General features: G+C 65.9%; 35 protein-coding genes. 23 read left to right on the top strand and 12 right to left on the bottom strand.

What is annotated here, in order from left to right:
- Nucleotides 1-72: 72 nt before the first annotated feature.
- Entirely contained in the window at nucleotides 73-1,308 is a 1,236-nt protein-coding gene (locus tag HWN72_RS05280; protein WP_211149953.1) for a polyhydroxyalkanoate depolymerase, read from the bottom strand.
- Nucleotides 1,309-1,418: 110 nt separating this feature from the next.
- Here HWN72_RS05280 and HWN72_RS05285 point away from each other — a divergent pair, with 110 nt between their 5' ends.
- The gene (locus tag HWN72_RS05285) at nucleotides 1,419-2,078 is read left to right on the top strand and encodes a glutathione S-transferase (RefSeq protein ID WP_069709116.1); all 660 of its coding nucleotides are present in this window, start codon (nucleotides 1,419-1,421) and stop codon (nucleotides 2,076-2,078) included.
- A 28-nt stretch (nucleotides 2,079-2,106) separates the two neighbouring features.
- On the opposite strand, the gene HWN72_RS05290 is transcribed toward HWN72_RS05285, so the two are convergent.
- Together HWN72_RS05290 and HWN72_RS05295 are read right to left on the bottom strand one after the other, a co-directional pair.
- Entirely contained in the window at nucleotides 2,107-2,436 is a 330-nt protein-coding gene (locus HWN72_RS05290) for a multidrug efflux SMR transporter (RefSeq protein ID WP_069707543.1), read from the bottom strand.
- 357 nt (nucleotides 2,437-2,793) lie between these two features.
- Nucleotides 2,794-3,618, bottom strand: a complete 825-nt coding sequence (locus HWN72_RS05295) for a flagellin (protein ID WP_069707544.1) — start codon at nucleotides 3,616-3,618, stop codon at nucleotides 2,794-2,796.
- 173 nt (nucleotides 3,619-3,791) lie between these two features.
- Here HWN72_RS05295 and HWN72_RS05300 point away from each other — a divergent pair, with 173 nt between their 5' ends.
- Entirely contained in the window at nucleotides 3,792-4,736 is a 945-nt protein-coding gene (locus HWN72_RS05300) for a DUF808 domain-containing protein (RefSeq protein WP_211149954.1), read from the top strand.
- A gap of 138 nt (nucleotides 4,737-4,874) precedes the next feature.
- Here the strand turns inward: HWN72_RS05300 and HWN72_RS05305 are convergent, their stop codons facing one another.
- A complete protein-coding gene (locus HWN72_RS05305; protein ID WP_211149955.1) occupies nucleotides 4,875-6,299 on the bottom strand; it encodes a glutamate ligase domain-containing protein in 1,425 nt (474 codons plus the stop codon).
- Nucleotides 6,300-6,357: 58 nt separating this feature from the next.
- Here HWN72_RS05305 and HWN72_RS05310 point away from each other — a divergent pair, with 58 nt between their 5' ends.
- The 5 genes from HWN72_RS05310 to dnaN all read left to right on the top strand — a co-directional run bounded on the left by HWN72_RS05310 (nucleotide 6,358) and on the right by dnaN (nucleotide 11,051).
- Nucleotides 6,358-7,167 (top strand): LD-carboxypeptidase, encoded by an 810-nt coding sequence (locus tag HWN72_RS05310; protein WP_036523314.1) that lies wholly within the window; start codon nucleotides 6,358-6,360, stop codon nucleotides 7,165-7,167.
- Nucleotides 7,168-7,209: 42 nt separating this feature from the next.
- Nucleotides 7,210-7,737, top strand: coding sequence for a VOC family protein (locus HWN72_RS05315; protein WP_069707547.1), 528 nt, complete (start codon nucleotides 7,210-7,212; stop codon nucleotides 7,735-7,737).
- Between the two features lie 117 nt (nucleotides 7,738-7,854).
- A complete protein-coding gene (fabD, locus tag HWN72_RS05320) occupies nucleotides 7,855-8,790 on the top strand; it encodes an ACP S-malonyltransferase (RefSeq protein WP_036523317.1) in 936 nt (311 codons plus the stop codon).
- 83 nt (nucleotides 8,791-8,873) lie between these two features.
- Nucleotides 8,874-9,638 (top strand): 3-oxoacyl-[acyl-carrier-protein] reductase, encoded by a 765-nt coding sequence (gene fabG / locus HWN72_RS05325; protein ID WP_008830968.1) that lies wholly within the window; start codon nucleotides 8,874-8,876, stop codon nucleotides 9,636-9,638.
- A gap of 294 nt (nucleotides 9,639-9,932) precedes the next feature.
- Nucleotides 9,933-11,051 carry a DNA polymerase III subunit beta gene (dnaN, locus tag HWN72_RS05330; protein WP_008830966.1) on the top strand — a complete coding sequence of 373 codons (1,119 nt, stop codon included), beginning with the start codon at nucleotides 9,933-9,935 and terminating at the stop codon, nucleotides 11,049-11,051.
- A gap of 70 nt (nucleotides 11,052-11,121) precedes the next feature.
- On the opposite strand, the gene HWN72_RS05335 is transcribed toward dnaN, so the two are convergent.
- Nucleotides 11,122-12,426, bottom strand: coding sequence for an FAD-dependent oxidoreductase (locus tag HWN72_RS05335; RefSeq protein WP_069707548.1), 1,305 nt, complete (start codon nucleotides 12,424-12,426; stop codon nucleotides 11,122-11,124).
- A gap of 170 nt (nucleotides 12,427-12,596) precedes the next feature.
- Here HWN72_RS05335 and HWN72_RS05340 point away from each other — a divergent pair, with 170 nt between their 5' ends.
- From HWN72_RS05340 to HWN72_RS05365, 6 genes are all read left to right on the top strand, one after another.
- Nucleotides 12,597-15,320 (top strand): EAL domain-containing protein, encoded by a 2,724-nt coding sequence (locus tag HWN72_RS05340; RefSeq protein WP_231958130.1) that lies wholly within the window; start codon nucleotides 12,597-12,599, stop codon nucleotides 15,318-15,320.
- A 77-nt stretch (nucleotides 15,321-15,397) separates the two neighbouring features.
- Nucleotides 15,398-17,200, top strand: a complete 1,803-nt coding sequence (lepA, locus tag HWN72_RS05345) for a translation elongation factor 4 (RefSeq protein WP_069707550.1) — start codon at nucleotides 15,398-15,400, stop codon at nucleotides 17,198-17,200.
- A gap of 187 nt (nucleotides 17,201-17,387) precedes the next feature.
- On the top strand, nucleotides 17,388-17,945 hold the full coding sequence (locus HWN72_RS05350) for a LuxR C-terminal-related transcriptional regulator (RefSeq protein WP_069707551.1): 558 nt from the start codon (nucleotides 17,388-17,390) through the stop codon (nucleotides 17,943-17,945).
- Between the two features lie 84 nt (nucleotides 17,946-18,029).
- A complete protein-coding gene (locus tag HWN72_RS05355; RefSeq protein ID WP_008830961.1) occupies nucleotides 18,030-18,368 on the top strand; it encodes a hypothetical protein in 339 nt (112 codons plus the stop codon).
- A 36-nt stretch (nucleotides 18,369-18,404) separates the two neighbouring features.
- A complete protein-coding gene (locus HWN72_RS05360; protein WP_069707552.1) occupies nucleotides 18,405-18,935 on the top strand; it encodes a hypothetical protein in 531 nt (176 codons plus the stop codon).
- Nucleotides 18,833-19,471: a JAB domain-containing protein gene (locus HWN72_RS05365; protein WP_155986143.1), complete on the top strand. Its 639-nt coding sequence runs from the start codon at nucleotides 18,833-18,835 to the stop codon at nucleotides 19,469-19,471. The genes HWN72_RS05360 and HWN72_RS05365 overlap by 103 nt, the downstream gene beginning before the upstream one ends.
- On the opposite strand, the gene HWN72_RS05370 is transcribed toward HWN72_RS05365, so the two are convergent.
- On the bottom strand, nucleotides 19,468-21,501 hold the full coding sequence (locus HWN72_RS05370; RefSeq protein ID WP_211149956.1) for a TonB-dependent siderophore receptor: 2,034 nt from the start codon (nucleotides 21,499-21,501) through the stop codon (nucleotides 19,468-19,470). The genes HWN72_RS05365 and HWN72_RS05370 overlap by 4 nt on opposite strands.
- A gap of 125 nt (nucleotides 21,502-21,626) precedes the next feature.
- Here HWN72_RS05370 and HWN72_RS05375 point away from each other — a divergent pair, with 125 nt between their 5' ends.
- A complete protein-coding gene (locus HWN72_RS05375) occupies nucleotides 21,627-22,172 on the top strand; it encodes a hypothetical protein (RefSeq protein WP_036523320.1) in 546 nt (181 codons plus the stop codon).
- Nucleotides 22,169-23,128, top strand: a complete 960-nt coding sequence (locus HWN72_RS05380; RefSeq protein ID WP_211149957.1) for a cytochrome-c peroxidase — start codon at nucleotides 22,169-22,171, stop codon at nucleotides 23,126-23,128. Before HWN72_RS05375 ends, HWN72_RS05380 begins: the two co-directional genes overlap by 4 nt.
- A gap of 4 nt (nucleotides 23,129-23,132) precedes the next feature.
- On the opposite strand, the gene HWN72_RS05385 is transcribed toward HWN72_RS05380, so the two are convergent.
- The gene (locus HWN72_RS05385; protein ID WP_069707555.1) at nucleotides 23,133-24,113 is read right to left on the bottom strand and encodes a sensor domain-containing diguanylate cyclase; all 981 of its coding nucleotides are present in this window, start codon (nucleotides 24,111-24,113) and stop codon (nucleotides 23,133-23,135) included.
- Nucleotides 24,114-24,331: 218 nt separating this feature from the next.
- Here HWN72_RS05385 and HWN72_RS05390 point away from each other — a divergent pair, with 218 nt between their 5' ends.
- The 3 genes from HWN72_RS05390 (at nucleotide 24,332) to HWN72_RS05400 (ending at nucleotide 28,703) form a co-directional block, all read left to right on the top strand.
- Complete coding sequence (locus HWN72_RS05390) at nucleotides 24,332-25,966, top strand: alpha-D-glucose phosphate-specific phosphoglucomutase (protein WP_211149958.1); 1,635 nt, start codon at nucleotides 24,332-24,334, stop codon at nucleotides 25,964-25,966.
- 266 nt (nucleotides 25,967-26,232) lie between these two features.
- Nucleotides 26,233-27,537 (top strand): NtaA/DmoA family FMN-dependent monooxygenase, encoded by a 1,305-nt coding sequence (locus HWN72_RS05395; protein WP_069707556.1) that lies wholly within the window; start codon nucleotides 26,233-26,235, stop codon nucleotides 27,535-27,537.
- Nucleotides 27,537-28,703 (top strand): alpha-hydroxy acid oxidase, encoded by a 1,167-nt coding sequence (locus tag HWN72_RS05400; protein ID WP_069707557.1) that lies wholly within the window; start codon nucleotides 27,537-27,539, stop codon nucleotides 28,701-28,703. The genes HWN72_RS05395 and HWN72_RS05400 overlap by 1 nt, the downstream gene beginning before the upstream one ends.
- Here the strand turns inward: HWN72_RS05400 and malQ are convergent.
- Entirely contained in the window at nucleotides 28,700-30,688 is a 1,989-nt protein-coding gene (malQ, locus tag HWN72_RS05405) for a 4-alpha-glucanotransferase (RefSeq protein WP_069707558.1), read from the bottom strand. The genes HWN72_RS05400 and malQ overlap by 4 nt on opposite strands.
- Nucleotides 30,689-30,721: 33 nt before the next feature.
- Nucleotides 30,722-31,948: a glycosyltransferase family 87 protein gene (locus HWN72_RS05410; RefSeq protein WP_069707559.1), complete on the bottom strand. Its 1,227-nt coding sequence runs from the start codon at nucleotides 31,946-31,948 to the stop codon at nucleotides 30,722-30,724.
- Nucleotides 31,949-32,100: 152 nt separating this feature from the next.
- On the opposite strand from HWN72_RS05410, the gene HWN72_RS05415 reads away from it, so the two are divergent.
- A complete protein-coding gene (locus HWN72_RS05415; RefSeq protein WP_008830949.1) occupies nucleotides 32,101-32,949 on the top strand; it encodes an arylamine N-acetyltransferase in 849 nt (282 codons plus the stop codon).
- 27 nt (nucleotides 32,950-32,976) lie between these two features.
- Here HWN72_RS05415 and moaB read toward each other — a convergent pair whose 3' ends face one another.
- Genes moaB through HWN72_RS05430 form a run of 3 tightly spaced genes read right to left on the bottom strand, consistent with a single transcriptional unit; the run spans nucleotide 32,977 to nucleotide 36,081 of the window.
- The gene (gene moaB, locus HWN72_RS05420; protein WP_069707560.1) at nucleotides 32,977-33,504 is read right to left on the bottom strand and encodes a molybdenum cofactor biosynthesis protein B; all 528 of its coding nucleotides are present in this window, start codon (nucleotides 33,502-33,504) and stop codon (nucleotides 32,977-32,979) included.
- Complete coding sequence (locus HWN72_RS05425) at nucleotides 33,488-35,275, bottom strand: lytic transglycosylase domain-containing protein (RefSeq protein WP_236727275.1); 1,788 nt, start codon at nucleotides 35,273-35,275, stop codon at nucleotides 33,488-33,490. Before HWN72_RS05425 ends, moaB begins: the two co-directional genes overlap by 17 nt.
- A gap of 59 nt (nucleotides 35,276-35,334) precedes the next feature.
- Entirely contained in the window at nucleotides 35,335-36,081 is a 747-nt protein-coding gene (locus HWN72_RS05430; protein WP_248005830.1) for a uracil-DNA glycosylase family protein, read from the bottom strand.
- A 91-nt stretch (nucleotides 36,082-36,172) separates the two neighbouring features.
- Between HWN72_RS05430 and HWN72_RS05435 the strand changes: the two genes are divergently transcribed.
- The 4 genes from HWN72_RS05435 to ilvD all read left to right on the top strand — a co-directional run bounded on the left by HWN72_RS05435 (nucleotide 36,173) and on the right by ilvD (nucleotide 41,471).
- The gene (locus HWN72_RS05435) at nucleotides 36,173-37,819 is read left to right on the top strand and encodes an electron transfer flavoprotein-ubiquinone oxidoreductase (protein ID WP_069707562.1); all 1,647 of its coding nucleotides are present in this window, start codon (nucleotides 36,173-36,175) and stop codon (nucleotides 37,817-37,819) included.
- Between the two features lie 93 nt (nucleotides 37,820-37,912).
- Entirely contained in the window at nucleotides 37,913-38,722 is an 810-nt protein-coding gene (locus HWN72_RS05440) for a 4-(cytidine 5'-diphospho)-2-C-methyl-D-erythritol kinase (protein WP_069709119.1), read from the top strand.
- Nucleotides 38,723-38,752: 30 nt separating this feature from the next.
- Nucleotides 38,753-39,496: an N-formylglutamate amidohydrolase gene (locus HWN72_RS05445; protein ID WP_008832347.1), complete on the top strand. Its 744-nt coding sequence runs from the start codon at nucleotides 38,753-38,755 to the stop codon at nucleotides 39,494-39,496.
- A 118-nt stretch (nucleotides 39,497-39,614) separates the two neighbouring features.
- Nucleotides 39,615-41,471 (top strand): dihydroxy-acid dehydratase, encoded by a 1,857-nt coding sequence (ilvD, locus tag HWN72_RS05450; protein ID WP_211149960.1) that lies wholly within the window; start codon nucleotides 39,615-39,617, stop codon nucleotides 41,469-41,471.
- Nucleotides 41,472-41,649 lie beyond the last annotated feature (178 nt).

The raw sequence follows: 41,649 nt of genomic DNA on the forward strand, positions 1-41,649 counted from the left end.
AGCTGACGCCCCCTCCGTCAGCCCTGCGGGCTGCCACCTCCCCATTGCTTCGCAACAGGGAGGATTTGGCTATCAGGCCATCGCCAGGATCATGGCTCGCACTTGCGGATAGACCTCGCGCTCCCACTTCGAGCCCGAGAACACGCCGTAATGCCCCACGCCCGGCTGCAGGTGGTGCCGCCTCAGGTGGGGCCTCAGGCTGGTACACAGCAGGTGCGCCGCCGCCGTCTGGCCCACCGCGCAGATGTCGTCGCGCTCGCCCTCGACGGTGAGCAGCGCGGTCTTGCGGATCGCCGCGCAGTCCACCCGGCGGCTGCGGTGCACCAGTTCGCCCTTCGCCAGCTGCGCCTGCTGGAACACCCGGTCGATGGTTTCGAGGTAGAACTCCGCCGTCATGTCCAGCACCGCGAGGTACTCGTCGTAGAAGTCCTCGATCTTCGCCGCTTCGTCCATCTCCAGGTCGGCGAGGTGCTGGTAGAGCTTGCGGAACTGCGCATTGTGCCGCCCCATGTTCATCGACATGAACGCGGTGAGCTGGATGAACCCCGGATAGACCTTGCGTCCACCGCCCTTGTAGCGCCACGGAACGGTGTGGATGAGGTTGTTCTCGAACCAGTCGTAGCTCTGCGCATTGGCAAGCTCGTTCACCACCGTGGGGGATTCGCGTACGTCCACCGGCCCGCCAAGCAGCGACATGGTGCGCGGCTGGCACGGGTCGTCGTCCTGTGCCATCAGCGCCACGGCCGCCAGTACCGGCACGCAAGGCTGGCACACCGCCAGCACGTTGGCGCCGCGCCTTGCCGCCGGATCGCCGATCTCCTGCAGGAAGCGAATGACGTAGTCGATGTATTCGTCCAGCCCGAACTTGCCTGCGGAAAGCGGCACGTCGCGCGCGTTCTTCCAGTCGGTGATGTAGACGTCGTGGTCGCGCAGCAGCGTCGCGACCGTATTGCGCAGAAGCGTGGCGAAGTGGCCCGAAAGCGGCGCCACCACCAGCACTTTGGGTTGCGGCGTGGTCACCTCCGGCTTGGCGAAGTGGAGCAGATCGCCGAAGGGCAGGGCCAGCGCCACGTCCTCGACCACCGGCGTCATGGTATTGCCGCAGAGCACTTCATCGATGTCGTAAGGCGGGCGCTTGTGGGTGATCGTCGATTTGTCGAACGTCTCGGCCAGAGCGAACAGGCGGCGCGCCATCGGCATCGTCTTCGCCCCGCCCAGGAACTTGTCGCGAAAACCGGTCGCCGCGCGTGCGGTCAGGCGCGCCGGGGTCAGGACGTCGCAATAAGCCTGGTAGGCGTCATAGAGCATCCGCAATATCCCTCAGGCACCTCGCGATTCGGCGAGTGTGCACGCAAACGGTTGTACAATCATGCTGCGCTGCATCATAACGTTAAGCAAGCTGAATGAAGGGGCAGGTCATGGTCGATTCCGGTGCAACGCTGACGATCTCCAGCAAGACCTATTCGGCGTGGTCGCTGCGCGGCTGGCTGCTGTGCCGCCTTGCCGGGCTGGAGGTGACCGAGAAGATGGTCGCCAACGATGCCGCCAACCGCGCGGAACTGCTGCTGCTCTCGCCCTCGGTGCTGGTGCCGCGCCTGACGTGGCAGGGAGCGAGCGTGTGGGACACTCTGGCGATCGCCGAGTTCCTCAACGAGCAGTTCCCCGGCGCGCAGATGCTTCCGGAAGACCCGATCGCACGGGCGCATTGCCGCTCGATCTCGGGGGAGATCCACTCGGGCTTCACCAATTTGCGCTCGGCGCTGCCGATGAACCTGAAGGTGCGCCATGCGAAGTTCCCTGTGTTCTCCGGCGCGCGTCCGGACATCGAGCGCATCGAGGCGATTTGGCTCGAGTGCCTCGATCGTTACGGCGGCCCGTTCCTGTTCGGGGCGCAGCCGACCGTGGCGGACGCGATGTATGCCCCGGTGACGACGCGCTTCGTCAGCTACGCGGTGGCGTTGCCGGAGCCGTGCGAGGCCTATTGCCGGACCATCGCCGAATGGGACCCGATGCGCGAATGGATCGCGGCTGCAAAGGCCGAGCCGGAAGAAATGGAAGAACTCGACGTCGAGTTCTGATGAGGACGGCCGCCGCCCGGCATGCCCGTCAGTGCGCGGAGGCCGAGGAAAAGGTGTTCATGACGACGACACCGCTGATGATAAGGGCCATGCCGATCACGGCGGCGGTATCCAGTTTCTGGCCCTGGAAGACCCACGCCGCAGCTGAAATGAGAACGATCCCCGCCCCGGACCAGATGGCATAGGCAACGCCGGTCGGGATCGTGCGCAGCGTCAGCGACAGGCAATAGAATGCGACGGCATAGCCGAGGATGGTCGCTGCCGCCCAAGGCAGGCGGGTGAAGCCTTCGGACTGTTTCATCGCAGTCGTGGCGAACACTTCGGTGAGAATGGCAATGGCCAGCATGATATAGTTCATGCCTGCCCACGTAGCACATGGAGTATGGCGGGATTTGGGCAAACCGAACGCCCGCTTTCCTACACCCCGCCCGGTCCGATACCTTGCGCCAATGCCCGGTCGAACCGCTCCGCCCCCCATAATGTTACACCACAAGTTGACACCTGCCGGTCGCAAGGTGACACATCTCGTGCAAAATGTGTCACCTTGCGCCCGCAAGGTGACACTTTCCGGCCTAAGGTGACACCTTTGCCCTCTGGACCGTGTCAACCGTGTAAACCTGTCACCTTGTGCAGACACGGAAACGCCCGACGGTCGGGGGAAACGACCGCCGGGCTTCCGGACCTTCCGGGGGAGGAAGGCAGTGCAAGCGTTGGATCAGCGCAGCAGCGAGAGGACGTTCTGCTGGCTCTGGTTGGCCTGCGCCAGCATCGCGGTGGATGCCTGGCTGAGGATTTGCGCCTTGGCCATCGCGGTGGTTTCGGCCGAGTAATCGGCGTCCTCGATGCGGCTGCGGGCGTCCGACAGATTGGTGGTGGTGTTGGTCAGGTTGTTGATCGCCGATTCGAGGCGGTTCTGGCCGGCACCGAGCGAAGCGCGGGTGGCGTTGACGTCCGATAGCGCCGCATCGACGTTGGTAAGCGTGGTCGCCGCCTTGGTCGCATCGGTCACGTCGAGGGCAGTCGCCGAGACCTTGGTGCCGTCGATCGCCTTGGAGGTCAGCACGACCTGCTGGCCGCCCTGCGAGCCGGTCTGGATGTTGAAGGTCAGGTCAGCGCCTGCGGTGGTCGAGATCAGCGTGTTGCCGTTGAACTTGGCCTGCGTGAAGCTGTCGTTGATCTGCGTGGTGAGCGCGGTGACTTCCTGCTGCATCGCCGCGCGGTCCGAGGTCTGGTAGGTGCCCGATGCCGACTGGATCGCCAGTTCGCGCACGCGCTGCAGCATGTTGCCGACTTCCGACAGCGTGCCTTCGGCGGTCTGGGCCAGCGAGATGCCGTCGTTGGCGTTGCGGATGCCCTGGCTCATGCCGCGGATCTGCGAGGTCATCGAGGTCGAGATCGCGAGGCCCGCCGCATCGTCCTTGGCCGAGTTGATGCGCTTGCCGGTCGACAGGCGCTCCATCGCGGTGCCGAGAGCCTTGTTGGCCGAATTCGATGCGTTCGAGGCGCGGATCGCGCTGATGTTGGTGTTGATGACTGACATGTGTTGAACCCCGGTAAGCCTTTCGAGCGGCCCCGGAAGTGGAGCGCTCTTCACATGTCCAGAAGAACGGCGGGTGCGCGCAGGATTTAAGTCCGTTTCGCTTTCGCTTGATCACAGGCTGATTACCCCGCATGCAGCGGCTTCGTTCGCACTTGCAAACAAAAGGAAATAGAATGCCTTCCGGCCTTGTCGCCCTGCTTGACGACGTTGCGGTCATCGCTCGTGCCGCTGCCGCCTCCATGGACGACGTGGCGGCGGGGGTGGCCAAGGCCGGCACCAAGGCGGCGGGCGTGGTGATCGACGATGCGGCGGTGACGCCGGGCTACGTCACCGGCTTTACGCCCGATCGCGAACTGCCGATCATCTGGAAGATCACCAAGGGCTCGCTGTTCAACAAGCTGGTGATACTGCTGCCGGTGGCGCTGCTGCTGAGCGCCTTCCTGCCGATGGCGATCACCCCGATCCTGATGGCGGGCGGCCTCTACCTCGCGTTCGAGGGCGCCGAGAAGGTGCTGGAGAAGCTCGGCGGCGAGAAGCACGGCGAGACGCTGGACGATCCGGTGAGCGATGTCGCCACTTTCGAGAAGACCCGCGTTGCCGGGGCGATCCGCACCGACCTGATCCTCTCGGCCGAGATCATGGCGATCGCGCTGTCGCAAGTGGAGGATTCCAGCTTCATCGCCCGCGCCGTGGCGCTGGCGGTGGTGGGCGTGCTCATCACCATCGGCGTCTACGGCGCGGTGGCGCTGATCGTGAAGATGGACGACGTCGGCCTGCACCTGACCAAGAAGCCGGGCGCGAGCGCGCAGGCGCTGGGGCGCGGGCTGCTGAAGGCCATGCCGATCGTGCTCAAGGTTCTGGGCAGCGTCGGCACGGTGGCGATGCTGTGGGTCGGCGGCGGGATTATCCTCCACGGGCTGGAGGAACTGGGCCTGCCCGCGCCCGCACACGTCGCGCATAGCGTCGAGCATGCGCTGGCCGAGGCGACCGGGCCGCTGGGGCCGGTGTTCGGCTGGCTGGGCTACGCTGTGGCTTCGGCAGTGGTCGGGCTGGTGCTGGGCGCGGTGGTAGCGGTGGTGGTGCACTTCGTCGCCAAGGCGCGCGGCAAGGGACACTGAGGCGGAGTTTGAAGGCGGCGTCGTCCCGGACTTGATCCGGCACCGCTGGCCGTGGACAGCCCGGATCGAAGCGGGGCGCCCTGCCGATAGCCCTCGCCTGAAGACCGCCACCGATCCCGGATCGAGTCCGGGACGACGTCAGGGCAGGGCGGCCAGAACATCCTTCGCGAACACCGTCAGCGTATCGTCCCGCGCGCCCATGATGACCACGCGGTCGCCTGCCTGCGCGATTTCGGCGATCCGCTTCCCGCAGTCGGCGCGGCTGGGCACGTATTCCGCCTTGCCGCCGTGGCTTTCGATCAGCCGGACAATGCGTTCGGAGCCTTCGCTGCGATCCACGGTGCCGCCGAAGTAGACCGGGTCGCAGAGGATCGTCAGGTCGTCCGGCCCCAGCAGCCTTGCGATGACTTCGGCCAGTTCGGCACCCATCTGGCGTAAAGGGCCATAACCGTGCGGCTGGAAGAACGCGATGACGCGGCCCGGATGCACCTTGAGCGTCGAGAGCGTCGCCGAGACCTTGTCCGGGTTGTGCCCGAAGTCGTCGATCACCGCGATCCTCGAGGGCGAGGTGCCGACCACGTCGAAGCGCCGCGCCAGCCCCGCGAAGCTGCCGAGCGCGGCCACCGCCTCGGCAACGGGCACGCCGGCGGCATTGGCGGCAGCGATCGCGGCGAGCGCATTGTAGAGGTTGTGGCGGCCGGGCACCTTCAGCGTCAGCGCATGCTCGGTGCCGTCGCGCCTGTCGAGGATCGTGGCGGACAGCGAAGTCGGCCCCTCGACCACGTCTATCGCGGCGATCTGGGCTTCGGGCGAAGTGATCCCGAAGGTCACCAGCGAGCGCGCCCGATGGGCCAGCGTGGCGGTTTCCGCATCGTCGAGGTTGATCGCCGATACTTCGGCGCGGGCGAGGAAGTCGCCGAACAACTCGCGCAGTTCCTCGAGGCTCTTGTGATCGAGGCTGACGTTGCCCAGCACCGCCACCTTGGGGCGATAGAGCGCGATCGAGCCGTCGCTTTCGTCCACCTCTGACACGAAGGCATCACCCTGTCCGACGCGGGCACTGGCAAAGGGCGCATCGGGGCTGACGAAGTTCTTCATCACCGCGCCGTTCATGATCGTCGGATCGCGACCTGCCGCGGTCATGATCCAGCCGGTCATGCCGGTGACGGTCGATTTGCCCGAGGTGCCGCCAATGGCCACGCCGAAGGGCGCGGCATTGAACAGTGTCGCCAGCAGTTGCGCGCGGCTCATCCGGGGGCACCCGAGCTGCGTCGCCCGTACCACTTCGGGCACAGTGTCCTCCACCGCAGCCGAGGCCACCAGCGTCTGCTCGGCCGAGATCACGCCGCTGCCGTCCTGCGGGAACAGTTCGAAGCCCAGCGATTCGAGCCAGGCGAACTTCTCGGGCGTCCGGCCCTGGTCGCGGCTGCGGTCCGAGCCGCCGATGCTCGCGCCGTGGCCCTTGAGGATCAGCGCCAGCGGCAGCATGCCGGAGCCGCCGATGCCGCAGAAGAACCAGGGGTGAGTAGTGAGGTCGCTGGAGGGTGTTGGCAGGTCGGTCATAGACCGCAAGCCGTATGCGGCCTTGCCCGCCGTGACAACCTCGATAGGAATGCATGGCATGACACGTATCGCCGTCTGCGCACCGTCCACCCCGATCACCCGCGAGGATGCCGAGGCCGTCCGCGCGCTCGCCGCTGCCGAGTTTCCCGGCGTGGAACTCGTCGTTCACGAGCAATGCTTCGCGCAGGAGGGGCACTTCGCCGGAACTGACGAACAACGCCTCGGTGCTCTGCTGGAGTGCGCCAACGATCCATCCGTCGATGCCGTGTGGTTCGCGCGGGGCGGCTACGGTGCGTGCCGGATTGCGGAGGCCGCGCTGGAGCAGATGGGTCATGCGGCGGTCGGCAAGACCTACCTCGGCTATTCGGACGCAGGCTATCTGCTTGGCGGGCTCTATCGCGAGCGGATCGGCAAGCCCGTCCACGGCCCCATGCTGGCGGACATTCGGCGCGCAGGTGGCGCCGATGCGGTGCGCCGTGCGCTCGCCTACCTCGCGGGTGACAAGCAGGGCCTCGAACCCTCGCTTGGCGGCGAGCGCCACGCCGTCGCCGCCTTCAACCTGATGACGCTGGCCATGCTTGGTGGCACGCGGCTGATGCCGGGGCTCGCCAACCACGTGGTCATGGTGGAGGAAGTCTCCGAATATCTCTACGCCGTCGACCGCCTGTTCTTCCACGCGACCGCGCATCTCGGCGGCATCGCGGGCCTTCGCCTCGGCCGCGTCAGCGACGTGCCGGAGAACGACCGCCCCTTCGGCACCGATGCCGAGCAGATCGCGCGCTACTGGTGCGAACGCCACGCGATCGCTTTCCTCGGCGTGGCGGACATCGGTCACGATGCCGCAAATAAGATAGTTCCCTTCGGCTGACGAAGACGCCACTCTCCAGCTCAAACAGAACGGGAGAGATTGATGGCGCCCTTGCCGATCCGCCAGATCGCCTACTTCGTGCCGGATGTGCGTGCCGCTGCGCAGGCACATTCCGCGGCCTTCGGCTCCGGGCCTTACTACGTGGCCGACCATATCGCGCTGACCCGCGCCGTCCATCGCGGGGTGGAGCGCGAACTCGATCACTCCAGCGCCTACGGCCAGTGGGGCGAAGTGATGATCGAGTTCTGCCAGCAGAACAATCCCGGCCCTTCGGCCTTTCATGACCTCTATCCGGAAGGCTCGGGGAGGGAGGGACTGCATCACGTAGCCTTGTTCGTCGATAATCTGGATGCAGCCGTCGCCGACTTCACCGGGCGAGGGGCTACGCTGGCGCTAGACGCGCAGATGACCAACGGGTTCCGTTACGTTTTCCTCGATACGATAGCGACTTACGGGCACATGCTCGAATTGTACGAGCCGACCGACAACCTCAAGGGCTTCTACGAATACGTGCGGCGCAAAGCGGGCGACTTCTCGAAGGGCGTTACCCAGGACATCGCTTTCGGGTGACGTGCGTGTCTCAGGGCTTGCCCTGAGCGGCCAAGGTCAATAACCCGCCGCGCCACAATCGATTCGCAATCGGCGAGAGGCTCCCCGCCCGCCGTGCAAGCCAAGGAGCGGTCGCAGATGCGTGCATTCGTTTTCCCCGGACAGGGTAGCCAGAAGGTCGGCATGGGCGCCGAACTCGCACAGGCCAGCGCCGTCGCGCGCGAGGTCTTCCAGGAGGTCGACGAAGCTCTCGGCCAAAACCTGTTCCGCATCATGAGCGAAGGCCCCGAGGACCAGCTCACCCTCACCGAGAACGCCCAGCCTGCGATCATGGCGAACGCCATCGCGGTGCTGCGCGTGCTGGAGAAGGAAGGCGGCATCAGCCTCGCCGACAAGGCGGACTTCGTCGCCGGTCACTCGCTGGGTGAGTACACCGCGCTCTGCGCCGCAGGGGCCTTCAGCCTTGCCGACACCGCGCGCCTGCTGAAGCTGCGCGGCCAGTCGATGCAGGCCGCCGTGCCGGTCGGCGTGGGCGCCATGGCCGCGCTGCTGGGCGCCGACATCGAGAAGGCCACTGCGCTCGCCGAAGCGGCGGCCGAGGGTCAGGTCTGCACCGTCGCCAACGACAATGACCCCACGCAGGTCGTGATCTCGGGCCACAAGGAAGCAATCGAGCGCGCCATCGCGCTGGTCAAGGATCACGGCATCAAGCGCGGCATCGCGCTGCCGGTCTCGGCACCGTTCCACTGCCCGCTGATGCAGCCCGCCGCCGACGCCATGGCCGAGGCGCTCGCCGCGACCCCTCCGGGCGCGCTGCGCGTCGCGCTGTTCGCCAACGTGACAGCGGCGGTGGTGACTGACCCGGCCGAAGTCCAGCGTCTGCTGGTGGAGCAGGTCACCGGCCGTGTCCGCTGGCGCGAGAGCGCCATCGCGATGCACGCGGCGGGCGTGGAGCGCTTCGTCGAGATCGGCGGCAAGGTCGTCGGCCCGATGATCAAGCGCTCGGCGGGCGAGGTGGACGTCGTGGCCGCGATCTCGATGGCTGAGATCGAGGAGCTGGCCAAGAGCCTCTGATTTTCCGCATGGCCCCGGGCTTGACCCGGGGCCATGCGCCGTCTGATTAAGCATCGCCGGGATGGCGATCTAGGAGTTTTGCCATGTTCAACCTCAACGGAATGACTGCCCTGGTGACCGGCGCAAGCGGCGGGATCGGTTCGGCCGTGGCCCGCGCTCTGGCGGCGCAAGGTGCGCGCCTCGCAATTTCGGGCTCTAATGCCGACAAGCTGCGCGCCTTCCGCGAAGAACTCGACGAGCACACCCCGCAGCATCTGCAGGAAGTCGACCACGTCTCCATCGCCTGCAACCTGGGCGATGCCGAGCAGGTCGAGAAGCTGGTCCCCGCCGCGCTCGAGTCGCTGGGCAAGATCGACATTCTCGTCAACAACGCCGGCATCACGCGCGACAACCTCGCGATGCGCATGAAGGACGAGGAGTGGGATCAGGTGATCCGCATCAACCTCGAATCGACCTTCCGCCTGATGCGCGCCGTGACCAAGCCGATGATGAAGGCGCGCTATGGCCGCATCATCAACGTGACCTCGGTGGTCGGCACTACCGGCAACCCCGGCCAGATGAACTACTGCGCGGCCAAGGGTGGCATCACCGCGATGTCCAAGAGCCTCGCGCAGGAAATCGCCAGCCGCGGCGTGACGGTGAACTGCATCGCACCGGGCTTCATCCGCACGCCGATGACCGACGTGCTGCCCGACGCGCAGAAGGACGCGCTCAACGCCCGCATCCCGATCGGCCGCATGGGCGAGGGCGACGAGATCGCTGCCGCCGCCGTGTACCTTGCCAGCAAGGAAGCGGGCTACGTCACCGGCCAGACCCTGCACGTCAACGGCGGCATGGTGATGGTGTGATATGAGGCCGGGGAGGGGCCTTGTCTCCTCGCCGCAACCTCATTCGTCATTGCGAGCGAAGCGAAGCAACCCAGGGCAGCCCAATGCTGCCCTGGGTTGCTTCGCTTCGCTCGCAATGACGTCTATATGGCAACTAGCGGGATCGATTGGGCCGCAAACCCCCGATTTATCCCCAGATTCGCCGTATTTCGGCCACTTCCAGCTTGCCGCTGCCCCGACTCCCGTTAGAGATAGTCGTCCGAATTTAAGGGATATCCTTATCCCGTGCCCGACCAAGGGGGACTTGAGGCTGTCATGAAGGCCACTATCGAACGTTCCACGCTGCTGCGCTGCCTTTCCCACGTGCAGTCGGTCGTCGAGCGCCGCAATACCATTCCGATCCTCTCGAACGTGCTGATCGAGGCCGCCGCCGGCGGTGCGCTCAAGATCATGGCGACCGACCTCGACCTGCAGGTCGTGGAAACGCTGAGCGCGGTTTCGGTGGAGCAGGCCGGTGCGATCACCGTCTCGGCGCATCTGCTGTTCGACATCGCGCGCAAGCTGCCCGAGGGCAGCCAAGTCAGCCTCGATTCGGCGGACAACCGCATGGTCGTGAAGGCCGGTCGCAGCCGCTTCCAGCTGCCGACGCTGCCGCGCGACGACTTCCCGATGATCGCGGAAGGCGAACTGCCGACCAGCTTCGAGGTGCCCGCCGCCACCCTGGCTCAGCTGATCGACCGCACCCGCTTCGCGATCTCGACCGAAGAGACGCGCTACTACCTCAACGGTATCTTCCTGCACGTCAGCGACGAGGAACTGAAGGCCGCCGCCACTGACGGTCACCGTCTGGCGCGCTTCACCATCGCCCGTCCGGACGGCTCGGAAGGCATGCCCGACGTGATCGTGCCGCGCAAATGCGTAGGCGAACTGCGCAAGCTGCTCGAAGAGGCGCTGGACACCAACGTCCTCGTCGACCTGTCGGCCAGCAAGATCCGCTTCACGCTGGGCGGCGAGCACGGTGTGGTGCTGACCAGCAAGCTGATCGACGGCACCTTCCCGGACTACACCCGCGTCATCCCGACGGGGAACGACAAGCTGCTCAAGGTCGATCCCAAGAGCTTCTTCCAGGGCGTGGACCGCGTGGCGACCATCGCCACCGAGAAGACCCGCGCGGTGAAGATGGCGCTGGACAGCGACCGGATCACCCTGTCGGTCACCTCGCCCGACAATGGCACGGCGGCCGAGGAAGTGCCCGCGCAGTACGCCGCTGAAGGCTTCGAGATTGGCTTCAACGCCAATTACCTCAAGGACATCCTCGGTCAGATCGACGGCGACACGGTGGAACTCCACCTTGCCGATGCGGCCGCGCCGACGCTGATCCGTCAGGACGACAAGAGCCCCGCGCTCTACGTGCTGATGCCGATGCGCGTCTGACCTTCACGGCAGGCAAAGAAAAGGGCCGGGGCGAAAGCTCCGGCCCTTTTTCTTTGTCATGGCTAAGGGTTCAGGCCCGTCCGGTGGCCTCGATCATCTTTTCCAGTTCGACGAACTTCTCGCGCGGGGCGCCATCGCGGGCAGCGGCGACTTCGGCTTCGTCGATCTTCTGCCAGTCGGTGAACTTGACGACCTGGATGCCGCGCTGTTCCGCGAGGGCATCGAAGCCAGGGCGGCCTGGTTTGCCGGAATCGCCCTTCATGTCCGCCGCGATCTTCTCGACGATGGCAAATCCGTCCGGGCGGTTGGTGCCGATCGTCCCGGTCGGCCCGCGCCTTGCCCAGCCCACACAGTAGAGACCGGGGGCGATGCGGCCTTCGATGTTGGCGAAACGGCCGCCCTGCTCGTCATAGGGCACGTCGGGGATCGGCGAAGTCTGATAGCCGATGCAGGCGACGACGATCCCGGCAGGGATGCGATAGGTTTCTCCCGTGCCGATGGCCTTGCCGTTCTCCAGGCGGGTGCGTTCCACTTCCACCGCTTCGACATGGGTGTCGCCGAGGATGGCCTTCGGGGCAGCGAAGAAGTCGAATTCGACCGTGACGTCATCGGCGCGCGGGTTCTGGTTGGTCGCGAAGGCGCGCAGCAGACCGAGGGATTTGCGAAGCCCCGTATCGAGGCCCGCGTCGGCTTCCAGCGGAGGCAGGTCGGCGGGATCCACTACGGGGTGCGCACGTTCCAGCTTGGCGAGTTCGCCCAGTTCCTTGGGTGTCATCGCGATCTGGTGCGGTCCGCGTCGCCCGAGGATCACGATGCGCCGCACCGCCGAATTGTGCAGGGCGGCGAGGGCATGGGCGACGATGTCAGACCCCGCGAACTCCGCCTCCGACTTGGCGAGGATACGCGCCACGTCGAGCGCGACATTGCCGTTGCCGACGATGACGGCGGTGTCGTGGTCCAGTTGCGGGTCGAGTCCGGTAAACTGCGGATGGCCGTTGTACCAGCCGACGAACGCGGCGGAGCCGAAGACGCCCGGCAATTGCTCACCGGGGAGGCCGAGCTTGCGATCGTGCGGCGCGCCGGTGGCCAGGACCACGGCGTCGTAAAGGTCCTGCAATTCGGCGACCGTCACGTCGCGGCCGAGCATCACGTTGCCGACGAATCGGACGTTGCGGGTGAGCGCCGTGTTTTCATAGCGACGGGCGACCGCCTTGATCGATTGATGGTCGGGCGCGACGCCGGTGCGGATCAGACCGAAGGGCACGGGCAAAGTGTCGAATATATCGACGTGCACCTCGTCGCCCCACTGCTTGAGTGCGGCTTCGGCGGTGTAGTAGCCCGCCGGGCCGGATCCGACGATGGCGATGTGCCGCATGGCTATGTCTCCCGTATCTGGCCGACTTCGTTGCCGGCCGGTTGAATGGAAGCAAGCACGGCGACGAAGCGGTATCAAGTGAAATGCTTCGGATTCCGGATCGTTGCCCGATCGATTGCGGTCGTCTCGCTTAACGGTTTCGCAACGGCGGCAAAGGCATGGTTGCGGGCATGAAGAAACCGGGTCTGCGTGGCGAACGACAGGCGGCGCATTCGGGCGCCGAGCGAGGGCTTCTGCCCGCAGCGCAGGAGGCGAAGAACGATTCGCACGGCAATGCCGCACCCGCTGCGTCCTCCCCCTTCGCGGGGTTCGCCCGATGGAGCGGGCGGCCCGATGCCGGAGACTGCCTCCATTATTTCACGTGTCGCCGCTGGGTCCTGATGGGGCCGGCGCTGCTTGTCAGTGCGCTACTGATGGGCCTTATATCCGGGACATTGCCGGACATGGTGGCAGGCCTGTGCATGGCCCTCGGCATGGCGCTGTGCCTGCCTGCTTCGATCTATGCGCGCATGGAGCGCAGGGTGGTTCACAATGGATGGCAGCGCTATCCGCTGCTGTTCGTCGCGATCCTGCTGCCGATGATGCTGTTCGGCTTCGGAGCGGCGCGCTGGACGAACCTGCACCCGCACCTTGGCTGGGAGGTGACGGTCAATATCTTCGTCATCGTCGTGTTGATGGCGACGGCGTTGCTGGAGAATCGACTGACCTCGATCATTGCCGCGACGATAGGGCTATGGGGGGGCGGCTCGCTCCACGCTGGCTCGATGGCCTCGTTCACACTGCTGACGGTAGGCACGGTGATCGGCCTGCTCATGGCGATCCGGCAGGCGCGTACCGCGTCGTCGCAATCGAATCGCCATGCAGAGCGCGAGCGCGAGCAGCGCCGCGCCGAACAATTGCTTCATGAGTACGAGCAGACCGGGCAAGGCTGGTTCTGGGAGACCGACCGTCAGGGCAAGATCACGTATGTGACCCGGAGCATCGCCGCCTTGTTGGGCAGCACCGTGTCCGAGATGGAGGGTAAGCCCTTCACCGGCATGTTCATGCTGGAAGCTGCGGGGCAGGAGGGGGAGCGCACACTGGTGTTCCATCTCAACACGCGCTCCTCGTTCCAGGACCTGGGCGTGCGTGCTGCGACGGGCGAGAAGGACGAGCGCTGGTGGTCGATCTCCGGTCGCCCCGTGCTCGACCAGTTCAACAATTTCATGGGCTTCCGTGGGTCGGGCACGGATCTGACCGAAAAGCGTCGCTCGCAGGCACACGTCACGCAGCTAGCCCGGTTCGATTCGCTCACCAAGCTGGCCAACCGCTTCCAGATGTCGGAGTGGCTGGAGAAGATCCTGACCAGCCCGCGCATAGAGACCCGCGCCTGTGCGGTATTCCTGCTCGACCTCGACCGCTTCAAGGCGGTCAACGACACCATGGGGCACCCGGCGGGCGACGCCTTGCTCAAGCAGGTCGCCGAACGACTGAGCAATACCGTGGGCGATCGCGGCCGCGTCGGGCGCCTCGGTGGCGACGAGTTCCAGGTGATCCTCCACGGCGCGCAGAACCGCGAGGGTCTGGCTCATCTGGCGCGCCGCATTATCGAGAACCTGTCGCAGCCCTACACCATCGAAGGTGCGCGGGTGACCATCGGCGCCTCGGTCGGCATCGCACTGTGCCCCGATGACGGCATGACCTCGGATGCACTCATCCGCAACGCGGACCTCGCGCTTTACGCGGCCAAGGGCGGCGGACGCGGGCGGCATCACTTCTACGATGAGGACCTGCACTCCGACGCCAAGGAGCGCCAACAGCTTGAGCAGGACTTGCGCGACGCCATCGCCAGCGGGTCTCTCGAACTGCATTATCAGCCGCAAGTGCGCACCACGAGCGAGAAGATCACCGGTTTCGAGGCGCTGCTGCGCTGGAACCATCCGGTGCACGGCTATATCTCGCCGGCCAAGTTCGTGCCGGTGGCCGAGGAGACCGGCCTCGTCGCGCAGATCGGCGAGTGGGCCTTGCGCACCGCCTGCGCCGATCTTGCAAAGTGGCCGGAAGAGGTGCGCGTCGCGGTCAACGTCTCGCCGCTGCAGTTCGCCAACCCCGCACTGCCGGCCATCGTCACCAGCGCGATCGCCGCTGCAGGCGTCTCGCCCGGGCGCCTGGAATTGGAGATCACCGAGAGCGTGTTCCTCGGCGACGACAGGACCACCGAGGCAATGTTCTCCGCGCTCAAGAACCTCGGCGTGCGGCTGGCGCTCGACGACTTCGGGACGGGCTATTCCTCGCTCGGCTATCTGAAGAAGGCGCCGTTCGACAAGATCAAGATCGACCAGAGCTTCGTGCGGGGCGCCACCATCCAGGGCAGCCGCAACGGGGCGATCATCTCCTCGATCGTCAACCTTGCCGAGGCGCTCGGCATGGAGACGACTGCGGAAGGCGTCGAAACGCTGGACGAACTGGACCTCGTGCGCATGCTGGGCTGCAGTCACGTGCAGGGCTACATCTACGAGCGACCACTCAATGCACAGAGCGTTCTGGCGCAACTGGCCGACGGCCTCATAGCCGTGGCGAAAGGCCCGCGTTCGGCCCGCGCGACGCGGCAGACGATGCTGCGCAAGGTCGCGCTGGAACATGGACCGCACAGTTACGAAGGCACCATTCGCAACATCTCGCAGCACGGCGCGATGATCGAGGGCCTGTGGAACGTGCCGGTGGGAACGACATTCGGTGTGCATCTGGCGGATGACTATGTCGTCATGGCGACCTCGCGCTGGTGCAAGGAGGACCGCATGGGGCTCGAGTTCGGGCAGCCGCTGGAACTCGACGGCAATGGCGCGGTCCTGTTCACGCCGGTCCGGCCGAGGCGCGAGAAGTCGGAGACGGCACCGCTACGCCGTACAGCGTGACGCCTTGCGCACTTTTTCGCATTTTCCCGCCCCGGAGGTGATTTCACACCGGCGTAAAATGCTCTAACGGCGCTTCCATGACCGAACTCGCGCAGATCCGTAACTTCAGCATCATTGCCCATATCGACCACGGCAAGTCGACGCTCGCCGACCGTCTGATCCAGACCACCGGCGGCCTGTCCGAGCGCGAGATGAGCGCGCAGGTGCTCGACAACATGGACATCGAGAAAGAACGCGGCATCACGATCAAGGCGCAGACCGTGCGCCTGAACTACACCGCCTCCGATGGCCTGACCTATGAGCTGAACCTCATGGACACGCCGGGCCACGTCGATTTCGCTTACGAAGTCAGCCGCAGCCTTGCCGCCTGCGAAGGCGCACTTCTGGTGGTGGACGCCGCGCAGGGCGTGGAAGCGCAGACGCTGGCCAACGTCTACCAGTCGATCGAGCACAACCACGAGATCGTGCCGGTCATCAACAAGATCGACCTGCCCGCAGCCGAGCCGGAGAAGGTGCGCAACGAGATCGAGGAAGTGATCGGCATCGACGCTTCCGAGGCGGTCATGGCCAGCGCCAAGTCGGGCATCGGCATCGCCGAAGTGCTCGAAGCCGTCGTCAAGAAGATCCCGCCGCCCAAGGGCGAGCGCGACAAGCCGCTGAAGGCGATGCTGGTCGATTCGTGGTACGACCCGTACCTCGGCGTCGTCATTCTGGTCCGCGTCATCGACGGTGTCATCAAGAAGGGCCTGCCGGTCAAGTTCATGCAGGGCGGCACCGACCACCTCGTCGATCGCGTCGGCTGCTTCACGCCCAAGCGCATTGACCTTCCCGAATTGGGTCCGGGCGAGATCGGCTTCATCACCGCGCAGATCAAGGAAGTCGAACAGGCCAAGGTCGGCGACACCATCACCACGGTGAAGGGGGGCGCCACGCAGGCGCTGCCGGGCTACAAGGAAGTGCAGCCCGTGGTGTTCTGCGGCCTGTTCCCGGTCGATGCCAACGACTTCGAGAAGCTGCGCGAATCGATCGGCAAGCTGCGCCTCAACGATGCTTCGTTCAGCTTCGAGATGGAATCGAGCGCGGCGCTGGGCTTCGGCTTCCGCTGCGGCTTCCTTGGCCTGCTGCACCTGGAGATCATCCAGGAGCGTCTGAGCCGCGAATACGACCTCGATCTCATCACCACGGCGCCTTCGGTGGTCTATCGCCTGACGATGACCGACGGTTCGATCAAGGAACTGCACAACCCCTCCGACATGCCCGATCCCGTGAAGATCGACTTCATGGAGGAGCCGTGGATCAAGGCGGTGATCTACACGCCTGACGAATACCTCGGCTCGATCCTCAAGCTGTGCCAGGATCGCCGCGGCATCCAGAAGGACCTCACCTACGTCGGCGGCCGTGCGCAGGTGACCTACGACCTGCCGCTGAACGAAGTTGTGTTTGACTTCTACGACCGCCTCAAGTCGATCAGCCGCGGCTACGCCAGCTTCGACTACGAGCAGACCGGGCTTCAGGAGGGTGACCTCGTGATGATGAACATCCTCGTCAACAACGAGCCGGTCGATGCGCTGTCGATGATCGTTCACCGCAGTCAGGCCGAGCCGCGCGGGCGCGCGCTGGTCGAGCGGCTGAAGGAACTGATCCCCCGTCATATGTTCAAGGTGCCGATCCAGGCCGCGATAGGCGCCAAGGTCATCGCGCGCGAGACGATAAGCGCCATGCGCAAGGACGTTACGGCCAAGTGCTATGGCGGCGACATCAGCCGCAAGAAGAAGCTCCTCGACAAGCAGAAGGAAGGCAAGAAGCGCATGCGCGAATATGGCAACGTCCAGATTCCGCAGGAAGCCTTCATTGCCGCGCTGCGCATGGGAGAGGAATAAGCTCCACTTGACGGAGAGGCCGCGAAAAGGCCCGGCAACCGCACCGGCGGTTGCCGGGCCTTTTCGCGTTGTTACCTCGGAACCCGATGTTTTTATGGTAAAATATTGACTAACTATGTTTATGATTGCGGCTGCGTAGTATCGTTGGTTAGTTTTAAGGCGGAGCCGGGTGGGTCGCTGGCAAAGTATGGCGGACAGAAATCTCAACGAGCATGGAGCGAATCGCGTGCAGGGCGCAGGGCTTCAGCATGTCTTCCCCGGACTGACCCCCAAGCAGCATGAAGTGCTGCGATTCGTATCCGAAAATCGGACCAGCAAGGAAATCGCCTGGGAACTGGGCATCTCCGAAAGCGCCGTGAACCAGCGGATCGAGGGCGTGCGTATCCGAGCCGGCTCTCCGCCGCGCGCCGAACTGGCGCGGACCTACAGGCAATATCTGCTGGATCAGGACGCACCCTGTAATCCAATACCAGATAAGATTCCTCAGGTTCCGGAAGTGCTGCCCGATGCATCAGTCAGGGCTCAGGACGAACCGGCGGCAAGCCTCGCTCTCTCGGATGCCATGACCTACACGGTCACGGCGCCCTGGCAGCGCGAGAATTACGGCCAGATCGTCCCGGAGGTGCTCGATGGGGCAAATGCCGGGCTAAGCCGGACAGCCGCCATGGTCGCCATCGCCGGGGGTATGCTTCTGGTGGCGATGGTGGGTCTTGGCGTCGTTCGTGCGCTGGCCGATCTGATCTGATCGGAACGGCCTTGTTCCAGCCTCCCCAAACCTGTGTTTGTGGCGCGTCCGCCGAGCCGGTCCCGCGTCAGGGGGAATATTGCCATGTCGATGACCATTGCTGCCGCTACCGCCCGGATCGCCCGCCAGCTTCCCGAGGCCGAACTTTCGCTCGACTCCGCGCTTCTCGCTTCTGCGCGGCTGATGGAATCGATGCTGCTGGCACGTCAGGCGGACGGGGTGGAGACCTTCACTGGCCAGACCGCACTGATGCGCCTTGCCAAGGCTCAGCGTACGCTGATCGAAAGCCAGAACGACATGATCCGTGTCCATCAGGAACTGCGCGGTGTCGGCCTCGAAGTGAAGGCGATCACGGACGACGCAGGCACCTGCCCGAAGGAAAGCGGCCTCGCCGTGGCAGAGCCGATGCTCCGCAGCGCCTGATATCCCATGCCGTCTGGCCGGGAATGCGGAGGCGACATGCCTGAGCATTCCTGGCTGGAAATCCTGTGGTTTCACAAGGACAAGATTCAGCTTGCCGTCTATGCGCTGCTCTTCCTCTACTGCCTGGCGCGCAGGATGCCTGCGCCGGAGTGCGTCCTTTCGGGGGCGCTCTTCGGCATGGGGGCAATCGACAAGCTGCATCACCTTGCGATTGGCGGCTCGATCATCTGGCGTCATGCCAACGTCGGGCACTTGTGCATCGATGCGCTGGCGATGGCGGGCATGTACATCGTCGCGCTTCATGCCAACCGGATATATCCGTTATGGATAGCTGGTGCGCAGATCATAGCGATGTTCGGGCATTTCTACCGTTTGGCGCTGGAGGAGATCAACACCTTCGCTTACGACGCCATGGCGGTGACGCCCTCCTACATCCAGTTCGTGGCGATGCTGCTGGGCGTGGTATGTCACATGTCGCGGCGCACGAGGCTGGGCAAGTATCCATCCTGGCGGCGCTCCTCGCTCCCTACGCTGGAGACGCCGGCGAGGATATTGCCGGGCGCCTGATCGGGCATTTCGGGTCGCTGCGTACGATCTATTCCGCATCGCTCGAATCCCTGCGGCAGGCCATGGGCGACGATGGCCCGTCCAGTGCCTGGCTCGCCGATGCGATCGTGGCGGCCCGCCGTCTTGCCGAAGCGGCTTCCCGCGAGGCGATGCGCGGCTTGCCACTGGATACCGGTTCAGCCGAGTTCAGGCGCTACCTCGTCAATCGACTGGGTTGCCGGCGCGAGGAGTGCGTGCAGGTCTTCTATTTCAATGGCGAGGGCATCTACATCGCCGAAGACCTCTACACTGGCGGCAGACGGACAGAGTGCCTGATCCCGCTGCGCCGGACTGTTCGCCGCGCCTTCGATCTCGACGCCAGGCGCATCGTACTGGCGCATAATCACCCGTCCGGAGCAGCCCGTCCCAGCGCTGACGACATCGCCGCCACCGCCAGGTTCAGGCAAATCGTCGAGCCACTGGAGATACGGCTCGACGACCATTGCATCGTTGCCGGCAATGCGGTTGCCAGCATGAGGACCATGGGGATTTTCTAGTTCTTCAGGCGCAGGCTAACGAAGAGGGTGCGTCCCTGCTCGGGGTAGCCATCGACGGTGGTGTAGTTCTCGTCGAACAGGTTGCGTCCGCCGAGGCCCAGGGTGGCCCATTCGGTCACGTCGAAGTCCACGCGCAGGTTGGCCAGTGCGTAATTGCCGGTCTGGTAGTAGCGCGTTCCCGCGGTGTTTACGGTCCAGCGCTTCGACGCGACGTCGAGGCTCGGCAGGATGCGCAGCGCCGGGATAGGCGACCACTCGGCCCAGACGAAGCCCGAATGTTCGGGCACGCCGGTGATGTGGAACGAGGTGATCCGCGACAGCGTGGGGTCGTTCAGCTTGCGATGCACCCAGCCGTAGTTGGCGCCGACACGCAGCGTCTCGGCGATCTGCGCGGTCGCGGAGATGTCGGCGCCGTAGTAATCGCCCGAGCCGACGTTGCGGCTCTGCGCGGTGGACTGGCCCTGGTAGATGAACGGGAACGAGACGATCGCGTCATCGACCTTGGCGTACCAGCCCGAAGCTTCGATGCGCAACGCTCCGAACTGGCGTGTGCCGCCCAGTTCGACTTGCGTGGCGCGTTCGGCCTTGAGGTCGGGGTTGGAGGTGGCGCCGCCGAAGCGGGTGCTGAAGCGCTCGAAGATGGTCGGGAAGCGCGCACGCGAGGAGACCGACAGGTGCACGGTGGTCGCCTCATCGGGCGTCCAGAGCAGTTGCCCTTGTGCATTCCACGCATCGCCGTTGCGCAGGTCGTAGTAGACGAAAGCGCCCGAGGTGTAGTCTTCGGCGCGGCGCAGGTCGCGCCAGTCGTAGCTGGCACCCACGACCAGTTCCAACTGCGGCGTCAGTTTGTAGCCGTTCTCGATCGCGGCGCTGTAGGTTTCCTCGATCGTGGTCTGCCAGGGTTCCCATGTGCCGGAAGGGAAGCCCTGCTGGATCTCGCGGTGGCGGTCGTTGCGGTAGTGGAACGAGACGCTCAGTCGCTCGGCCTCGCTGGGGTTGAGGTCCAGCTGGGCGGAGCCGCCGTAGGCACGGTCGCTATAGGCGCTGTTGAACGAACTGCCGCGCGTCTGGGTGTTCAGATTGGCATTGTCGAAGCTGTCGAGGCTGTTCTTGAAGGTGTTGTAATAGGCGCGCGTGCGCAGCGTCGCGATCTCGCCCAGTTGCGTGGTCGAGAGGAAGTAGACGTTCTGCAGGTTCCAGTAAGGCCAGGTCCAGTAACGCAGGCCGGTGCTGTCCGAGACATGGAGCGGGGCCAGCTTCTCGCCTTCCTGCCGGGTGAAGCTGATCGCGTATTCGTCGGTCGCGTTGGGGGTGAAGCCCAGCTTTGCGTTTACGCGCCAGTCTTCGGAGCGCGACAGATCACGTTCGCCGCCGTCTTCGTTGCGGGTGGCATCGAACTTGTTCGAGAGGTCCCAGTGATCGGTGAAGTTGCGCGCGTAGCTGGCCTGCGCGTACCATTTTTCCTGCCGCGTGCCGAGCGAGACGAAGCCGGTGTAGCCCGCATAGTCCACGTCGTTGTCGAGGTTCAGGCTGAAGCGCGCCTCGGCGTCGAATTTCTTCTGCGGCTTGCGGGTGACGAGGTTGACCGCGCCGCCCATCGCGCCCGGACCGTTGAGCACCGAGACATAACCCTTGGCGACCTGGATTTCGGCGACGTCGGGCGTCAGGAAGCGGCCGTAGTCGAGGCGTCCGTCGGCGGGCAGGTAGACGCGGATGCCGTCGATCGACAACGGCACCTGGTAACGGTCGAAGCCGCGCACGTAGATCAGCCGCTCATTGCGCGAATTGCCCGAGAGGCCCGAGGTGACGCCGGGGATCAGCTTGACCGCTTCATCCAGAGTATCGCGCGAGAAATCGTAGATCGCCTCGGCATTGACGGTGGAGGCGGTAATGTCGCCGTTCCCCGTGCGCGGCGCGGTGACGACGATCTGGCCGAGGCCGAAAGTATTGTCGGTGTCATCAGCGGCGAATGCGGGCGCTGCCACGCAGACCAGCGACGCGGCGAGCGCCGCGGTGATCGCATACTTCATATTATCCCCCTTGAACCTTCTGAAGATTCGCGCTTGGAACGAATCTGTATCCCGCCGTACATAATTACATCGGGCAGTACACAAATATATTCCATGAAACATAGAATGGGCACGGAGCCATGATCATGACACGCACCTTCGGCGCACTTCTTCTTGCGATCGCGGCGACGGGTTCCGCGCAGGCGGCCGAGCCGATGCCCGGGGCGATGACGGACCACGATCATGCCGCCTGCGCCGCGCCTGCTGCCGTTCCGGCCGATCTTGCGGGATGGAGTGCAGCGCATCGGCCGTTGAAGGCGGCGATCAAGGCAAGCGGCGCGGCCAAGGCGCTGCTGGAGCAGGGCGTAGCTGCCGATGCCGCGCTCGCGCCGACGCCGAAGGTCACGTACGTGATCGAGCCCGGAAAGCCGGGCGGTTCTGTCAGTTTCGGCGGGCTCTTTGCGTTCGACGTCGCTGCTGCCGGTCGCTACCGCGTGGCGCAGAGCGGGCGTTCATGGGTCGATGTGATCGTCGAGGGCAAGGCGGTACCATCGGTAGCGCATGGTCATGGGCCGGATTGCTCGGGCATCGCCAAGATGGTCGAGTACGATCTTCCGGCTGGTCGCCATCTGCTGCAGATCGCGGCCAATGGCGAACAGGTGCTTACGGTGATGGTCGCTCCCGTCCGATGAGGCATACAGGGGGCTGGGCGCTGCTGCTGTCGAGCCTCGTCCTTGCGGCCGGGGCAGGGATGGCGCGCGACGGCCGGGGCAATCTCGATGCGCAAGTCGCGCTCGGACGGCGGCTGTTCCATGATGGCGATCTCTCGATCAACGGCACGCTGTCTTGCGCGACGTGCCACGATCCGCGCCACAGCTTTGCCGACGGCGTGCGCGCGCACCCGGGCGCGCATGGCGAGCCGGGCCTGCGCAACGTGCCGTCGCTGGTGAACGTCGGCAGCTTTTCGCCGCTGACCTGGGGCAATCCCTCGCTGGCCACGCTCGAGCAGCAGGCGCTGGTGCCGATTGCCGGCGAAGACCCGGTCGAAATGGGCATGAAGGGGCAGGAAGTCGAACTGACGCGCCGCCTCTCGGCCAATCCCTGCTATCGCAAGCTGTTCAAGGCGGCGTTCCCGGCGACGCGCGGGCGGATTGACTTTACCTCGGTATCGGCCGCGCTGGCAGCGTTTCAGCGCACGATCGTCAGCCACGAGACCGACTGGGACCATGCTGCTGCGGGCGGCCCGGTGCTGGACGAAGCAGCCGCGCGCGGAGAGGCGCTGTTTCGCGGGAAAGGCGAGTGCGCCGGGTGCCACTCGGGCCGCGAGTTCACCGACCTTGCCTTCCACCGCCTGTCGGGAGCGCCGGCGGATCCTTCGAACGGCGACTTCGGCCTTGCGCGTGCCACTGGCCGGGTGGAGGATCGCGGGAAGTTCCGCACGCCCTCGCTGCGCAATGTCGCTCCGACCGCACCTTATCTCCATGACGGCAGCGCGGACACCATGACTGAAGCCATCGCGCGCCATGGCACGACGCTGTCACCCGCAGAGACGACGGACATCGAAGCGTTCCTCAATGCCCTGACCGATAGGGCGGTGGGCGCCGACCCGCGCTACACCCGGCCGGGCAAGGCTTGTGAGGCGTCCTGATCGGTCAGGCGACGACGCAGCGATTACGCCCCCCGCGCTTGGCCTCGTAAAGCGGACCATCGGCGCGGGCGATCCATTCCTCGGCGACCGTCACGCTGTGATCCAGTGTAGCGATGCCGAAGCTGGCGGTGACTGCGATCGTCCGCGTCGGGGCGACCACGATCGGGCGCGCCTCGATCGCGGCGCGGAACCGCTCGGCGGCGGCCAGCGCTTCGCCCACGCCGGTTTCCGGCAGCATCATCGCGAATTCCTCTCCGCCGAGACGGCCTAACACATCGGCGGAGCGGCCCGCCGCGCCCAGCGTCGCGGCAAGATCGCGCAGGACGGCGTCTCCGGCGGGATGGCCCCAAGTGTCGTTGACGGACTTGAAGTGATCGACGTCGATCAGCACCAGCGACGCGGTGCGGCCATAGCGGTGGCACCGCGCGATCTCCTGGTTCGCCTTCTCGATGAAGCCGCGCCGGGTGAGGGCGCCGGTAAGCTGGTCGCGCTCGGCGATGCGGCGCAGTTCCATCTCGTTGACGACGATCCGGGCGAAGTTGCGCAGGATGTCGAGTTCGCCGTCGGTGAATTCGCGGGTCTTGGTATCGACCGCGCACAGTGCGCCGACATTGTAGCCGTCGGACGTCACAAGCGGCACGCCCGCATAGGCGCGCACGTGCGGGTCCTGCAGCACTGCGGGGTAGTCGGCAACGCGCGGGTCCTGCGTGGCGTCGGGGATGAGCAAGGGGGCATGCTGCTGGATGGCGTAGGCGCAGAACGATTCGCTGCGCGGGGTCTCGGTGGCGTCGATGCCCTCGATCGCCTTGAACCACTGGCGGTCCTTGTCCACCAGCGTGACGGCGGAGATCGGCACGCCCAGCACCGTGCGCACGAGGTTCACGACATTGTCGAACGCCTCTTCGCGCGGCGTATCGAGAATGGCGAGGCGTTGCAGGGCGGCGAGGCGGGCGGGTTCGTCGGCCAGGGCGGTCTGGGCATGCATCCGGCAAGTACTCGTGCGGCGCGCCGAGGTCCTAGGCGCAGGGGCAAGGGTTCGATCCTCGGCTATTTACATAGTCGATAGTTAATGAACTCGGAACGACTGCAACCCTGCGTCGCCTGCCGCATTGCAGCAAGCAACCATTTGACAATGTGCGTCCTGACACGAAAGTGTCGCCTATTGCGCACATGCCTGTTGCCGTATCATTGGAGACCCCGTCCTTGACCCAGATCGTCACAGTTTCGACCATCCCGTTCGACGGTCAGGCACCCGGCACTTCGGGCCTGCGCAAGAAGGTGAAGGTCTTCCAGCAGCCGGGCTATGCCGAGAACTTCATTCAGTCGGTCTTCGACGTCGTCGAGCCGCAGCCCGGCGCGGTGCTGGTGATCGGTGGTGACGGACGCTACCACAACCGCACGGTGATCCAGCAGGCGATCCGCATGGCGGCCGCCAACGGTTATGCCCGCGTGCTGGTGGGGCAGGGCGGTATCCTCTCCACCCCGGCCGCGAGCCATGTGATCCGCAAGTACGGCGCCAGCGGCGGGCTGGTGCTCTCGGCCAGCCATAACCCCGGCGGGCCGGACGAGGACTTCGGCATCAAATACAACATCGCCAATGGCGGCCCCGCGCCCGAGAACGTCACCGGCGCGGTGCTGGATCGCACGAAGACGATCGATCGCTGGCTGACGGTGGAGGCGCTCGACATCGACCTCGACGCCGTTGGAGAGGTGCACGTGGGCGCGATGACCGTGCAGGTCATCGACCCGGTCGCCGACTACGCCGATCTCATGGAGGAACTGTTCGACTTCGACGCGATCCGCAAGATCGTCGCCTCGGGCTTCACGATGCGCATGGATTCGATGAGCGCGGTGACCGGGCCCTACGCGGTCGAGATCCTGGAACGCCGCCTCGGCTTCGCGCCCGGCACCGTCGTCAACGGCGTACCGCTCGAGGACTTCGGCGGGCATCATCCCGACCCCAACCTGATCCATGCCAAGGACCTCTACGATCTGATGATGTCCGAAGACGCGCCCGATCTGGGTGCCGCATCGGACGGGGACGGGGATCGCAACCTCATCATCGGGCGCGGGCGCTTCATCACGCCCTCGGATTCGCTGGCGATGCTGGCCGCCAACATCGAGATCGCCCCCGCCTATCGCGGGCGGCTGGCGGGCATCGCCCGTTCGATGCCGACCAGCGGCGCGGCGGACCGCGTGGCCGAAGGGCTGGGCGTGCCGGTCTTCGAGACGCCGACTGGCTGGAAGTTTTTCGGCAACCTGCTCGATGCAGGCAAGGTCACGATCTGCGGCGAGGAAAGCGCGGGCACCGGCTCCGACCACGTGCGCGAGAAGGACGGGCTCTGGGCGGTTCTGCTTTGGCTCAACATCCTGGCGGTGCGCGGCATCAGCGTGGACGACCTCGCGCGGGAGCACTGGGCGCGTTGCGGTCGCAACTACTATGCGCGCCACGACTTCGAGGGCATCGCCACCGAGGGCGCGAATGCGCTGATGGACGGGCTCAAGACGCAATTGGATACGCTGCCGGGCGCTGTTTTCGGGCCGTTGACGGTCAGCCATGCGGACAGCTTCTCTTATACCGATCCCGTCGATGGTTCGGTCAGTGCGAACCAGGGTATCCGCGTGCTGTTCGAGGACGGAAGCCGCATCGTCTTCCGCCTCTCCGGCACCGGCACGCAGGGCGCGACCTTGCGCGTGTACCTCGAACGTTACGAGCCGCGCTTCGGCGATCTCGACGCGGAGACGTCGGCGATGCTGGAGCACCAGATCGCTGCTGCTGAGACGATCGCCGGGATTGCGGCGCATACGGGGCGGACGGCGCCGGATGTGATCACTTGAGGCATGCGTCGTCCCGGACTTGATCCGGGACCGGTGGCTGTCTTTAGGCATACCTTGGAGGCGCGCTTCAAAGTAGGCTGTTCATGGCCAGCGGTCCCGGATCAAGTCCGGGGCGACGATACGCTCAGGCGATGAATTGGATATGATGATCTCACGAATTGGCTGAATATCGCCGATTTCCTGAAGGTCGACGTCCACTAGTGTATACATTGTTCTTGCGGACGCTCTCCACCCCCTTCATCACCGGGGGAGGAGAGGCACCCCGCATGAGCAAGCATATCCATCTGGTCAGCTTCCTGATCAATTCGCCCATCAATCACACCGTGCTGAGCTGGGCGCAGCCGGGCGACAACCGGCTTGACGCGCTGCACGACCTCGCGGCGTGGCAGGACCTTGCGCGGACGCTGGAGCGCGGTCGCTTCGACGGCATGTTCTTCGCCGACACGCCAGGCGTCTTCGACCGCTACCGCGACAGCCACGAGGATGCGGTGAAGTACGGCGTATGCTGGCCTTCGCTCGACCCGGTGGTGCTGCTCTCGGCCCTCGCGGCGGTGACCACGCACCTGGGGCTGGCGACGACGATGTCGACCAGCGCCTATCAGCCATGGACCATCGTGCGGCAACTGGGCACCCTCGATTACCTCTCCGGCGGGCGGATCGGCTGGAACATCGTCACCGGCCACTTGCGCGGCGAGCATCGGGCGCTTGGCCTGCAGCAACTGGACCACGATCGCCGCTACGACCGCGCCGACGAATACATGGAGGTCTGCTACAAGCTGTGGAACTCGGTGAAGCCGGGCGCGATTCTTGCCGACCGGGAGGCGGGTCTGTTCGCCGACCCCGCGAAGGTGGAATTCATCGACCACGCGGGCGAGTTCTTCTCTTGCCAGACCGTCGCGCCGGTGCCGCCTTCGCCGCAGGGGCACCCGGTGCTGTTCCAGGCGGGCAGTTCCGGGCGCGGGCAGCAGTTTGCGGTCAGCCACGCCGACGTCGTCTTCTCAATCCAGCCCAATGTCGCGGGGATGAAGCGCTTCATGACCAATCTGGCCGAGGCCGCGCAGGTTGCGGGCAAGGCGACGCCCGGCGTCAGCTTCGGCATTCAGCCTATCGTCGGCGGCACCGAAGAGGAAGCGAAGCGCAAGCTGGCGGACCTTGTCGAAAAGCTGCCGATCGACGGCTGCCTCGCGCGGCTCTCCGGCACGATGGGCGTGGATTTCGCCGGGATGGACCTCGACCAGCCGCTCGCCGAGATCGAGACGCAGGCATCGCAGGGACTGATGAAGGCCTTCGCCAACATCGAGGGCGATAAGCCCCTGACCTTGCGCGAAGTCGCGATCCGCTGGGGTCTCGCGGTAGGCAAGCCGCAGATCGTCGGCACGCCCGAGCAGGTTGCCGCCGAAATGGAGCGCATCTGGCGCGAAACCGGCTGCTACGGCTACAACGTGACGCCGACGGTGATGGCCAGTTCGGTCACCGATTTCGTCGATCAGGTCGTGCCGATCCTCCAGAAGAACGGCGTCTACCGGACCGAATACGAAGGCACGACATTCCGCGAAAACCTGGGACTGTAATGGGCGGGATTGCGAAGAAGGCCCACAATATCGCGCAAGTTCGGGCACTGGCGAAGCGCCGCCTGCCGCGCGCAATCTGGGAGTTCATCGAGCGCGGGACCGAGGACGACCTGCTGATCCAGCGCAACGTTGCCGCGTTGCAGGCGGTGCAGTTTCTGCCACGGACATTGCGCGACGTGGCTGAACGCTCCGCCGGGATCGAGCTTTTTGGCCGCCGTCAGCCGCTGCCTTTGGTGATCGCGCCGACGGGTGTATCCGATCTGCTCTGGCACCGGGGCGAGCGGGCGATTGCGCGCGCGGCGGCCTCGGCGGGCATACCCTTTACCCAGACCACAAGCTCGACGACCAGCTTTGCCGAGATAGCGAAGTGCGCCACCGCCGGGCACTGGATGCAGATGTACCTCTGGGAGCGGCGCGACCTGTCCTGGCAGGTGGTCGATACCGCGCGAGAGAACGGCGCGGAAGTTCTGGTGCTGACGGTCGACACGCCGATGTGGCCGCTGCGCGAATTCAACAAGCGCGCGGGCATGTCCAATCCGATCCGCCCGAATGCGACGCTGGTATCGGATTTCCTGAAGCGGCCTTCGTGGTTCGCCTCGGTGATCTGCCGTTACTATCTCGAAGGCGGGTTGCCGCAGTTCGCCAATTATCCGCGCGAGGTCGGCGGCAAGCTGACCGGCACTGTCAGCCGTGTGGCGAATTCCGCTTCGGTTTGCTGGCGCGACGTTGCCGAATTGCGCCGCCGCTGGCCGGGCAAGCTGGTCGTGAAGGGTGTGCTCAGTGCCGAGGATGCCCGCATCGCGCTCGATCACGGCGTGGACGGCATTGCGGTGTCGAACCATGGCGGGCGCAATTTTGACAGCTCGCCTCCTGCCATCGACGTGCTGGCGGGGATCGTCGATGCCGTTGGGGACAGCACCACCATCCTGTTCGACAGCGGCGTGCGGCGCGGGGCGGACGTGATCAAGGCGCTGGCGATCGGCGCGAAGGCGGTGCTGGTGGGCCGCGCGACGCTCTATGGCTGCGCGGCGGGGGGAGAGCACGGCGCGCGCCACGCGATCGACCTGCTTGCCAATGAGATCGACGTGGCGATGGCGATGGTCGGCGTGACCCGGCTGGAGAAACTGGACCGCAGTTACCTGATGCCAGGAACCTTCAGGGGTTAGGCTACCCCCTTGCGGGCATCGTCCAGTGCCTGAACCCGCGCGGCCGTCGCCGGGTCCTGCAGCAGGTCCGACAGCGGCGCATTGAGGCGGCGTCGCCAGTTGGGGTGCTCGGTGATGGTGCCGGGCAGGTTCGGCTGTTCGGGTTCCGCCAGAAGGTCCTCCAGCGGGGCGATCGCAAGGCCGCAAGGGGTGCTGCCGATATGGCGCAAGGCGGCCTCCACCACGGGAGCGGGATCGTCCGGCGCAGGGCGCGGTGCGGCGTCGCGGGTCAGCGAAGCCCAGAGCAACCCGCGATCCCACGCGCGACGGGCTTCGGCTTCATCCACGGTGGTGTCTTCGGGCAGGCGGCCGAGGCGCTGCGCCCATTGCAGATCGCGCCCGCTCCACCAGCCTGCGACGGTGGGCGTATCGTGCGTGCCGGTCATCGCGGCGGCCTGCGCATCGTAGTCCGCCGCGCCGATGAAGCCGTCGTCGGCCGCGCGTTCGAACCACAGGACGCGCATGCCCAGCATCCCGCGCTCGGTGATCGCCGGGCCGAAGCCATGCGGCATCGTACCCAGATCCTCCGCGACGATGAGCGCGCCCGCCAGATGCGCCTCCAGCGCGACGAGGCGGATGAGGTCGGCGAAGGGGTAATGCAGGTAGGCCCCCGCGCTGGACGGCTGACCTTCCGGCACGACCCATAGCCGGGCGAGACCGAACGCGTGGTCGATTCGCAGCGCGCCAGCCGTGGAAAGCGCTGCGCGGATCGTCGCGATCCACGGCGCATAGCCGCTGCGCGCCAGCCCGCGCGGCGAGAAGCCGGTGAGCATCCAGTTCTGCCCCAGCGGCCCCAGCGGATCGGGCGGCGCGCCGATGGTCAGGCCCTGCAGCAAGGTGTCGCCCATGGACCAGGCATCCGCGCCGCCGGTATGGACGCCGACAGCAAGGTCCGCCAGCAATCCCACCGCCATGCCCGCAGCTCGCGCGCGGCGCTGCACTTCGCCAAGGCTTTCGCGCGCCAGCCACTGGGTGAAGAGGTGGAATTCCACTTCGGCCGCATTGTCTCGAGCGAAAACGGCCACGGCCTCGCCGTCGGGATCGTGGAATGCGGGCGGCCAGTCCTGCCAGCCTTTCGCGCCCTTGCTGCGGAAATGCACGTCGAGCGCATCGTAGAGCGCCTGTCGCCGCAGGCCCTCGCCATGGGGCGCGTTGTCGTGAGCGATCCGCTCGCGGGTCGGCGCGTCGAGACCGGCAAAAGCCGCACGCATCCGGGCGAGGCGGGCGGGCAGCGCCGCTTCCCAGTCGATCAGCGGGCCGTCGCCACCGGCATCGTCGGGCAGCGGCGGTAGCCCCAGCAGCGCGGGATCACCCATGGCACCGTTCAGATAGAGGCGGCTCGAGGGCGAATAGGGGCTGAAATCGTGCCCGTAGCCTGCGAACAGTGCATGGACCGGGTTGATCGCGATGGCGTCGGCCCCGCGTGCGGCGAAGACTTCGGCGGCTTCGGCCAGTTCCCCAAAGGTGCCGAAAGCACGGGGCTGCTTGCCGCGCAGGGCCGGGATCTGGATGGCTGGACCCCATATGCGTCCCTTGCCCAGCGATGCGACCGTCGGGCACGACGTCGGCGCGACCGCCAGCGTCAGGGCATGGCCGTTCACGGTCAGCGGGTAGTAGCCCGGCGTGTCGATCGCAGGAAGCGTCCAGCGCGCGGTGTCCAGAGGCCGCGTCGTGCCGTCCGGCAGGGTGAGTTGAGCACCGGCGAGGCTTGTCGGCAACGACGTTTCCTTGCCGACGTCGGTGACGATCATCGCCGGAGGTGCTGTCATCTCGGCTTCGACCCGGGCGAGGCTGGCGGCGATCTGCTCGGGCGTTGCCGCCGGGAAGCCGAGCGCCAGGGCTATCGTGCGCAGCGAGGCGTCGGTTACGACCTGCTCCCTGCCGTCGACGTCCCACCAGATACGCTGCAGTCCGATCGCTTCGGCAAGTGCGTGCAATTCCTGCATCCGTCGGGAGGCTCCTCGCTGATGGGGCGAAGGCTAGCGCCTGCGCGGGGCGGCGGCAATCTCGCCTTTGCGCGCGTCCCATGCGATCAGCGCCGCCAGCACGACCGCGACGAGGGCGTAGCGGCCACGGAAGGGAACGTTAAGGATCGGGTATTGTGCCAGCAGGTGCGGCGGGTCGGTCCAAGCCGGGATCACCAGCGCCATCCAGCAGGCGAGCACCATCGGTGTGCGCAGCGGGTGAGGGTCGCCCAGCGTCTGCGCGACGGCGGCGAGGATCACCGGGAAGATCAGCGCATAGTGATAGCCCCAGGCATTGGGCGCAGCGACCAGCGAGGCGCAGAGCAGCAGGTTCAGGCTGTCCAGCGGACGGCTTTCGCGCGTGATCGCTTGATGCGCCATGGCCGCAAGGATGCCGAAGGCCAGCAGCGCCTTGGAGGCAAGCTGAATGGTCTGAGGGATCGGTACGAAATGCAGCACCGGCTGTCCTCCGCCCGCCTCGATATGCGTGGCGATGCCGGCCAGCGACTGCGCAACACCGGGCATCGTGTAGCCCTGCGCATGAGGCAGGAGTTCCAGGAAATACTGCGCGTAGAGCCCCGGCGCGGCCCAGAGCAGCCCCAGCAAGGCGATTGCCGCGCTGGCGATCACGGTGGCGAGGGCGGCGCGCCACTTGCGCGGCGTCAGGAACAGCGCAGGGACGAGGCCGGGGTAGATCTTGAGCCAGAACCCCAGGGCGATGGCGATACCTGCGCCTGAGGCACGTCCGCGCGCGGCGCAGTACATGCCCGCGACTGCCGCCCCCATCAGCAGGATGTTGACTTGCCCCGCCGCCAGCGAAGTCCCGATCGGGGCGATCGCCAGCGCGCCGAGAAGCGCGGCTCCAATGGCAAGACGCGGGCCGCCAGCCAGCCGCACCGCCATCCACGCGGCCATCGCCAGTACCGTGAGACACAGCGCGGTGTGGATGAGGAACGCCGTGTCGATCGGCAGGCGTGAGAGCAGGTTGAAGTAGATCAGCGAGGGCGGCGGATAGACGAAGCCGCTGACGAACTCGCCATTGTGGCAGATGTCATAAGGTGTCGAGAGGTTGGCCGCGCCACACATGTAGGTTCGGAAATCAAGCGTCAGGGCCGCCTTGCCGGCACCTTCGCGCAGCACCGCGGCGAACTCCATCACATGATGGGCGATAAGCAGTCCGCTCAGCGCGATCAGCCCGAGGGGGAGCCATTGGGCGGGCAATCTTGCGCCGGTCTCGTTCACGTCACCTCCTCCATGGTCTGAAAGCGGAATAGCGACGGGTGGTTACCGAGGTGAAGAGAACTTGTCCCGCTTCATCCTCAGGTTCTAAGCATGGTATCCCGCCTTTATCCACAGGCTTGCCCACGTCCGGCGAGAGCGGGTAGGGCGGCGCCATGGATATCGATCGCTACCTCGCCCGCATCGGCCTTGCCCACGTACCTTCGGCGGATCCGGAAGGACTCGCCGCGATGCAGCGCGCGCATCGGCAGGCGATCGGCTTCGAGAACCTCGATATTCCGCTAGGGAACGGCATTCGCATCGATTCCGGCAGCGTGTTCGACAAGCTCGTGGTGCAGCGGCGCGGTGGCTACTGTTTCGAGCAGAACCGGCTCTATGGCGATGCGCTGATGGCTCTGGGCATGGTGAACCGGCCGCTTCTTGCGCGCGTGCGCATGGGGCTGGCCGAAGATGCGCCTCTGCCGCCGCGTACGCATGTGCTACTGCTCGTCCGGGCCGAGCCGGGGCGGGCGTGGATCGCCGATGCGGGGTTTGGAGGCAGCTTCGTGCCGCCTCTCCCGCTGGAGGACGGCGCCGAGGCGCAGACGAGCGACGGCGCGGCGCACCGCTTGCGGCGGATCGGGACGATAGGGGCAGAGGGCGGCGAATGGCTGCTCGAACGCGCCGGGCCGGTCGAGGCGACCGACGGCCGCCCGGCACCGCACGGCGAATGGCAGCCGCAGTATGTTTTCGACCTTGCCGAAGTGGTTTCGGACGACCTGGAGATGGCCAACCACTGGACTTCCACCCGGCCCGGCACGCGATTCACCACGCTGCACGTCGCGAGCGTGGTACTGCCTGACGGTTTCGCGGCGCTGAGCGAGCGGACTTTGCGCGTCCATCGCGGCGGGACGACGGATACGCGTGAGATCATCGACGCCGCCGACTACGCGGTGGCCTTGCGCGAACTCTTCGGTATTGCGCTGAGCGAGAAGGAAGCTGCGAGACTCCCCTTGTTCAACTGATGCAGTTCGGCTCTGACCGAGCGCCCTCTAGCTTTCCAGCAGGCGCGGCATCAGTTCGACGAAGTTGCAGGGGCGGTTGCGGCTGTCGAGTTGCTCGGCGAGAATGCCGTCCCAGCCGTCCTTCACCGCACCGTTCGAGCCGGGCAGGGCGAACAGGTAGGTGCCGCGCGCCACGACCGCCATCGCGCGGCTCTGCACGGTGGACGTGCCGATGGTCTTGTAGCTGAGCCAGCGGAACAGCTCGCCGAAGCCGGGGATTTCGCGCCCGCCCAATTTGCCGAGCGCCTCAGGGGTCACGTCGCGGCCCGTCAGGCCGGTGCCGCCGGTGGAGATGATCGCGTCCACTTCCGGGTCGTCGATCCATGTGTTCAGCAGCGCCGCGATTCCCTGCGCATCGTCGCGCTCGATCGCGCGGCGGGTCAGCGCGTGGCCCGCGCCGACGATGCGTGCGGCAAGGATATCGCCCGAGGTGTCGTTTTCGGCAGTACGGGTATCGGAAACGGTCAGCAGGGCGATATTGATCGGCTTGAAAGTACGCTCAGGGTCGATGGCCACGCACGATCGCTCCATTGGGGTTCATCCGCACGCCTTCCGATCCAGCGAGGCCGGGGAAGGTCGGCCACATGCCCTGCACCAGTTCCATGCGGCTCTCCGAAGCGCCGCCCGCCTGACGCTCGTACATCCAGTAATTGCGCATCACAATGTTCACGTAGCCGCGCGTTTCCCAATAGGGCAGCGATTCGATCCACAGCAGCGGGTCGCCCTGGCAGTTCACTTCGGTGGCCCAGCGGCGCACCGGCACCGGCCCGGCGTTGTAGGCGGCCATGACCTTGGGCAGCAGGCCCTGCGTGCCCGGATCGTTTTTCAGCGTTTCGAGGTGGCGCTGGCCGAAGGCGAGGTTGACCTCGGGTTTGTTGAGATCGGAGGCATTGCCGTTGTAGCCCAGAGATCCGGCGTGATCCTGCGCGGCGGCGGGCATGATCTGCATCAGGCCGCGCGCGCCTGCGGGGCTGACGGCTCCGGCGCGGAACACCGATTCCTGCAGCGTGTGCGCATAGACCAGCGCAGGGTCGACCTTCCAGCCGCCCACCGGGGTCCACTTGGGCGTGGGGAAGCGCGTCGCGGGTTCCGGCTTGCCGCCGTACGGCGCGTTGTAGGCCATCCACAGCTGGGTGCCGGGCAGGCCGAGATCGCGCGCGAGGCGGGTCAGTGGGGCATATTGCGAGGCATCGCCGATGCGGGCCTGATGGCGCAGCACTTCGTCGGCAAGGCCGTCCTTGCCGATCTCCGCCAGTTCGACGGCGGTGCGGACATTGGGGCTGGCGCGCAGGGCCTGCCAGTCGGCCTGCGTAAAGTCAGCGGCGGCGTGCTGCTCGGGCAGCTTGAGGCCGAGCTGCTCGGCGGCCAGCATCCCGTATAGCGTCTCGTCGCGCGCGGCGGCAAGGCGCAGCGCGGCGCTCGCCTGCTCGGGCTTGCGGCAGCGCACCAGCGATCGGCTGTTCCAGTAATGCGAGGCGGCGGTCAGTTCGGCATTGTCGGACGAGCGTGCGGCCTTGGCGAAAGCATCGGCAGCACCGTCGCAGTCGCCCAGACGCCATGCGGCGAGCCCGGCAGTCCACCATGCCTCGCCCACCCACGGGCCTTGCCCCAGCGCGGCGATCTGCGCCATCTGGTAGGCATTGGCATCCTGGTTCTCGATGTAGAAGCTCCACGCCACCTTCTGGCGCCACTCGGCCTGCGAGGAGGGCGAGAGGTTGGCGTCGATCCCGTCGAGCAGCAGGCGCGCGCCCATCGGATCGTCGTTCTTGATGCGGTCGTTGATGCCGTTCGCGATCCCGGCGGGCATCGTGCCGTCGTCGATCGAGGAGGGGCGAACCCGCTTGGCGATGGTCGGCAGGCGCGCGAAGCTCTGTTCGGCTGGGAGCGAGGGGAGGCCGACAGCGCCGCGCTTGAGCGCGAGGCGGCTGATCTGGTCGGCGCCGGGCAGTTCGGTGCCCTGCGAAAGCCATGTCTGCAGGTCGTTCAGCTGGATCTTGGGCGATCCGGAAGCGAGGTAGTATTCTGCGCGGGCCTGCTGGTGGAGCGGGCCATCGGGGCGGTCGGCCAGCATCTTCTGAACGGTGGCCCAGTCCTTCGCGTCGATCGCGTCGAACATCGACTTGTAATAGGTCCGATCGTCCTGGCTGAGCAGCGAAGGGACGGCGGTACGGTCGGCGCGGGTGCGGAAGTAGTCCACAGCAGCGCTGTTGGCGAAGGCCGGTGCTGCCGATGCGCAGGCGGCGATACACGCGCCCGCAAACAGTCCGGCCCTGATAAATCGTTTCAAAGGTATTCCCCGCGATCCTGTGCGATTCGCCTGCTCCGGCTGACCGATGGCCGCATCTCTCAGGACGCGGTCCAATCCAGCCAGGCCCTCCAGAGCACCGGCTTTGCACGCGGCTGCGCGAGCAAAGCAGGCAGCGCCCAGGAGGCGAGCAGGGGTATCGATCCCCCTTCATGATCGAAAGTCCTTAACATGGCAGGACGATGCGGCGATTCGTGGCCGATTAGCGGCAGGACGTTTCCACCAAGGACAAACAGCCTCTTCGGAGCCACCAGAGCGACGTGATGCCGCAGAACCTGCCCGATTCCGCGCTCGCTCATTGCCGCCCAGTCTGCGCCCGGCGTATGGCGGGGCAGGGCGCTGGCAAGGTAAACGTCCTCGCGCCCGGTGCCGAACGCGGTAAGGATGGCGTCCAGCAGCTTGCCTTGCTGGCCGGAGAGCAGTGTTTCGCTGTCCTCGGCCTCGGGTTCCTCGACGACGATCATCAGTTCGGCACCGGCCTTGCCCTGCGGCGCGACGCGCGCGGCGGGGCCGCCTTCGCACAGCAGCGGTTCGCTCAGCCACCACGGTGCGAAAGCCGCGAGGTCGGCGGGCAGGCTGGCGGGATCGAGCTTGGCGGGCGGCGGCGGGGCATCCGGATCGGGCTTTGGATCCGGGCGGCGGCGCGGCGGCAGGGCGCCTTCCAGTTCGGGCGGGGCGAGCCATTCGACCGGCTCGTCGAGAAAGTCGCAGTCCACCCCTGCGTCCCGCCACCAGTCGAGCGCACCTGTGATATCGTCCAGAAATTGCGGATTTGGCGGTTGATCCATCGCGCGGGTCTTGACCTTATGCGCGGGAGCAATCAAGGCATTCGTGAATTTAATCGCTCGACTAAACACGAAAAGAATGCACGGGGCTACCATGATCGAACGCGAAGAGATGCCTTACGACGTTGTCGTCGTCGGCGGTGGACCTGCCGGTCTGGCGACCGCGATCCGCCTCAAGCAGGTGGACCCGGAACTGCAGGTCTGCGTGCTGGAGAAGGGCTCGGAGATCGGCGCGCACATCCTTTCGGGCGCGACGATCGACCCCAAGGCGCTTGACGAACTGCTGCCGACCTGGCGCGAGGACGGCTGCCCGCTGGCCGAAACGCCGGTGACGGACAACTGGCACTGGCACCTGACGAAGAAGGGCAAGTTCTCCCTTCCGCACATCATCCAGCCGCCCTTCATGTCGAACAAGGGCAACTACACCGGCTCGCTGGGCAACTTGTGCCGCTGGCTGGCCGAGCAGGCCGAAGCGCTGGAGATCGAGATCTTCCCGGGCTTCCCCGCCGCCGAGATACTCTATGACGATGCCGGCGCCGTGATCGGCGTGCAGACTGGCGACATGGGCGTCGACCGCGAGGGTAATCCCAAGGGGGACTACCAGCCGGGCATGAACCTGCTGGGCAAGTACACCGTGTTCTGCGAAGGCGCACGCGGCCACCTGACCAAGCGCCTCAAAACCAAGTACGACCTCGAAGCCAATTGCGAGCCGCAAATCTACGGCATCGGCATCAAGGAACTGTGGGACATCCCGGCGGACAAGCACGTCCCCGGCCGCGTGATCCACACCCAGGGCTGGCCGATGAGCGAGAACGACGCCTGGGGCGGCGGCTTCCTCTACCACCAGGCCAACAACCAGGTGGCGCTCGGCTTCGTGACCGCGCTCGACTACAAGAACCCGTACATCTACCCGTTCGAGGAATTCCAGCGCTGGAAGCAGCACCCGGAAATCCGCGCGATCCTGGAAGGCGGCAAGCGCGTCGCTTACGGTGCGCGCGCGATCAACGAGGGCGGCTGGCAGTCGGTGCCTAGCCTCGCGTTCCCCGGTGGCGTGCTGGCGGGCTGCTCGGCGGGCTTCGTCAACGTGCCGCGCATCAAGGGCACCCACACCGCGATGAAGAGCGGCATGCTGGCGGCCGAGTCCATCGCCGCCGCCATCAAGGCGGGCCGTGAGCAGGACACCCTGCAGGACTACGATACCGCCGTTCGCGAAAGCTGGATCGCCAAGGAACTCAAGCTCGTCCAGAACGCCGAGCCGATGGTGGCGAAGTGGGGCGGCGAGCTGGGCACGATCCTCGCGGGCGCCGACATGTGGCTGCGCACGCTGTTCGGCTTCGGCCTCGCCAAGCCGATGAAGCATCACACCGATGCGTCGGAAACCCAGCGCGCGGACCTGTACAAGCCGATCGCCTATCCCAAGCCCGACGGCGTCATCAGCTTCGATCGCCTGACCAGCGTGTCGTACTCCTTCACCAACCATGAGGAGGATCAGCCGGTCCACCTCAAGCTGAAGGACCCGAGCATCCCGACTGCGGTGAACCTGCCGGTCTATGCGGGGCCTGAGGCGCGTTACTGCCCGGCGGGGGTCTACGAGTTCCTCGACGCGGGCGATGGTCCCAAGCTGCAGATCAACGCGCAGAACTGCGTCCACTGCAAGACCTGCGACATCAAGGATCCCACGCAGAATATCGAATGGGTCACGCCCGAAGGCGGCGGCGGCCCGAACTACCCGAATATGTGAGGTTGTCAGGCTGGCGTCGTCCCGGATCAAGTCCGGGACGACGGGGCGTAGCATCCCTTGCCTCCTGCCCCCCGCCGCGCCATGGAAGGGGCGATGCTGACCGAAACCGCCTATGCCAAGATCAACCTCGCGCTGCATGTTCGTCGTCGCCGTGAGGACGGGTATCACGAACTCGAAACGCTGTTCGCCTTCGTCGATGACGGCGACCGGCTGAGCGGCTCCCTCGCCGACGCCGACAGCCTCTCCACCCATGGCGAGTTCGCCGCCAAGATCGACGACCCGTTCGGCAACATCGTCGCCAAGGCGCTGTCCACCTTGCCTCATGGCAAAGGCTGGGCCGTCGATCTCGAAAAGCGCCTCCCCGTCGCGGCGGGTCTCGGCGGCGGATCGGCGGATGCAGGCGCGGTGTTCCGCATGGTGGAGCGCAGCGCGGGCCTTCCAGGCGACTGGCAGACGCGCGCTGCGAGGCTGGGCGCCGACGTGCCCGCCTGCGTCCTGTCCACCACCTGCATCGGCACCGGCACCGGCACCGATCTCCAGCCCGTCGAGAGTGACCTCACCGGCACCCCGGTCCTGCTCGTGAACCCGCGCGTGGGCGTGCCTACCGGGCCGGTGTTCAAGGCCTGGGACGGCGTCGATCGCGGCGAGATGCCCATCGGCTCCGTCCGCCGGATTGCACTGGAAGGCCGCAACGATCTAGAGGCTCCGGCCATCGCGATCTGCCCCGTCGTGGCCGATATGCTGGCAGCTTTGCGGGCGACCGAGCCGTTCCTCGCCCGCATGTCGGGCTCGGGCGCGACATGCTTTGCGCTTTACGACAGCGAGGCGCAATTGCAGGCGGCGTGGGATAAGCTGGCCGAAACTCAACCCCACTGGTGGAAAATGGCGGGCAAGTTGCGGTAAGGTCGCGGCGCGCAACCTTCGGAGGCAGACTTGGAAACCGAATACCACCGCCTGCTCGGCACGCCCGTTTCGGGCGGCGTCCTAGTCGTATCGGACCATGCCTCCAACCGCGTGCCGGATGACATCGACCTCGGCATAGAGGACGCGCTGCTCGACGAGCATATCGCTATCGACATCGGCGTCGCCGCCATCGCCGAACGCATGGTCGAAGCCGGTACCGCCGCTTGGCTCGGCAACGTCAGCCGCCTCGTCTGCGACTTCAACCGCACTCATGACGTCCCCGGCATGATGCCTGAAATCAGCGACGGCTACCTCATCCCCGGCAACGTCCTCACGAAGGAGGAGCGCCAAGCCCGGGTTGACCGGCTGTTCGACCCCTACCACCACGCACTCGCGGCGCAGTTGCGGGAGACGCCTCCGGCGCTGATCCTGTCGCTGCACAGCTTCACGCCGGGCCTCGCCACCTGCACAAAGCCGCGCCCATGGCAGGTCGGCGTCCTCTACAACCAGGACGAGCGCGCCGCGCGCATCGCCATTCCCTGGCTGGAGGCGCAGGGCTTTGTCACCGGCGATCAGGAGCCGTATTCGGGCAAGCTGCTCAACGCATCGATGAACCGCCACGCCGAGCCTAACGGGCTGCCTTATCTCAGCATCGAAATCCGGCAGGACCTCATCGCCGAGGAAGCGGGACAGGCGGAGTGGGCCGACGTGATGACGCGGCTCTGCGCGGCGGTAGTCGGCCAACTCCCGTCATCCCAGCCTTCGCTGGGATGACGAATGTTCGAAGAAATATAATTGCAAAAACTCACGTTGAATTGAAATCAATCACCGTGTAGGGGCGGCTCCAACACAGCGCGAAAACCCGCGCCCATGACCAATCGGAGTTCCGACAATGCCCGCCCTTCGTTCACGCACCTCGACTCACGGCCGCAACATGGCGGGTGCGCGCGGGCTCTGGCGCGCGACTGGCATGAAGGACGGGGACTTCGGCAAGCCGATCGTCGCGGTGGTGAACTCGTACACCCAGTTCGTCCCCGGCCATGTCCACCTCAAGGATTTGGGCCAGTTGGTCGCGCGCGAGATCGAGGCGGCGGGCGGCGTTGCCAAGGAATTCAACACCATCGCGGTCGATGACGGCATCGCCATGGGCCATGACGGCATGCTCTATTCGCTGCCCAGCCGCGACCTCATCGCCGACAGCGTCGAGTACATGGTCAACGCTCACTGCGCCGACGCGATGGTCTGCATCTCCAACTGCGACAAGATCACGCCGGGCATGCTGATGGCCGCGATGCGCCTCAACATCCCCGCCGTGTTCGTTTCGGGCGGGCCGATGGAGGCGGGCAAGGTCGTGCTGCGCGGCAAGGAACATGCGCTCGATCTGGTCGACGCGATGGTCGCCGCCGCCGACGAGAGCTACACCGACGAGGAAGTGAAGACGATCGAGCGCTCGGCCTGCCCGACCTGCGGCTCGTGCTCGGGCATGTTCACTGCGAATTCGATGAACTGCCTGACCGAAGCGCTGGGCCTGTCGCTGCCGGGCAACGGTTCGACGCTGGCGACTCACTCGGACCGCGAGCGCCTGTTCCTGGAGGCGGGCCGCGTCGCGGTGGACATGTGCCAGCGCTATTATGAGCAGGACGATGCCTCCGTGCTGCCGCGCAACATCGCCAGCTTCGAGGCGTTCGAGAACGCCATGAGCCTCGACATTGCGATGGGCGGCTCGACCAACACCGTGCTGCACCTGCTGGCTGCCGCGCACGAGGCGGGCGTGGACTTCACCATGGCCGACATCGACCGCCTGAGCCGTCAGGTTCCGTGCCTGTCGAAGGTCGCTCCGGCCAAGGCCGACGTCCACATGGAGGACGTCCACCGCGCCGGCGGCATCTACGCGATCCTCGGCCAGCTGGAGCGGGCGGGCCTGCTGCACACCGACCTGCCGACCGTCCACACCCGCACGCTGGGCGAGGCGATCGAGCGCTGGGACACCAGCCGTACGACCGAGGCTTCGGTCCAGGAATTCTACAAGGCCGCGCCCGGCGGCGTGCCGACGCAGACCGCCTTCAGCCAGTCGGCGCGCTGGAAGGAACTCGACCTCGACCGCGAGAACGGCGTCATCCGCTCCAAGGAGCACGCCTTCAGCCAGGACGGCGGCATCGCGGTGCTCTACGGTAACATCGCGCGCGACGGCTGCATCGTGAAGACGGCGGGCGTGGACGACAGCATCCTCAAGTTCACCGGCACCGCGCGCGTCTACGAATCGCAGGACGCAGCGGTCGCGGGCATTCTTGGCGGCGAAGTCGTGGCGGAAACCGTCGTGGTCATCCGCTACGAAGGACCGCGCGGCGGGCCGGGCATGCAGGAAATGCTCTACCCCACCAGCTACCTCAAGTCGAAGGGACTTGGGAAGGCGTGTGCGCTGCTGACGGACGGGCGCTTCTCGGGCGGCACTTCGGGCCTCTCGATCGGCCACGCCTCGCCCGAAGCGGCGGAAGGCGGCGAGATCGGGCTGGTCGAGAACGGCGACACGATCGAGATCGACATCCCCGGCCGCACCATCAACCTGATGATCTCGGACGAGGTCATGGCGCACCGCCGTTCGCAGCAGGAGGCGCGCGGCGCCGATGCATGGTCGCCGGTGCACCCGCGCCCGCGCAAGGTTTCGGCGGCGCTACAGGCTTACGCGGCGATGACCACCAGCGCCTCGAAGGGCGCGGTGCGCGACGTGACGCAGCTCAAGCGGGGCTGAGGTCGCGGCGCCCCGTGCCTGGTGCGCGGGGACATTTTGGGGTTGGACCGTTTGTGGTTATCGGGGCGTGCGAACGATGACCCCGATGGCAGGAATGGGTAGAAAGTTGCCATATATCCTCCCTGTCGCGCAGCGATGGGGAGGTGGCAGCCCGCAGGGCTGACGGAGGGGTTTCCCC

This window comes from Novosphingobium sp. HR1a (assembly GCF_015594425.1).
Taxonomy (GTDB): Bacteria; Pseudomonadota; Alphaproteobacteria; order Sphingomonadales; family Sphingomonadaceae; genus Novosphingobium; species Novosphingobium resinovorum_A.

Coding starts and splice junctions, on each gene's coding strand:
- HWN72_RS05370 (WP_211149956.1), bottom strand. CDS start 21,501: ATGAAGTATGCGATCACCGCGGCGCTCGCCGCGTCGCTGGTCTGCGTG.
- HWN72_RS05280 (WP_211149953.1), bottom strand. CDS start 1,308: ATGCTCTATGACGCCTACCAGGCTTATTGCGACGTCCTGACCCCGGCG.
- HWN72_RS05335 (WP_069707548.1), bottom strand. CDS start 12,426: ATGCGGCACATCGCCATCGTCGGATCCGGCCCGGCGGGCTACTACACC.
- lepA (WP_069707550.1), top strand. CDS start 15,398: ATGACCGAACTCGCGCAGATCCGTAACTTCAGCATCATTGCCCATATC.
- HWN72_RS05305 (WP_211149955.1), bottom strand. CDS start 6,299: ATGACCGACCTGCCAACACCCTCCAGCGACCTCACTACTCACCCCTGG.
- HWN72_RS05365 (WP_155986143.1), top strand. CDS start 18,833: ATGTCACATGTCGCGGCGCACGAGGCTGGGCAAGTATCCATCCTGGCG.
- fabD (WP_036523317.1), top strand. CDS start 7,855: ATGCGTGCATTCGTTTTCCCCGGACAGGGTAGCCAGAAGGTCGGCATG.
- HWN72_RS05385 (WP_069707555.1), bottom strand. CDS start 24,113: ATGCATGCCCAGACCGCCCTGGCCGACGAACCCGCCCGCCTCGCCGCC.
- HWN72_RS05285 (WP_069709116.1), top strand. CDS start 1,419: ATGGTCGATTCCGGTGCAACGCTGACGATCTCCAGCAAGACCTATTCG.
- HWN72_RS05310 (WP_036523314.1), top strand. CDS start 6,358: ATGACACGTATCGCCGTCTGCGCACCGTCCACCCCGATCACCCGCGAG.
- HWN72_RS05360 (WP_069707552.1), top strand. CDS start 18,405: ATGCCTGAGCATTCCTGGCTGGAAATCCTGTGGTTTCACAAGGACAAG.
- dnaN (WP_008830966.1), top strand. CDS start 9,933: ATGAAGGCCACTATCGAACGTTCCACGCTGCTGCGCTGCCTTTCCCAC.
- ilvD (WP_211149960.1), top strand. CDS start 39,615: ATGCCCGCCCTTCGTTCACGCACCTCGACTCACGGCCGCAACATGGCG.
- HWN72_RS05435 (WP_069707562.1), top strand. CDS start 36,173: ATGATCGAACGCGAAGAGATGCCTTACGACGTTGTCGTCGTCGGCGGT.
- HWN72_RS05340 (WP_231958130.1), top strand. CDS start 12,597: ATGAAGAAACCGGGTCTGCGTGGCGAACGACAGGCGGCGCATTCGGGC.
- HWN72_RS05400 (WP_069707557.1), top strand. CDS start 27,537: ATGGGCGGGATTGCGAAGAAGGCCCACAATATCGCGCAAGTTCGGGCA.
- HWN72_RS05395 (WP_069707556.1), top strand. CDS start 26,233: ATGAGCAAGCATATCCATCTGGTCAGCTTCCTGATCAATTCGCCCATC.
- HWN72_RS05440 (WP_069709119.1), top strand. CDS start 37,913: ATGCTGACCGAAACCGCCTATGCCAAGATCAACCTCGCGCTGCATGTT.
- malQ (WP_069707558.1), bottom strand. CDS start 30,688: ATGCAGGAATTGCACGCACTTGCCGAAGCGATCGGACTGCAGCGTATC.
- HWN72_RS05300 (WP_211149954.1), top strand. CDS start 3,792: ATGCCTTCCGGCCTTGTCGCCCTGCTTGACGACGTTGCGGTCATCGCT.
- HWN72_RS05415 (WP_008830949.1), top strand. CDS start 32,101: ATGGATATCGATCGCTACCTCGCCCGCATCGGCCTTGCCCACGTACCT.
- HWN72_RS05315 (WP_069707547.1), top strand. CDS start 7,210: ATGGCGCCCTTGCCGATCCGCCAGATCGCCTACTTCGTGCCGGATGTG.
- HWN72_RS05355 (WP_008830961.1), top strand. CDS start 18,030: ATGTCGATGACCATTGCTGCCGCTACCGCCCGGATCGCCCGCCAGCTT.
- fabG (WP_008830968.1), top strand. CDS start 8,874: ATGTTCAACCTCAACGGAATGACTGCCCTGGTGACCGGCGCAAGCGGC.
- HWN72_RS05430 (WP_248005830.1), bottom strand. CDS start 36,081: ATGGATCAACCGCCAAATCCGCAATTTCTGGACGATATCACAGGTGCG.
- HWN72_RS05375 (WP_036523320.1), top strand. CDS start 21,627: ATGACACGCACCTTCGGCGCACTTCTTCTTGCGATCGCGGCGACGGGT.
- HWN72_RS05380 (WP_211149957.1), top strand. CDS start 22,169: ATGAGGCATACAGGGGGCTGGGCGCTGCTGCTGTCGAGCCTCGTCCTT.
- HWN72_RS05295 (WP_069707544.1), bottom strand. CDS start 3,618: ATGTCAGTCATCAACACCAACATCAGCGCGATCCGCGCCTCGAACGCA.
- HWN72_RS05290 (WP_069707543.1), bottom strand. CDS start 2,436: ATGAACTATATCATGCTGGCCATTGCCATTCTCACCGAAGTGTTCGCC.
- HWN72_RS05350 (WP_069707551.1), top strand. CDS start 17,388: ATGGCGGACAGAAATCTCAACGAGCATGGAGCGAATCGCGTGCAGGGC.